The sequence below is a fragment of the Methanobrevibacter sp. genome (assembly GCF_017447225.1).
Lineage (GTDB): Archaea > Methanobacteriota > Methanobacteria > Methanobacteriales > Methanobacteriaceae > Methanocatella.
The window spans coordinates 1-57671 of the sequence record NZ_JAFSNZ010000015.1; the positions used below are offsets into that span (position 1 = coordinate 1).

Annotated in this window: 44 protein-coding genes (1 of these 44 running past the window's edge); 32 read left to right on the forward strand and 12 right to left on the reverse strand. The window is 35.5% G+C overall.

Features of this window, described 5'->3' with window-relative positions:
* Positions 1-124: 124 nt before the first annotated feature.
* Positions 125-565 carry a hypothetical protein gene (locus IJQ68_RS01105; protein ID WP_292795842.1) on the reverse strand — a complete coding sequence of 147 codons (441 nt, stop codon included), beginning with the start codon at positions 563-565 and terminating at the stop codon, positions 125-127.
* On the reverse strand, positions 558-1013 hold the full coding sequence (locus tag IJQ68_RS01110) for a DUF3990 domain-containing protein (RefSeq protein ID WP_292795844.1): 456 nt from the start codon (positions 1011-1013) through the stop codon (positions 558-560). Before IJQ68_RS01110 ends, IJQ68_RS01105 begins: the two co-directional genes overlap by 8 nt.
* A gap of 309 nt (positions 1014-1322) precedes the next feature.
* Here IJQ68_RS01110 and IJQ68_RS01115 point away from each other — a divergent pair, with 309 nt between their 5' ends.
* Positions 1323-9674, forward strand: coding sequence for a right-handed parallel beta-helix repeat-containing protein (locus IJQ68_RS01115; protein ID WP_292795847.1), 8352 nt, complete (start codon positions 1323-1325; stop codon positions 9672-9674).
* Between the two features lie 207 nt (positions 9675-9881).
* Here IJQ68_RS01115 and IJQ68_RS01120 read toward each other — a convergent pair whose 3' ends face one another.
* Positions 9882-10079: a hypothetical protein gene (locus IJQ68_RS01120; protein WP_292795849.1), complete on the reverse strand. Its 198-nt coding sequence runs from the start codon at positions 10077-10079 to the stop codon at positions 9882-9884.
* Position 10080: 1 nt separating this feature from the next.
* Positions 10081-10302: a hypothetical protein gene (locus IJQ68_RS01125; RefSeq protein WP_292795851.1), complete on the reverse strand. Its 222-nt coding sequence runs from the start codon at positions 10300-10302 to the stop codon at positions 10081-10083.
* Between the two features lie 347 nt (positions 10303-10649).
* Between IJQ68_RS01125 and IJQ68_RS01130 the strand changes: the two genes are divergently transcribed.
* The 5 genes from IJQ68_RS01130 (at position 10650) to IJQ68_RS01150 (ending at position 13557) form a co-directional block, all read left to right on the forward strand.
* Positions 10650-10847: a hypothetical protein gene (locus IJQ68_RS01130; protein ID WP_058738427.1), complete on the forward strand. Its 198-nt coding sequence runs from the start codon at positions 10650-10652 to the stop codon at positions 10845-10847.
* Positions 10831-11010 (forward strand): hypothetical protein, encoded by a 180-nt coding sequence (locus IJQ68_RS01135; RefSeq protein ID WP_292795854.1) that lies wholly within the window; start codon positions 10831-10833, stop codon positions 11008-11010. Before IJQ68_RS01130 ends, IJQ68_RS01135 begins: the two co-directional genes overlap by 17 nt.
* 3 nt (positions 11011-11013) lie before the next feature.
* Entirely contained in the window at positions 11014-11475 is a 462-nt protein-coding gene (locus IJQ68_RS01140; RefSeq protein ID WP_292795857.1) for a hypothetical protein, read from the forward strand.
* Positions 11476-11661: 186 nt separating this feature from the next.
* A complete protein-coding gene (locus tag IJQ68_RS01145) occupies positions 11662-13113 on the forward strand; it encodes an ATP-binding protein (RefSeq protein ID WP_292795860.1) in 1452 nt (483 codons plus the stop codon).
* A gap of 129 nt (positions 13114-13242) precedes the next feature.
* Complete coding sequence (locus tag IJQ68_RS01150; RefSeq protein WP_292795863.1) at positions 13243-13557, forward strand: nucleotidyltransferase domain-containing protein; 315 nt, start codon at positions 13243-13245, stop codon at positions 13555-13557.
* A 1-nt stretch (position 13558) separates the two neighbouring features.
* Here the strand turns inward: IJQ68_RS01150 and IJQ68_RS01155 are convergent, their stop codons facing one another.
* Entirely contained in the window at positions 13559-14161 is a 603-nt protein-coding gene (locus tag IJQ68_RS01155; RefSeq protein ID WP_292795866.1) for a TetR/AcrR family transcriptional regulator, read from the reverse strand.
* A 21-nt stretch (positions 14162-14182) separates the two neighbouring features.
* Positions 14183-14791, reverse strand: coding sequence for a TetR/AcrR family transcriptional regulator (locus tag IJQ68_RS01160; RefSeq protein WP_292795869.1), 609 nt, complete (start codon positions 14789-14791; stop codon positions 14183-14185).
* A gap of 287 nt (positions 14792-15078) precedes the next feature.
* On the opposite strand from IJQ68_RS01160, the gene budA reads away from it, so the two are divergent.
* Positions 15079-15879: an acetolactate decarboxylase gene (budA, locus tag IJQ68_RS01165; RefSeq protein WP_292795871.1), complete on the forward strand. Its 801-nt coding sequence runs from the start codon at positions 15079-15081 to the stop codon at positions 15877-15879.
* Between the two features lie 483 nt (positions 15880-16362).
* On the opposite strand, the gene dmpI is transcribed toward budA, so the two are convergent.
* Complete coding sequence (gene dmpI / locus IJQ68_RS01170; protein WP_292795874.1) at positions 16363-16548, reverse strand: 4-oxalocrotonate tautomerase DmpI; 186 nt, start codon at positions 16546-16548, stop codon at positions 16363-16365.
* 68 nt (positions 16549-16616) lie between these two features.
* On the opposite strand from dmpI, the gene IJQ68_RS01175 reads away from it, so the two are divergent.
* Positions 16617-17075: a deoxyuridine 5'-triphosphate nucleotidohydrolase gene (locus tag IJQ68_RS01175; RefSeq protein ID WP_292795876.1), complete on the forward strand. Its 459-nt coding sequence runs from the start codon at positions 16617-16619 to the stop codon at positions 17073-17075.
* Positions 17072-18607, forward strand: a complete 1536-nt coding sequence (locus IJQ68_RS01180) for a thiamine pyrophosphate-binding protein (RefSeq protein WP_292795879.1) — start codon at positions 17072-17074, stop codon at positions 18605-18607. Before IJQ68_RS01175 ends, IJQ68_RS01180 begins: the two co-directional genes overlap by 4 nt.
* 8 nt (positions 18608-18615) lie before the next feature.
* On the opposite strand, the gene IJQ68_RS01185 is transcribed toward IJQ68_RS01180, so the two are convergent.
* From IJQ68_RS01185 to IJQ68_RS01195, 3 genes are read right to left on the reverse strand one after another with little or no spacing between them, the layout of a single operon-like run.
* On the reverse strand, positions 18616-18888 hold the full coding sequence (locus tag IJQ68_RS01185; protein ID WP_292795882.1) for a hypothetical protein: 273 nt from the start codon (positions 18886-18888) through the stop codon (positions 18616-18618).
* On the reverse strand, positions 18881-19456 hold the full coding sequence (locus IJQ68_RS01190) for a DUF2953 domain-containing protein (RefSeq protein ID WP_292795885.1): 576 nt from the start codon (positions 19454-19456) through the stop codon (positions 18881-18883). Before IJQ68_RS01190 ends, IJQ68_RS01185 begins: the two co-directional genes overlap by 8 nt.
* Before the next feature lie 12 nt (positions 19457-19468).
* Positions 19469-19891 carry a GerW family sporulation protein gene (locus IJQ68_RS01195; RefSeq protein ID WP_292795887.1) on the reverse strand — a complete coding sequence of 141 codons (423 nt, stop codon included), beginning with the start codon at positions 19889-19891 and terminating at the stop codon, positions 19469-19471.
* 191 nt (positions 19892-20082) lie between these two features.
* Between IJQ68_RS01195 and IJQ68_RS01200 the strand changes: the two genes are divergently transcribed.
* Both IJQ68_RS01200 and IJQ68_RS01205 read left to right on the forward strand, forming a co-directional pair.
* The gene (locus IJQ68_RS01200; protein WP_292795890.1) at positions 20083-20409 is read left to right on the forward strand and encodes a hypothetical protein; all 327 of its coding nucleotides are present in this window, start codon (positions 20083-20085) and stop codon (positions 20407-20409) included.
* Positions 20402-20842: a HEPN domain-containing protein gene (locus tag IJQ68_RS01205; protein WP_292795892.1), complete on the forward strand. Its 441-nt coding sequence runs from the start codon at positions 20402-20404 to the stop codon at positions 20840-20842. Before IJQ68_RS01200 ends, IJQ68_RS01205 begins: the two co-directional genes overlap by 8 nt.
* A 48-nt stretch (positions 20843-20890) precedes the next feature.
* Here IJQ68_RS01205 and IJQ68_RS01210 read toward each other — a convergent pair whose 3' ends face one another.
* Entirely contained in the window at positions 20891-22033 is a 1143-nt protein-coding gene (locus IJQ68_RS01210) for an alanine--glyoxylate aminotransferase family protein (RefSeq protein ID WP_292795894.1), read from the reverse strand.
* A gap of 165 nt (positions 22034-22198) precedes the next feature.
* Between IJQ68_RS01210 and IJQ68_RS01215 the strand changes: the two genes are divergently transcribed.
* From IJQ68_RS01215 to IJQ68_RS01230, 4 genes are read left to right on the forward strand one after another with little or no spacing between them, the layout of a single operon-like run.
* Positions 22199-22867, forward strand: coding sequence for a YitT family protein (locus IJQ68_RS01215; RefSeq protein WP_292795897.1), 669 nt, complete (start codon positions 22199-22201; stop codon positions 22865-22867).
* Between the two features lie 32 nt (positions 22868-22899).
* Complete coding sequence (locus IJQ68_RS01220; protein WP_292795900.1) at positions 22900-23547, forward strand: YitT family protein; 648 nt, start codon at positions 22900-22902, stop codon at positions 23545-23547.
* A gap of 9 nt (positions 23548-23556) precedes the next feature.
* On the forward strand, positions 23557-24276 hold the full coding sequence (locus tag IJQ68_RS01225; protein ID WP_292795903.1) for a 6-hydroxymethylpterin diphosphokinase MptE-like protein: 720 nt from the start codon (positions 23557-23559) through the stop codon (positions 24274-24276).
* A gap of 32 nt (positions 24277-24308) precedes the next feature.
* A complete protein-coding gene (locus IJQ68_RS01230) occupies positions 24309-25418 on the forward strand; it encodes an ORC1-type DNA replication protein (protein ID WP_292795906.1) in 1110 nt (369 codons plus the stop codon).
* Between the two features lie 120 nt (positions 25419-25538).
* On the opposite strand, the gene IJQ68_RS01235 is transcribed toward IJQ68_RS01230, so the two are convergent.
* On the reverse strand, positions 25539-25718 hold the full coding sequence (locus tag IJQ68_RS01235) for a hypothetical protein (protein ID WP_292795909.1): 180 nt from the start codon (positions 25716-25718) through the stop codon (positions 25539-25541).
* 92 nt (positions 25719-25810) lie between these two features.
* Here IJQ68_RS01235 and IJQ68_RS01240 point away from each other — a divergent pair, with 92 nt between their 5' ends.
* From IJQ68_RS01240 to IJQ68_RS01320, 17 genes are all read left to right on the forward strand, one after another.
* Complete coding sequence (locus tag IJQ68_RS01240; protein WP_292795912.1) at positions 25811-26224, forward strand: archease; 414 nt, start codon at positions 25811-25813, stop codon at positions 26222-26224.
* A 32-nt stretch (positions 26225-26256) separates the two neighbouring features.
* Positions 26257-26577, forward strand: coding sequence for a hypothetical protein (locus IJQ68_RS01245; RefSeq protein WP_292795915.1), 321 nt, complete (start codon positions 26257-26259; stop codon positions 26575-26577).
* A 5-nt stretch (positions 26578-26582) separates the two neighbouring features.
* Positions 26583-27011: a cyclophilin-like fold protein gene (locus IJQ68_RS01250; protein WP_292795917.1), complete on the forward strand. Its 429-nt coding sequence runs from the start codon at positions 26583-26585 to the stop codon at positions 27009-27011.
* 172 nt (positions 27012-27183) lie between these two features.
* Complete coding sequence (locus IJQ68_RS01255) at positions 27184-27378, forward strand: hypothetical protein (protein WP_292795919.1); 195 nt, start codon at positions 27184-27186, stop codon at positions 27376-27378.
* 259 nt (positions 27379-27637) lie between these two features.
* Positions 27638-28033, forward strand: coding sequence for a hypothetical protein (locus tag IJQ68_RS01260; RefSeq protein WP_292795921.1), 396 nt, complete (start codon positions 27638-27640; stop codon positions 28031-28033).
* 71 nt (positions 28034-28104) lie between these two features.
* Complete coding sequence (locus IJQ68_RS01265) at positions 28105-28227, forward strand: hypothetical protein (RefSeq protein WP_292795924.1); 123 nt, start codon at positions 28105-28107, stop codon at positions 28225-28227.
* A gap of 58 nt (positions 28228-28285) precedes the next feature.
* Positions 28286-29734: an RtcB family protein gene (locus IJQ68_RS01270; protein ID WP_292795927.1), complete on the forward strand. Its 1449-nt coding sequence runs from the start codon at positions 28286-28288 to the stop codon at positions 29732-29734.
* 7 nt (positions 29735-29741) lie between these two features.
* The gene (gene mtnP / locus IJQ68_RS01275; RefSeq protein WP_292795930.1) at positions 29742-30497 is read left to right on the forward strand and encodes an S-methyl-5'-thioadenosine phosphorylase; all 756 of its coding nucleotides are present in this window, start codon (positions 29742-29744) and stop codon (positions 30495-30497) included.
* Positions 30498-30509: 12 nt separating this feature from the next.
* Complete coding sequence (locus IJQ68_RS01280; protein ID WP_292795933.1) at positions 30510-31079, forward strand: flavodoxin family protein; 570 nt, start codon at positions 30510-30512, stop codon at positions 31077-31079.
* Position 31080: 1 nt separating this feature from the next.
* Positions 31081-31404, forward strand: a complete 324-nt coding sequence (locus IJQ68_RS01285) for a NifB/NifX family molybdenum-iron cluster-binding protein (protein WP_292795936.1) — start codon at positions 31081-31083, stop codon at positions 31402-31404.
* 305 nt (positions 31405-31709) lie between these two features.
* Entirely contained in the window at positions 31710-32183 is a 474-nt protein-coding gene (locus tag IJQ68_RS01290) for a hypothetical protein (RefSeq protein ID WP_292795940.1), read from the forward strand.
* An 18-nt stretch (positions 32184-32201) separates the two neighbouring features.
* Positions 32202-32402 carry a hypothetical protein gene (locus IJQ68_RS01295; protein ID WP_292795942.1) on the forward strand — a complete coding sequence of 67 codons (201 nt, stop codon included), beginning with the start codon at positions 32202-32204 and terminating at the stop codon, positions 32400-32402.
* Between the two features lies 1 nt (position 32403).
* Positions 32404-32808 (forward strand): thioredoxin fold domain-containing protein, encoded by a 405-nt coding sequence (locus IJQ68_RS01300; RefSeq protein ID WP_292795944.1) that lies wholly within the window; start codon positions 32404-32406, stop codon positions 32806-32808.
* Positions 32809-33399 carry a cytochrome c biogenesis CcdA family protein gene (locus tag IJQ68_RS01305; protein WP_292795946.1) on the forward strand — a complete coding sequence of 197 codons (591 nt, stop codon included), beginning with the start codon at positions 32809-32811 and terminating at the stop codon, positions 33397-33399.
* Between the two features lie 287 nt (positions 33400-33686).
* The gene (locus tag IJQ68_RS01310; RefSeq protein WP_292795948.1) at positions 33687-34268 is read left to right on the forward strand and encodes a 30S ribosomal protein S3ae; all 582 of its coding nucleotides are present in this window, start codon (positions 33687-33689) and stop codon (positions 34266-34268) included.
* A 487-nt stretch (positions 34269-34755) separates the two neighbouring features.
* Positions 34756-55716 (forward strand): Ig-like domain repeat protein, encoded by a 20961-nt coding sequence (locus IJQ68_RS01315; RefSeq protein WP_292795951.1) that lies wholly within the window; start codon positions 34756-34758, stop codon positions 55714-55716.
* Positions 55717-55976: 260 nt separating this feature from the next.
* A protein-coding gene (locus IJQ68_RS01320) for an Ig-like domain repeat protein (protein WP_292795954.1) crosses the window boundary here: on the forward strand, positions 55977-57671 show its beginning. The gene runs 14628 nt beyond the window's last position; 1695 of the gene's 16323 nt are visible here — the first part of the coding sequence; its start codon is at positions 55977-55979; its stop codon lies beyond the right edge, outside the window.

Consider the following 57671-nt stretch of genomic DNA (forward strand, 5'->3'; position numbering starts at 1 on the left):
AAAAAATATTTTTTCACTGAACCCATAAGTCAATGGGAGATAGCTTGGTAAATCTTAATACACAGGTATTAACTGCCCAAGAATAATTTTACAAAAATGGTACAAATATTAAGTAAAAGACTAATCATGAAATTATAATCTCTCCTGCTTTATAACATTCTGCCAGGTATTGCCTTGATTGATAATATAAATCGGAGTTAAAGTTAAGTATTTTTTCAGCCAACCATGAGGAATATACTTCTCTTATTCCTTCAAAAACATCTTTTTCATCATAATTATCTTCAATAAGTCTTTCAAATACTTCTCCAATTTCCCAATAATCAGGGATGTTGTATTTGCATTTTGAAATATTGTCGAATTCACCAGTTGGAATGCTATTGCGAGTTATAAAATCATCAGCTACTTTTTCAATTGGTTCACAATGAAACACATCTTCATAGTTATAAATTCTTTCTAAATCGTCACCTAAATATTTTATAACATCTTTCCTGTTATTTTTTGTTTGTCTTGAGATGAACTCGATTAGGCTGCAGGTATAAAATAAGGAATTGTTATTTTTATCCATAAACTTTCCTCGCTTCTTTGAATTTTATGGTTTCAAGTGCTTTTTTGGTGTTAAAAGAAATTTGATGAGTCGGATATCTGAATTTAGCCAATGTCCAAAATGCCTCTCGGCTAATTTTTCCATCCTGAAATTCTTGAATGTAATTGTAGATTGTATCGTCTGCCATTGGGCCTTCAACAATATCCCAATCATGAGGAGTTCCACTTCTACATGCGATTATGAAATCCAACCATTCTTCAGTCATTTTTTCAAATTTTAGAATTTTCAGTGAGTCGTTCGGAACATATTCGAATACATTGACAATGCCATCACCAAATCTTGTTGCCCAACGGATTGCTTGATCTTCCATAACAGTACAGTAAAATCCGAAATAAAAATCTTTATTGAATTTTTCTATTCTGATTTCAGGGGTTTCAACGATTACTGTGCTTCCATGATAAATTTCCATGAGTTTCAATCCCCATTATAATTTATTTTCAATAAAGATATCTGTTTTTATTACTTAATAACTTTTTAGATATTAAATTTCATTTATTATAGTTCAAATTCATTTCCACAGTCACTTCGATAGGTTTATAAATATCAGGTTTTTGATCTATTTTCACAGTCAAATCGATAGGTATATAAATATCAGTTTATAGACCCATAAACAACAGATAAACATTTTAAACAGACAAACAACATTTAATATTGTTCGTTTTAATTAAAACATTATTTTTAAAAAATATTTATCTCAAAAAAACTGGGAGCGCTACCAATGAAGTACAGAAAAAGCATAATCGTAATAATGCTTGCTATTTTTATTTTTTCAATTGCAGCCGTAAGTGCAAGTGATGTGAATGATACAGCAATAGCAAGTGAAGATACAGGACAGATGGAATTGTCTGCTAGTGACGAAATAACTGATACATTAAATGTAAACATTAATGAAGAAAAATTAACATTTGGAAATATATGGTATGTTAATTCAAGTGCAATAAATGGTGAGGGGACATTAGACAATCCCTTCAATAATTTAATGGATACAATAAGTGCAAGTAGCGACAACGACATCATCAGGATTGCATCCGGAACATATGCTGGTGAAAGCAATACCAACCTAATCATTGACAAGAATTTGACCTTTGAAAGATATGGTGATGGTGAGGTGATTTTTAATGGAAGTGGCACTACAATTTGGGAAATTCAATCTAAAAGCATAAACATAACCGGACTTACATTTCAAAACGGACATGGTGGAAATGGAGGTGCACTTCTCTTCAAGTCAGAACTTATCAATTCCAACATAAATGCTAACTTCAATAATAACTATGCAAGTTTCGGTGGGGCAATCTACTTTGCAGGGTCCCTGACAAATGTAAACATAACAGGAAATTTCACAAAAAACACTGCCAATGGTCACAGCTATGATATGGATGGTGGAGGAGCAATATGCTTTTTCAAAGAACTGAATCATGTAAACATAATAGGGAACTTCACAGACAATATAGCCCAAGACAATGCTGGAGCAAACTCCTTCAAATCTAAAATTACTAATGTGAACATTTTCGGAAACTATAATAATAACACTGCAACTGGCCAGAACGGAGGGGCAAACTGGTTTAGTGCACTTGAAAACGTGACTATAACTGGTAATTTCACCAACAATAAGGCATTAGGCAGTGGAGGAGCAAACTTCTTTTATGAACTACTGGAAAATGTGAACATAATCGGAAATTACATAAACAACACCGCAAGTGCTTCTAATGGAGGAGCTAACCGATTTAACGGAGAACTAAGAAATGTTGCAATAATTGGTGATTACTCATACAATAAGGCGAAATATGGAGGAGCAAACTACTTTGATGGTAGGTTAAATAATGTTAACATAACTGGAAACTACTGCCACAATGAAGCTGGTGTAGAAGGTGGAGCGAACCGTTTAGGATACTCAGTCCTAGTGAATATAATTGGAAATTACACCAACAATACCGCAAAAGGTACAGGATTATGGAGCGGCGGCGGAGCAATCTATGTCCAGAATACTCCAGCTGAACTTAACATTGAGGCAAACTTCTACAACAACACTGCAGTAAGTCAGGGTGCGGCAATTTGCTTCTATGATTCCATGAGCAATGTGGATGTGACTGGAAATTTAATAAACAACAATGGAAAATCAGTGATTTATTGTTATGGTACTTCAAACAGTATCATACATGACTCAATTTTTATAAACAATTCTAAAATAAACGTTGACGGATCAGGCACTATTAAAATCGTTGACACATGGTTTGGAAACAATGCTACAAACTATAATATTCCTCCTTCTGAACAAAAGATTGACTTTGAAAACTGGCTGTTCTTAAATGCAACAGTTGATTCAAATATTGATGACGATTCAAAAATAAGCAATATAACCTTCAAATTATCTTCTTATAATGCCTCTGGTGTATCAGACTACGACAATAATCTATTAAACCTTATCAATCTGACAATCACTGCAACCAATGGTAATATTGCAGGCACTGCGAGATTAGGTGAATCAGTTCAATTCACACCAACCAGTGGTGGAACCGCTACTGTGACTGCAACTGTGGAAAATGCTCGCCAAACAGTTGAAATCCCAGTAAAAGGAGACTTTGATTTATTACAGGATTTAGTGAATAATGAATCTTTGTCTGTCATCAATCTGGAACGCAACTACACCTACAATCAATTCGACACAATAACTGATGGTGTAGTGATAAATAGAGCTATAACAATCAACGGTAACGGTTATACTATCGATGCTAATGGAAAATCCCGTATTTTCAAAGTTACTGGTAATGATGTGGCTTTAGAAAACATCACTTTTGTAAATGGTAACACTACAAGTAGTGGTGGTGCGGTTTACTTTAGTCAATCTGGTAGGATTATAAATTGTAATTTTACTGACAACACTGCAACTGGAGATGGTGGTGCAGTTTACTTCTCTAATACTGGGACTGTGTCAAATTGTAATTTTACTAACAACACTGCAACAATATCTGGTGGTGCAGTTTTCTTCTTGAATACTGGTAATGTGACAAATTGTAATTTTATTAATAACACTGCTAATCAATCTGGTGGAGCAGTATATGTTGACGGGGCTTACAGTGATTCTAAAATCAACTCAACATTCATCAATAACCAAGCATATAATGGTGGAGCAATATACTTCAAAGGCGGAATCAACAATGTCTCAATCGGCGGTGTTTATAAAGACAATGTTGCTTTAAGAGGCGGTGGTGCAATATTTGTCCGTGGAAACTCCATGAACAATAACTTCACCGCTGAATTCACCGGCAACGAGGCAAGAGCCGCCAGTGGAGGAGCAATATTCATTTACAATCAAGCTGACAACAACAGGTTTGAAGGCATTTACAGGGACAATTGGGCACTGTATGGTGGAGGAATCTTTTTCTACAACAAGGCAAACAATAACGTATTCAACACTGAATTCATAAACAACACTGCAAAATCCTGTGGTGGTGCAATGTTTTTCCACAACACTACCGATGGGAATAACTTCACAGGAGATTTCACAAACAACCGTGCATTGGGTCAAGTCGATTCAGAAAACGGAAACGGTGGAGCAATAACCTTCAAGGACACATCATCCAACAGCTTATTCAACAGTGACTTTATAAACAACAATGCAAGCCTGAACGGTGGAGGCGTAAACTACCGCCACACTCCATACAACATCACATTCAACAGCAATTTCATAAACAACACTTCCCCTAGAGGTGGAGGAGTGAATTTCTTTGAAACATTCGAGAATGTCGTATTCAATGGAGAGTTCATCGGCAACTCAGCAGATAATGGTGGTGCAATCGCTACTGTAGGTGGAATCATCATGGATGTTTCATTCAAGGACAATCATGCTGAAGATGAGGGTGGAGCAGTTTATTTCAAAGGATCCGCTGTGGTTGAGAATTGTAATTTCACTAACAACACTGCAGACTATGGTGGTGCGGTTTACATTTTTGGCACTGGTGAAGTGAGGGATTGTGTTTTTATTAATAACACTGGTTTTGTATTTGCTGGCGCTTTAATGATGATTTACGGTACTGTGAGTGATTCCAGTTTCACCGGCAACACTGCACACATTGGTGGAGCTGTCAGAATCAATGGTGAAGCTACTGTGACAAGGTGTAATTTCACTGACAACACTGCAACATTGGAAGGTGGTGCGGTCTACTTAGGCTCCCCAGGTAATGTGGCATTCACCAATTTCATCGGCAACAAAGCAACCGGCGACGGTGTTGGGGGCGGAGCAGTCCTCTTATATGGGGGAGGCAATGTATCATATTCCAATTTCACCAATAACCATGTATCCACTGATGGTGGAGCGGTTCACTTCTATGATAACGGTACTCTAAGCTATTGTAACTTCTATGATAATGAGGCTGGAGTTACTGGTGGTGCGGTTTACTTCTATAATAATGGTACAGTTTCAAACTCTAATTTCATAGGCAATGAAGCGAATGGTGAGAAAAGTTCTGGTGGAGCAATTTGCTTTGATGAGGCAGGAAATGTTATAAATTCTATTTTCACAGCCAACAAGGCTACTAGAACTGGGGGTGCAATATATGTTGGTGAAAAATCAACCAATAACAATTTCTCAGCCCAATTCTATAATAATCATGCAGGACAAAGCGGTGGAGCAATATTCTTCCGCAACTCAGTCGAAAACAATACTTTCGATGGCATTTTCAAGGACAACACTGCGAGCTACGGCGCAGGAATCTTTTTCTACAATAAGGCAAACGGCAATAAGATTGAAGGCGACTTCATAAACAACACTGCCAAATCATGCGGCGGTGCAATGTTTTTCTACAATACAACCGATAAGAACAACTTCTCAGGCAGTTTCATCAACAACAGCGCTTTAGGTCAACTTGATCCGACAGTTGGAAACGGTGGGGCAATAACATTCAAGAACGTTTCCACCAACTGTGTATTCACCTGTGACTTTATAAACAACACTGCCTCCCTTAACGGTGGTGCTGTAAACTACCGTGAAAATCCGTCAAACATCACATTCAACAGCAATTTCATAAACAACACTTCCCCTAGAGGTGGAGGAGTCAATTTCTTTGGAAACTTTGAAAATGTAATATTCAATGGTGAATTTATTGGAAACTCAGCAAAATTTGGTGGTGCAATCGCCACAATCAATGGAATCATTAAGGGCGTTTCATTCAGGGACAATCATGCTGAAATGGGCGGGGCAATTTTCTTCGCCGAGTCCTGTGAAATCCGGGATTGTAATTTCACAGCCAACACTGCAGATTATGGTGGTGCAATTTACTTGGATATTGAATTTATCAATATAATGAACTGTAATTTCATTAACAACACTGCTTCTGCTTCTGGTGCGGCTGTCAATATTGAGACCGGTAATTTGACCGATTGTAATTTCATTAACAACACTGCTTCTGCTTCTGGTGGTGCTGTCGTAATGACTTCAGGTAATGTGACAAATTGTAATTTCACCGGTAACACTGCATCTAAGTTGGGTGGTGCTGTCGTAATGGATTCAGGTAATGTGGCAAATTGTAATTTTACTAATAACAAAGCAACCGGCTCTAATAGTTGTGGTGGTGCAATTTTCTTTGCAAGTACTGGTAATGTAACAAATTGTAATTTTGTTGATAATAAAGCAACTTCTTATGATGGTGGTGCTATTTACTTCAGTAGTTCTGGTACTGTTGAAAATTGTAATTTTACTAACAACACCGCAACCAATGGTGATGGTGGTGCTATCTGGATGTATTCTGGTAGTGTTGAAAATTGTAATTTTACTAATAACTCTGCTTCTGAGGATGGTGGTGCAATTTACTTTGAGAATTCAGGTAATGTGACAAATTGTAATTTTACTAATAACTCCGTATCCGATTGGGGTGGTGCAATTTACATGTATTCAGGTAATGTTGAAAATTGTAATTTTACTAATAACTCTGCTCGTTATGGTGGTGCTATCAGATTCAGTTCCACTGGTAATGTAACAAATTGTAATTTTACTGCCAACACTGTAACCTATTATGGTGGTGCAGTTTACTTCTGGGGTGAGGGTAGTGTGGCAAATTGTAATTTCACTGGCAATAATGCGACTACTGGTTCTGCAATTTACTTCTACTCAGATTGGGCTACTAAAACTGTTTCCGATTCTACTTTCTTAAACAATAGAGCAAATGCTGAAGCTTTAGATGTAGTTAAAAATGATAATAATATTACAATTACATTCACAGGCAGGAATAACCTTTTAAATGCAATTTATTCTAAATATGATGCGGAAGTTACTTTTACCAATGTGACCTATTGGGGAGCAAAGGGAATTACAACAGTCAGTGCTACATTGTCCGGATCCAATAAGGCAGCCGGTCAAAACATCACTGTCGGGGTAGTTGTTAATAACGAGCTTGTTTTAAGCGATGTTATGGTCACAAATGAGAGCGGTATGATTGTTTTGGATATAAGTGCTGGTGAAAACTATTACATCAGCCTTCGCCATGACACAGATTCATATTATACCGAAGCTGAAAAAACAATCTCAAACAACACTAAATTCAATGTGAATATCACATCCCAGACAACCCATAACAAGACTGTAAATATCACTGCAAAGTCCAATATTTTCAGTGAGGTTATGGACGGTAAATTACTATTTATAGTCCCAAACAGTGATCCGATTACTGCAACTTATGCTGGTAACGGAACATGGTGGATTGTATATACTTTTGATGATTATGCTGTTTATAAGGTCAATGCAACCTTTGAGGGATTGGATAATGTAACAGTCAATAATGGAACTATAACAATCAATAAAGCTGACTCTACATTAACTGTTGGAGATGTTGAATTCGATTACAATAGCTCCGGTTCTACAACTATTTCATTTACTGGTGCTAGTGGAGTTAATGCCAATGTTATCGGTCAGCCTAATGCTAATGTTAATGTAGCTGGAAATACGATTACAGTTTCAGGATTAAACGCAGGAACATATACTTTAAGTGTTACTACAATAGCTGATGCCGACCACAATAACGTGACTAAAACAAGTACAATAACCGTCAATAAAATTAATTCCACATTAACTGTTGGTGACATCACATTTGATTATAATAGTACTGGTTCTACAACTGTTTCATTTACTGGTGCTAGTGGAGTTAATGCCAGTGTTATCGGCCAGCCTAATGCTAATGTGGCTGTATCTGGAAATACCATTACGGTTTCAGGTCTAAACGCAGGAACATATACTTTAAGTGTTACTACAATAGCTGATTCTAATCACAATAACGTGACTAAAACAAGTACAATAACCGTCAATAAGATAAATTCCACATTAACTGTTGGTGACATCACATTTGATTATAATAGTGCTGGTTCTGGTTCATTATCCTATGATGGCGCTACAGGAGTTAACGCAACTGTTGTTGGTCAGCCTGATGCTGTTGTTAATGTTAAAGATGATGCAATCACTGTATCCAATTTAAATGCAGGTAATTATACTTTGACTGTTACTACAATAGCTGATATTAATCATAATAACGTGACAAAAACTGCAAAGATCACTGTTAACAAAGTTGATTCAACATTAACTGTTGGTGATATCGTATTTGATTATAACAGTTCAGGCTCAACTACAATTTCATTTGAAGGTGCTACTGGAGTTAATGCCAGTGTTGTCGGCCAGCCTGATGCTGTTGTTGATGTTAATAATGACTCAATTACAGTATCTGCTTTGAATGCGGGCAATTACACTTTATGTGTCACTACAATTGTCGATGCTAATCATAATAATGTGACTAAAACGGCTAAAGTCACTGTCAATAAGGCAACATCCGCAATCAATATCTCTTTGGACTCAGTTTATAAGGTTGGACAAAGTATTGAAATAATGTTAATTCCGGTTAACTCCACAGGAAACGTATATCTAAGCATTAATGGTGTAAATTACACTGTTAATGACAATAAGGTGGCCATTCCTGATGGTCTTGCCAACGGCACATATGATGTTGTTGCAAAATTGGATGGTGACGCAAATTATCTTGAATCAGAAAACACGGCAACATTTGAAGTTGAAAATGATATTGAAGTAATTGTTTCTGATCTTGTCAAATACTATTCCAATCCGGAAAGGCTTATCGTCAATGTTACCAAAAACGGTGAAGCGGTTTTAAATGCAAGTGTTATGATTACAATCAACGGTGTTACTTATAATAAAACGACCGATGACGATGGTATCGCATCCCTTGCCATTAATTTATATGGAGGAAATTACTCAGCAGATGTGGAAGTTCCGGATTATGGAATTTCAAAGACAGTTGACGTTATAGTAAAATCCAATATATATGCGGAAGATGTTGTTAAGGTATTCAGAAACGGCACTCAATATAATGCATTATTCCTTGACGGAAACGGCAACAACCTATCAAACACTAATGTTAGCTTTAACATTAATGGTATAATCTATAACCGCACTACCAATGCGTCCGGCTGGGCAACGCTTAACATAAACCTTGGAAAAGGATCATATATTGTAACGGCAACCAACCCTATTACAGGATATATGAAATCAAACAACATCACGGTCATCTCCAAGCTCCAAACAAGCGATCTGACTAAATACTTCAGAAACGATACTCAGTTTGTCGTTCGGGCAGTTGCAGATGACGGAAGCTATGCCGGTGCAGGCGAAACAGTCACATTCAACATCAACGGAGTGTTCTACAACAGAACAACCAATGAAACAGGACATGCCAAATTAAACATTAACTTAAGACCTGGAGATTACATAATAACAAGTTATTATGATGGATGCTCTGAAGGAAATACTATTCATGTATTGCCGACGCTGACCGGAAATGATTTGAACATGACCTATGGCGACAAGTCCCAGTTCACCGTAAATCTTCTGGACGGCCAGGGAAATCCGTACGCAAACCAGAATATTACATTCAACATCAACGGAGTTTTCTACAACAGAACAACTGACGTGAATGGTGATGCGAAACTCAACATTAACCTGCAGGCAGGAGAGTATATAATCACTTCCAGCTATGGTGATGCCGTAATTTCAAATAAAATTACCATAACTTCATAATGGGGATTTAATCTCCATTTTTATTCTTTTTTTATCAATGTTAATTGTTATTTTCTGGTTAATATTATCTGTTGGGTTTTTGAATCTGATTTTGTTTTTAAATAGTTTTATCAGAAAATTTCATTTACTATTCGGTTATTTTGGAAAAAAACTATTGGTATATTTTTGAACAATCTTCAATACGTCCAATATAAATGCAATTGTTGTCTACTCTAAAACAGATCCTATAATTTCCTTTTCTCGCTCTTTTGTATTTTGGATTTTTTTTACTTTTTTATAATTGCTGTCTTCAGGATTGTTTAATATTTCTTCTAATTTTTCACGAATCAATTTGTAAGCTATTGGATTTTTCTTTTTATAGTATTTCAATTGTTTTAAAGCAGAACGTTTAAATTCAAGTTCCATATTAATCATCTATGTATGCATCAAGTTCATCTAATGAAGAAAAGTGAACTCCTTCACCATTTGCAAATTCTTTATCTGCTTCAATTAAGTCTTTGATTCCTTGATATTCTTCATACTCATCTAATAATTTAGAGATAATATCATTGAAAGAATCATTTTTATATCCAATGTCTGCTAATCTTTCATGATTAATTAAACTGACTCTTATAGCTTTTGTTTCCATTATATCACCTAATAACATATGTGTAATTTTAAGTATATGGTTTACAATGTATACTTAGTATACATAATCAACAATATTGATTTAAAATCATCTATTTTTTGAATATGTTAAGTTTATAAATATTAGTTTTTAATCTATTTTCAAAATAAATCGGTAGGTTTATAAATATCAGTTTATTATCCTATGCTGTAATCATAAATATGATTAGTTTTTCAGTCAAACTCGATATATTTATTAAATCAGTTTAAGTGGCATCTGTGTTTTTTCATCTAGTCGCAGTTTGAAAATATTTATCATTAATGAATTCGATATTTTATATTATAAATTAGTAATAAGGAGGATTTGTTTTGGTTGAAGAAAATGAATTGGATTCTACATATGGAATTTCTGATGAAGAACTTACCGAAAGATTTAAAGCATCTATTAAGATTGATCAAGATATATGTAAGATTAAAGGACTTCCTATTGCTGGTTATGATGATGAGAATAAACGTGCTTATTTAGAGTATCCTGATGGAAGGAGAGTTTATGTCTCAGAAAAATAGGCTTCCTGAAGTTATGGTTTTCGCAGGGCCCAATGGCAGTGGTAAAACCACAATAACACGTATGGCAAAAACTGCCGGTGTTTATATCAATGCGGACGATATTAGAAAATCAAGTTTATGCAGTGATTTGGAAGCTGCACAAAAAGCTGAAGAACTTAGATAATCAATGCTTGAAAAATGTGAAGATTTCACATTTGAAACAGTGCTTTCTACAGATAGAAATCTGAAGTTACTTAAAAAAGCTAAAGAAAAAGGATATTTTCTAAGATGCATTTATGTCCTCACAGATGATTATGAAATAAATATCGCACGAGTAAGAATGAGACAATCCATGGGGGGTCATGGAGTTCCTGAAGATAAGATTAAATCAAGATATGAAAAGGCTCTTAATTTAATTCCAGAATTGATAGAAATTTGTGATATTGTCCATATTTATGACAATACTGTCTCTCCATTTAGAATATTTAAGAAAAGAAAAGATGTGTATTATCACTGGGAAAATAACTATTGGAATTATTCAGATATTGAAAAGCTTACTGGAATAAGTAAATATGAAGTGGTAAGTCTCTATTTTTATACAATTTTTTTTAATTATACCATAGGAAATATATCGGATGATATTCATTAAATCGATAGTTATATAAATATCAGTTTATAGGCTAATTTTCTACCACTATAATGTTTAACTTGTAAATTGGTTTTATGGTTTTCATATTAACCATGAATCAGTCTAATAAAATATTTTGTTAAGTATTTATATATGTATTAACAAATATTTTATTAACTAATATATTCTGAAAGGAGTTATTTGATTATGGATGACAAAACACAATTAATTCTTAATTTCCTAAATGAAAATATTTCTAATATGCCTCATGTCTTAAAGGATAAGTTAATTAACAATGATAGGAAATTAAACTGTAGATTCGAATTTGATGAAATCAGGAAAAGCATTGATGATTTTATTGATGGAGATGAGTTAAATAGATTTATTGTGCTGCCGGGAATTAGGGGTGTTGGAAAGACAACCCTTCTTTACCAGACATATCACTATCTGTTAAACGAAAAACACATATTGCCAGAACAGATAATTTACTTGTCATGTGATGACTTAAACAATCTTGTTGACTGCAATATAAGGGAAATCGTTGACATCTATCTAAACAATCAATTCAATACCAACTTAAGATTATTGGATAGAGAAATTTTCTTTTTAATATATGAATCACAATACGATAAAAACTGGGCAATGTCAGGTAAAATCATATATGACAGATCAGAAAAAATCTTCATGGTATTCACAGGTTCATCAGCACTGAATCTAGAATACAATGCAGATGCAGCAAGAAGAATGTTTAAAAGAGTCATAACTCCCCTAAATTATAACGAACATGTGAAATTAAAATATAACTATTCCAATATCAATCTTGGAAATTCATTGGTTGACCTGATTTTAAACGGCAATAGTGAAGAAGCCATAAAATATGAAAACGAAGTCAATAGGAATTTAATCAATAATATTGAATATAGGTCTAATGATTGGGATGAATATTTAAGATATGGAGGATTTCCAATACTTGCACGTAAAATCGATTTCAGGAAACTCACAGCTAATATTGTGGATATGGTTGAAAAAGTTGTAAATACCGACATGATTGCCATTAAAAACTTCACTTTTGAAAACCAGACAAATTCAAACAGGATACTGAGATATCTGGCACTGCAAAATGCGGGAGACCTCTCACAAAACAATTTAGCAAAATATCTCAAAACTTCCCAGGCCAATGTAAAAAACATTTTAGACATACTGGAAAAAACACATCTGATATTTTCCATTGAAGCTTATGGAACATCATCCAAACGCACTAAAAAAACAAAAAAATATTACTTTGCAACCAGCAGTATTAGAAATGCATTATCCATAAAATCCGGAAACACAATTAAAGACATAAAGCAATATGAAGGAATACTTTTAGAAAATTTAGTAGCATCAATATTATTCAATCTCACACAACGGGGGAATAATTATTTCACATTGTATTATGATGCCAACAAAAAGAAGAATGTTGATTTTATATTGCAGCAGGACTTTAAAAATCCTGTGCCTATTGAAGTAGGTCGTGGCAAAAAGGATAAAAACCAAATTACTCATGCAATCAATAATTATGGCGCAGATTATGGAATTATTATCTCAAATACCACCAATAATATTGAAAAACATGACAATATCATATATATTCCTCCAAAGACATTTTCATTTTTATAGTAAAATCGGTAGATATATAAATTATCAGTTTAAGTGTGCATCCGTGTTTTTTCATCTAGTCGCAGTTTGAAAATATTTATTGATGAAGTGTATATTTGTTATTATCTCATATAATCGTTGGTGATTGTAATGCATAATGGAATTAAGATTGCTTATGAATTTGCTAATGCTATTGGATCTGAAGATATCATACGCATAATATTATTTGGTTCTGTTGCTCGTCATGATGATAGCGAAGAATCTGATATAGATATTTTAATTGTCGCTTCATCAAGAGAAAAGATTAATGATATTGTTGAGGATGAAGTTTTCAATATTAATGCTAAATTTCTTGAAGTTGTTTCAGCTCATATTATGGCTGAAGAATTTTATAATCGCACTAAATATTATTCTTTTTTAACAAGTGTCCATGAAGAAGGTGTTTTACTTGTCGAAGGTTACTGATTTATTGGTATTCGATGGCCTGCCAGGTCATTTCAAAGTTTTTCTCAAAAATGCGGTCAGTATCATCATTTGCGTAAATTAACCATAAACCTTGAACTCCCATATACAGGTTATGCAATAATTCCACTATGTTTTCAGTTGAGAAGTCACCTCTGATTTCATTTTGCCTTTTACCGGCTTCAACAAGATCGGTTAAAAATATTCTAATGTCATTTCCGGTTTGTGAAATTATCTCGTTAACCTCTTCATGAGCATATCCTGTTGCGGTTAAAAGAAGTATTACGTCCCCATAATTGATTTTTTCATCGATGCTTTCAATTTTCACACCTTTTATGTATTGATGTAAAATATAAAGCAAGGTATCATGGATTTTAGTCTTTGATGAACCCTCAAGGATGATTTTATCAAAATCGATTTTAATGTAATCCACCATATACTTTTTAAGAATCGCTTCAAATATATCTTTTTTATCTGAAAAATGATAATATATGCCGCCGGTTGCAAGTCCTGTAGCATTTCTAATTTCACTGATTGAAATATCAATTGTACCTTTCTCCAATATTAATTTCAGCGTTTTTTCAACAATCATGTCTTTAGTGTTCATTTAACCACGTCATGTTTTTAATTATTCTTTGAATCTTATCTTTTCCCATTCCAATTCGAAACTGTCTTCAAAGGCGGAAATCATATCGTCAATTAAATATACGTCCCATCTGTACTGAATTCCTGTGTATATGAGAATTAATGACTCCGCAATGTCTTCGGCTGGGAGATCTTGCCGGATTTGTCTGTTTTTCTGACCTTCCTCAATAATTTCTGTGAAAAATTCCTTTAATTCATTCAGGGCAATATGTAAAGACTTAAGGTAATTTCCATAAGCAAAACCTTTTGCAGTCAAAATCAGTAATATGTATCTGTACTCTATTTCCTCATCAATTGATTCGATTTCGATTCCGGTTTCTTTCTGCTTGAAAATTTCGGCCATAACATCATGGATTTTCTCTTTTTCATTTCCATTTATCTGGCGGAGTTTGTCAATATCGAATTTGAAATAATCAATTAAATATCTTTCAATAATCTCATCATATATCTCTTCTTTAGTTGAAAAATAGTAATATATTCCGCCGATAGCAATTCCTGATGTGGCACTGATTTCTCTAATGGAAATTAGAGAGTTTTCCTTTTTAATCATTAATTTTAAAGTTTCTTCTAAAATTAATTTTTTAGTATCCATACACTTAAATTTTATGTTTCATGGTTATTAAATGATGTAGAGAACGAACGTTCTGTTAGTTGAAAATTGATAGGGGGAACGAACGTTCTGTTATATGCGTTATATATAATTTTATTCACAGTTTTAGTTTTTTAAGCAACGGAAACTTTATTAAACAACAAAAATGAAAATATATAGTAAGAAAAATATTGACTTACATGATAATATTGTTCTTGAAATTTCAATAGTTATATGATAATAATGAAATCTAAAAAGATTTGATTATAAAAAAGGAGGAAAATTTTTTTATGAATAAAAAGATAGTATTTGCATTAATTATAGTGGGATTACTTGCTATTTCAGCAGTCAGTGCTCAAAACTCATTATTTTTAAGCAATAATGATGATTCAATGTATCAGGTCTCATTAATGCAGGCTTTCATGCATGGAGAATATGATGGAGTAATCACAGTAGGTGATTTCAAATCACATGGGGACATAGGTCTCGGAACATTTGAAGGAGTAAATGGTGAGATGATAGTCTTGGACGGTGTTGTTTATCAGGCCGCATCTGACGGAAGCATCAATGTCATGTCAGATGATGAAAAAATACCATTCGGTACAATTACCAACTTTGATGAAGACGCAAAAATAGACAACATCACTGCAAAGGACTTTGACGATTTAACCAGTCAATTGGACAATGAAATCACCAAATATGGTACAAACAATATGTACGTAGTTAAAATCAAAGGTGATTTTTCAAATATCACTGTCAGAAGTGTCGAAAAGCAGGAAAAACCATACCAAGAATTCACTGATGTGGCTGCAGTGGACCAAAGGGTATTCAACCACACGGAACAGACCGGAACAATTGTGGCAGTGTATTTCCCGGATTACATGAATGAATTGAACATGCACGGCTGGCATCTTCACTTCCTGTCTGATGACAAGACAAAAGGAGGGCATGTCCTAAATTTAACTGGTTTCAAGGGATCCGGTCAAATTGATGAAATTCATGAGTTCAATATGATACTTCCAACCGACGATTTATTTGCAAAAATGAATTTCACCGAAGACATGACCAGTAAAATCAGCAGTGTGGAATAATTCTTTTGAGTTATTCCTTTTTTATATAAGAGGGTAAGTTTGTTGTAAATTATTGAAATGTCCATTTTTTTAGATAATTTTTTCTTATGTATATTATATTGAATGCTCTTTTATATGCTATTATTCAATATATTGAATAGTATTCATATTTGTTCAATATGATTATTATGTAGAATATGTTCGATTTCATGGAACATGTCCAATTGAATGGAATTATTATATTTGTTCTATGGAATGATGTTTGTTCGATTTCATGGAACATGTCCAATTGAATGGAATTATTATATTTGTTCTATGGAATGATGTTTGTTCGATTTCATGGAACATGTCCAATAAGAAAAAACATTATGTGATTATATGGATAATCCCCTTTGTTCAATTTCATTGACTTATAATGTAATGGAAATTCCATTATAATGCGAAAAACACACATCGCATTATATGGTAAAGTATGGTGATTGTTAATTAATGGTAGTTAATTGATTATTTATCACTTAACAGTTCTCCAGCCACTCCAATGCTTTCTTTTGGATAGGCTTGCACCAAAACGGTTATGGCATCTATTGGCAGGTCATATGCTTCAGCAACTGTTTCAGATACCTTTTTAACCATTTCTCTTTTTTTCTCAACACTAATTCCATCGTTTCCGGCAATTGTAATTACAGGCATTTTTTCAATCCTCCAATTAATTATTTAACATATCTGATATAAAAATTAACTTAATAGGAGATGTTCTCATGCTTGGTGAAAATGAACTTGTTAAGGTTTTTCCGGATTTTGCTGATTTGGTGCAGCCTTCCGGAATCGATTTGGAATTGGATAAGATTTACAGACAGACATCTGCAGGGTCACTGATTGACAATGAAAAAAACCTGCCTGAATTGGAAGAGCTTGAAGGTCCTATTTATACCTTAAAGCCACATACAGCATATCTGGCAAGCATCAAAAGGAAAGTTAAAATCCCTAAAGGATACACTATGCTTTACCTTCCAAGATCAACCCTGTTAAGGTCATTCATATCAGTCCAGACTGCTGTGGGAGATCCGGGATTTTACGGAACGCTGATGTTTATGATTTACAATCACGGAGACTTTGAATACAAAATCAAGTCAGGCGACAGGATTGCCCAGGCTGTAGTATTTGATGTTGAAGGCTCAGGCGAGTACGACGGCTCATATCAGGAGGAAGAGAAATGAACGTTGCCGAAAGACTTGTTGAAATCCTTGAAGAAAACGGGATAACACATATTTTCGGAATTCCCGGCGAGCAGATAATGCCCATGTATAAGGCACTGGCAGATTCTGACATAACTCACGTACTTACAAGGCACGAACAGGCCGCAGCCCATGCGGCAGATGCATTTACAAGAACATCCGATACAATTGGGGTGTGTATGGCAACTGCAGCGCCCGGAGCATTGAATCTGGTCATGGCAACTGCAGCGGCATATAAGGACAACATCCCGATGCTTATCCTGACAGGCGACAATGATTTGGACAAAAGGGATAAGAACATGTTCCAGTCCCTGCCTTTAAGGGAAGTTTTCGCCAATGTCACATATGAAAATTACTCTCCTCTCAACGGTACTGAAGCAATATATGCCTTAAAGGCAGCATTATATGGCCTTAAGAACAATCCTAAAGGACCGATTCACATCAACCTCTCAAGGGACGTGCTTTTAAGCGAGGATTTCCAGGACTTTGATTTGTGCTATCTGTGTGAAAGCGACATGTCCTCACTTGAATCAGCACAGGAATTAATCATGAAAGCTGAAAAGCCATTATTTGTTTTAGGTGCAGGTGCCATCCCACAGGCCGAAAACATCAAGATGCTGGCTGAAATGTATCAGATTCCCGTAACGACCACTTACAATGCAAGGGGAATAATTGCGGAAGACGAACCGATTAATTTGGGGCTGGTCGGAATAAGAGGCACTCCAAGAGCCAGAAAAGCTATTGAAGAGTCTGACTGTATCATCGTACTGGGCTCAATTGCAAGCGAAAGAACATTTACCGAAATCGATGAGGACAGATTTATTCACGTAAACATAAACAAAGACGTCCTTAAGGGCAAATACCAGATTCAGGGTGATGTTGAAGAGGTCATAATGACATTGGAGTTCAAAAAGGTTGACTGGATTGATGAACTCCTGGCAATTGACAATGAAATAACTGTCGAAGGCGTTGACGATGAGATGAAACCTCAGGCAGCCATAAAAAGGATTCTTGAATGCTTCGATGACAATATAATCGTTGCAGATGCGGGATCACACACCACATGGACAACACTCTTCTATGATGCCAAAAAGCCAAATCATTTCCTGTTCCCGGCAGCAACAGCACCCATGGGATATAGTCTTCCCGCAGGAATCGGAGCATCAATTGCAACAGGCGAAAAAATCATTGTAATCAACGGCGACGGAGATTTCCAGATGAACCTCCAGGAGCTTGCAACGCTTAGGCAAAATAATCTTGACGTGATAGTCTTTATCCTCAACAATTCTGAATACGGAATCATCAGGCAATGGCAGGAGGATTTCTATGATATGGAGGCCTATCAGACTGACTTGGCAAATCCTGACTTTTTAAAACTCGCATCATCATACGGAATCGATGCGGTCAGGATAACGACACTCTTTGATTTGGAATACTTCCTTGAAAAGGATTTGAAAGGTCCTCTGGTCGTTGAAATCAAAGTAGATAAGGAAAATATTCCTCTTCCTGAGTGAATATTTTTCTATTTCATTATTTTTAAAACAAATTCTTCAACTGCTTTTTCGTTTATTTCCTCATCATTCAATGGACAGTAATGGTATTCGCCACCCATTTTTAAAATAAAGCAGATTGGCTTTAAATCAACGGATGTTAACCTGTCAAACATTATTTTCTGGCTTTCGCAAAATGCAAAGTAAACTGTTTTGTCGGGACTTATTTCAACCGGCTTGAGGAGTATTTCATCAATTTCTTCTATTTCAAATATGTCATTTATCGCTTGTTTGAAGTTATCCATCCAAAACACCTCTGATTAATGCTCTGATGTGTCTTTTTGAGAGAAGTTTCGCTGTCGGCATTACAAGTTTCAAAATGCTGATGTCAATGTTTAAATGTCCCTTGAGGTTTAAAACTTCTCCTTTAAATGAAGGTTCGGCGCTCAAACGGGTATTCGGCAAAATTCCCATGACTATTGAAAATATGGCCCAGATGTAGCCGATATACTCTCCGGTTTTGGCGAAATTTGAAAAGCCGATAACAAGATGATTTTCCAGTATGTTGACGCTTACAGCATCCAGAACCTCATGCAGGTACTTTTTCAAATCACCAAGACATGGTCTGGCCAGTTCACGAAGTTTTTTGAAGTCCCATTCTTCGTCTTCTTCTTCATCAGAATCGTCATCATCATCGTCTGATTTCAAATCATAGGTATAGATGGTTAATCTTTTAAAAATAAGTATCTTTACACATCCGTCGTATTCATTATCTATCTTAAGCCATTTAACCTGCAGTCTAATGCCAAAAAGTAGAATAATAAAAATAAGTATGATGATTAATAGGATAATCATCAATAGGATGTTTAACATAAAATATAAGTCCTATTCTTCTGTTTCTTCATCGTATGTTGTAAATTCAGGTTCAATAAATTCCTCTTCATTCACGTATTCGTCACTGTTCATTGAATCCATGTAGCCTTTAACCAGGTCTGTAATTATCAGTCCTAAGTCGGATAAGGCTTTGTTGGTTTCTGTTCCTTTACTTAGGTCAAGTACGCGAACACCTTCAGCGTCATTTCCTTTTTTAGGAATCATTACCATTGAAATAGGTTCCACACCTGCTGCTGCACCTGCAACATCATTTCCTTCATTTCCTAAAAGGCTTTCTCCGGCACCAAAGCCCACTCCCATTCTCATGACGGGAATGAGGATTTTATCTTCGGTTTCAATTGGTGAACCGATTACATTATCAACATTGATAAGTCTGCGTAATTCTTCAACAGTTGTTTTTATATTTTCAGCCATTATATTCACATCCTACAAATTAATATTAAGTTTGGATGTTGTGTTTTAAATATTTTGTTAAAAAATGAATTCATATATAAAGGGTTAATATTTTCACACAGTCGCACTTCAAATACATTAAAATATTTCATGAAACAAACTATGATGTAGGTAATATAGCTATATTTAACCAATTTTGAGAAGGTGATAAAATGTATGAAGTAGCTAGTCTTGAAGAGATTATTGCTTGTCATGGTTTTGATCCTTATGTAGCTATTGAAAAGCATATCAATGAGGATATTATTCCAAAATTTGATTGTTTGGTTAGCTGTCACCGATCAAATCATGATGAGGAAGGAAACCCTGCAATAGAATTTTATGTCAGATATAATCGTAAATTGGATTTGGAAACAGAAGATAAACTTTTCTATAAGATAACGGACGATTTATATGATTTTTGTGAAAAATCTAATTTCTCAGATGATGTCATGGCTTCCCTAGATTTGTTTGTAAATATTAGTGGTGAGTACTATGTTTGATTCTTTTGAGGAGTTTCATCCATTGGATTTTCTACATTTGGCAGAAGAATTGTCTTCAATGGAAAACAAATTCAACTCATCAGAATCTGCTGTAAAAAGGAATATCTATGGTCGAATATATTATGCAGTATTCCTTTGTGTTAGAGAATTCTTAATAAATAATACCAATTATGTTTCATGGAAGCATGGTGAGCATTCACGAATGCCCCGATATATTAAAAATAATGGTCCATTTACAATTTCATTAAACCGTAAGATATCCAGAGATTTGAAAGCATTGAAAAAATTAAGGCATCAATCAGATTATTATCTCAAAAAACCTAATAAATATTCGAAAGAGTATCAAAATTGGGTTTTCGAGGATATTGAATATGCTTTTTCCATTGCCAACAATATTATTAAAGCTTTCAATAATCTTGGAAAAGTAAGTTAAGGGGAATTAATAATTCCTCTTATAAATAAAAAAAAGAAAGGGTTAGAATCATAAGTATGATTCTGTAATTGATGCAACACCTGCACCAGCGTCTTCAATTGCACCTAAACCTTTTAAGGTCATTCCAATAGCTGCAAAGGTTTGTACTAATTCTTTGTAGGAAATGCATCCCATGTGGCCTATTCTGAAGACATTTCCTTTTAAATGGTCCTGTCCTCCAGCTAATTCTACACCATATTTGTCACGGGTGGTTCCTCTGAATTCAGCATCGGTAACGCCTTCAGGCATTTTGACTGCAGTTACGGTTGCAGATGATACTGCTTCGTCTGCGAATAATTCTAAGCCTAATGCTTTTACAGCTGCGACACTTGCTTTTGCTGCTTTGTGGTGACGTGCAACCCTGTTTTCCAGTCCTTCTTCCATAACTATTTTTAAAGCTTCGTTCATTGCATAGGTTAATGAAACTGATGGAGTGTAAGGAGTTTCAGGTGGGGTTTTGTCTCCGCTTTTTCTTGCAGCTTTCAAGTCTAAGTAGAAAGTGTTGGTTTCAACATTGTCAACTGCTTTCCATGCGTCGTCGCTTAATGTGATTGCTGCCATTCCAGGAGGTGCAGCTAAACATTTTTGTGATCCGGTTACACAAACGTCGATTCCGAATTTTTCAACGTCAACGTAGTCTCCACCAAGGGAGGATACGGTATCTACAATGTATAATGCATCGTAGTTTTTCATGACTTTACCGATTTCTTCGATAGGGGCTGCCACACCGGTGGAAGTCTCATTGTGTACAACGGTAATTGCTTTGATGTCTTCGTTTTCATCAAGAGCTTCTGCAATTTGTTTTGGTGTTACTGCGGTTCCCCATTCGACAGCAAGTTCCTGGGTTTCGATTCCATGGGTATTTGCTATTTTCATGAAACGTTCACCGAATTTTCCACCAACAACATTCAACATTTTTTCACCAGGTGCTACGGTATTTGCAACAGCGGTTTCCATTGCGGCAGTACCTGATCCTGTTAATAAATAAGATTTATTTGGGGTTTGGAAAACTTTACTCATTAATTCTGTAGTTTCAGTCAAGATTTCTCCATATTTTGCTCCTCTGTGATTTACAACAGCTTTTGACATAGCAGCTAAAACTCTAGGGTCTACTGTTGTCGGACCTGGAAGCATTAATAAAATATCATCCATTGATTTTCCTCCATTAAATAAAAAAGATTTAGCATTTCTAAACCTAATTAAATGTTTGATTTTTATACTTTTTAAATATTATAGTCGGCAATTTTGCTTCCGTTTTTAATGTACATTTTTGTGCTAATATCTCTTTATATAGTTGAAAAATTCAAATAAATAAGTATGGAGTTCAGCGGTGAGGAATTAACATTAAAACGCATTTTTAACTACGTTTTTGGTTTATTTTTAATCACTTTAGGTGTTGCATTTTCCATAAAGTCCGATTTGGGTTCAGCTCCTGTAAGCTCAATACCCTATGCGATGAGCCTTATCTGGGCAATAGAAATCGGTGTTGCAACATTCATATTTCATGCCTTCCTGGTTTTAATAGAACTGATACTTTTAAGAAGGGACTTCAAGCCAAAGCACTTCCTTCAGGTTTTTGTTGGGGTTTTATTTGGGGCATTTACAAGCTTTTCCGTTTCTCTGATGAATTTCATACCTCCCGCAGGCAATTTCCTGATTGCGCTAGCAATGTCAGTATTGTCAATATTTTTCATAGCGTTAGGATTATTTTTCTATGTTCCGACAAATATCATTCCATTGTCTGTTGAGGGAGTCACTCAGGCAATAGCTATCGTTTCCAAAAGGCCGTTTTCAAGAATAAAGGTTTATCTTGACATCACTATTGTAAGCTCCGCATTAATTTTGAGCTATGTGTTTTTGGGAAACCTGGGAAGCGTGGGCATAGGAACCGTTTTGGGAGCATTATTCGTGGGAACGACAGTCAAGTATATTCATAAAATCAACGAAAGAATTACCGGAAATAATGTCGACATGAAAAAAATGTAGATTTAAATATATTAATCTATATAAAATTATTGATGATTAAAAGAATTTGCCTTTTTGTTTTCGGACTGTTCATAATGTCTCTGGGGGTTGCCTTTTCCATTAAGTCAACTTTCGGAACGACTCCAATAAGCTCAATTTCATATTCCCTTGCTTTATGCGCAGGCATTGACATAGGAATTGCAACAGTAATATTCAATGCGGCTCTGGTATTCATTCAGATGATTGTTCTAAGGTCCAGTTTCAGGCCTAAAAGGCTTTTACAGTTCATTAACTGCTTTCTCTTTGGATATTTTACGGACGTTGCACTCTTTATTGTCTATTCATTGAACATTCCGGATAATCTGATTGTTAATGTTGTCCTGATATTTGTCAGCATATTTCTGATAGCTCTGGGCATCTTCATATACATGCCGGCCGATATTGCGCCGTTGCCTGGAGAGGGATGTGTTGAATCAGTGGCTTTGGTTACCGATTGGAGGTTTTCATCAATCAAGATTGCATTTGACACCACAATGGTCGCCATAGCTTTGCTGATGTGTGTTTTCTTCTATACTAATCCATTTGCAAGCGTAAATATAGGAACGGTCATTTCTGCATTCCTTGTGGGTTTCACATTAAGGCAAATTGCAAAATTATATAATTATATAACTGGCAAAGATATTAATATCGTAAATAACTGAGGTAAGAACATGGAATTTGGTGAGTGGAGTATATATTATAAGGAAATTCTTGATGACTTTGGATTTTCCCGTGAAGATGATGAAAAATGTGCCCAAGTATTTGATGAGATTTTATCACAGGAGGGCTGTTTAACACTCGAAGATTTAAGTAAAATTGTAGGTTTTTCAGACAAGTTCATTCTTTTCGGTGCAGGCCCATCACTTAAACAGCACATCCAGCAGCTGAAGGAAAGCCATGACCTTAAAGAGTACGTTCTGGTGGCTGCTGACGGTGCTACAACCGCATTAATCGAAGAAAGAATCGCTCCGGACATTGTCGTAACTGATCTCGACGGAAACCTTGACGATATCCTCATTGCAGATTTGAGGGGAGCAAACATAGTCGTTCATGCCCACGGGGACAATATGGACAAAATCGTTAAGATACCTTCATTTTTCACAAATGTTCTTGGAACAACCCAGGCACAGCCGGTAGGCAACCTCTATAATTTCGGAGGTTTTACCGACGGCGACAGGGCGCTGTTTTTAACAGTGGCTTTGGGAGCATCTGAAGTCACCCTTGCCGGAATGGATTTCGGAGATATCGTAACCAAATATTCAAGGCCGAACATGCCGGATATTGTCGGACCTGCAGATGAAATCAAGCGCAAAAAATTGCAGTACGCCGAAAAGCTTACAAACTGGGTAATTGAAAACGAGAATGTCAGAATAATCAACCTGAAAGAATAGTTTTTTTAATAGTTAAATACAAATTAGATACTATGGGAATTGAAGATATTTTAATGCATGATGAAAGTCTTTTTCAAAACATAAATGCTTTTGATCCTGATTACCTGCCTCCTAACTATAACTACAGGGACAGGCAGATGGAAGCTATGGCAATGGCAATAAGGCCTGCAATGCGTGGAGGCCAGCCTTCAAATGCAGTGGTGCTAGGTTCACCTGCAACAGGTAAAACTACTGCCATAAAAAAGGTATATGAGCTTGTTGAAAAGAATACTGAAAAGGTAGTCTGCGTTTATGTCAACTGCCAGCTGCACACCACACGTTTCGGAATAATATCCCAGGTGCACAAAAAGATTTTCGGATTCCTGCCTCCTGAAACGGGTGTTCCATTTGCAAGAATATATGAAAAGATTATGCTGGAACTTCAAAGAAATGGCCAGTCATTAATCATAGCATTTGACGATGTCAATTACCTGTTCCAGAGCAACAATGCCAATAAATTATTCTATGATATATTAAGGGCATATGAGGAATATCCTGGAGTAAAAACAGCTATTTTTGCAATATTGTCTGATCTGGAATTCAAATATGCTTTCGACAAGAACGTAAATACTGTCTTCATCCCACAGGAAATAACATTTCCACCTTATTCTTACTCAGAAATCGAAGATATCTTAAGAGACAGGGTCAATGCAGGATTCTATCCTAACGTACTTGGTGATGACGTTTTGGAAGAGGTTGCATCATACACCTATGAAAACGGTGATTTGAGAACCGGAATCAACCTTTTGAGAACATGTGGAAACATCGCAGAAGCCGATGCATCCCGTGAAATAACAGTGGAACATTTCAACAAGGCAACTGACTCCATGGTTTCAGTAAACACCGCACAGATAATAGATTCACTCACTGATATTGAAAGAAGCCTGATTCAGCTGATTATTGACAGCGAAGAAAATATTCTTGCAGGCACGTTGGGTGAAGCATTCCGTGAAAAAGAAAAAGTAAGTTATTCCTCATTCAAAAGGACTTTAGACAAATTGGAATTCATGAGGTTAATTGATACAAGATATACAGGATCAGGTTCACGAGGAAACTCACGTGAAGTTGTCCTTCGCTTTAACCCTGATGATTTTGACATCTGAACCTGCATATCTTTGACGGAAGTTAGTTTTGTATTCAAAATTAGATTAATTGCAATGATAACGCCTTTTGCATTGATAGCTTTAAGGGTTTGGTATTAATCTAATTATACTTATGTCCCATTAAATCATATATGGGTTTTGTGCTGTCGCAACGGAGAGCACAGATAAAAGTAACACTAAAAATACAGCGAGCGTTACCATGCAAACTTGAATATCAATATTAGAATATGCAATTTCGTCTATAATTGAAGTTTTTTTTCTTAAATCTGCTCTTTTTGTAGTATTTGCATTTTTAAACATAATATCACATCACTATATTTAAGTTGTTTGGTATCCATATATAAGCAAAGAGCTAGAGAGCATTTGAACAGTATTATTTTGAAGGTAAAATCATGAAAAAATTTGAATATTTTGACGTTACAGCAGACATAGGCTTTTATGCATACGGCAATACATTAAATGAGGCCTTTGAAAATGCAGGTCTTGCAATATTTAACATAATATCAAATACAGATAATATTGAACCATCCAAATCAATAACTTTTGAAATAAAATCAGAAGACCACGTCGCTCTTTTATACGACTATCTGGAGGAATTATTGTTCTACCACGAGATTGAATTCATGTTATTCAGCGAATTTGAAGTTCAAATCACGGAGGATTATTCTTTAAAGGCAGTTATCAAAGGTGAAGAGATTGACTGGGACAAACATGAGCGAAACTGTGAAATCAAGGCAATCACGTTCCATCAGATGGAAGTCAACGTCACAGACACTGTTCAGCTAAAGGCCATAGTCGACTTATAATTATAAATAAAATATGAATCAAACAATATATTATGAAAAGAATTAGAACAACATCCAGAAGATTTGAACAGATATTAGGCATTTTCGGTTCATTTTTAAGCATTATTTCTGGATCATTCATACTCTTCATTGAAAGTGGAGGACTTCAGGGAAACTCATTCATCGCACTGATATCAATAGCAGGTGCGCTTTTGGGATTTCTGGCTTCTTTTTATATCAATAAGGATGCTGAAGCTGCAGGTGTCGGATTTATCATAGCGGCCATATTGGTATTGATTGGAACTCCGCACTTGGGAATCTTCGGATCCATACTGATTTTGATTGCTGGAATGTCCGCATTATTTAGAAAGTGATTTTCATGATTAACAGGAAAATATTATTCATATTTTCAATGATTTTTCTGATGGCTGTTTCAAGTGTATATGCAGAGGATGATAACGTTAAGATTACAGTTAATAACCGTACTTTTGACGTTGAATTGGAGAATAACTCTGCCACAGCAGAATTGGTTAAGAAATTAAGTGAAAGCAATATCACAATTGACGCCAAAGACTATGGCAATTTTGAAAAGGTCGGTGATTTGGGTTTCTCACTTCCGACAAGTGATGAAAGCATCGAAACTTCTCCTGGAGACATTGTATTGTATCAGTCCAATCAGATTTCACTTTTCTATGAGTCCCATTCATGGGACTATACAAAAATAGGAAAAATCAAAAATGCAACCGCAGAAGAGCTTGCAGAAGTTCTGGGCTCAGGAGATGTGGAAATCGTTTTAAGCCTAAAATAATTTTACACTTGAAGCAATTCTTTTAACACTTTATTTTATCAAAATCTCATTTTAAATTTGAATTTTCAATAAATGCTTATTTTTAATTTTATTTTATTTTTACAATAAATTAAAAAACTTTATATGTCATTAAAACAAAGTATTATTTAATTAATTTTTTGAGGTTATGACCATGATTTCAAATGAAAAGCAAACCGTCACGCAGCTAACACAATATATTGCTTCATTATTTAAGGAAAACGACATCACTGTTCAAAAAATTATATACCAAATTAAAATGGATTTGGGCACCAATCATCCGTTATATGATAAACTGCCTTACTACTGGTATTACTGCGGTCCCTACTGTGAATTAATTACAGAATAATTCAATGAGTTTGCTCCATCTTCCAAAGATTTATTTTCACTTTACAATGTCAAATTGGCCACTGAATATGAAATTATTGATGAATTTCCAGAATTGATTGATTTGGGCGGAAATTTGTTGGATAAATGAAATTACATTTACGAGGACTTAACCGAAGACATCTATAAGAATTATGCCCCTCTTGATGTTATATATCCTTTCAAGTATGGCATTTTCAATCAAACTGAAAACGATAATCTGATGATTTCTGGTGATGATTATGAAGCTATTCAGGCAATGCCAACTCAAATTAATTAATTTATATGAAATTAGGGAATTTACAACAAGATCTATAGGATTGACTATAGAAATTGATCTTATAAATGATAGTGATAATATTGATGAATGTTGGCCTTTGTTAAAATCTCCAATTCGCAATTCATGGTTCACATTTGCTAAAGGATTACGTTTATATGCTCATGATTCTTATTATGATGATTGTTTTGAAAAATGGGATTTAACTTTCAAATATTCTTTAGAAAAACTAGAAAAAGAGATTATTGATTTGATGGATAATACTTTTGATTATATTAATCATCATGATGATTACGAATATACAGATTCTCAAAGAAGAATACTCGACAGTACTGTTGGAGCATACTTGAAGGGGAAATAATATGGATGATTTGAAATTTCATTGGAAGATAATGTGAAATTCTTCTAGACAGTTTCAAATGCGCCAAATCCTTGAAGGAGATTGTTTCATTCATTACAATGGACGATGACATTTTGGATTGCCGCAAAAGCATATCTGAACTTTTCAATTACAAGGTATATGTTTCTAATCCTAAAGATTATCTGAACAATTAAGGTAAATTATTTAATCAATTAGCCTAATATATTAAAACATACTAAACTCGTGATTTTTATGACTATCAAAGATGAAATTAAAAAAGTTAGGGATAATGTTTATGAAGTTCCTGGAAGCTACAACAAGAAAATGAGGGCTTCCGGAAGATTATATATTGCTGATGAAAGCTTTGAAGCACTTGAAGAAGGTGCAATACAGCAGATAGTTAATGTCGCATGCCTGCCTGGGGTACACAAGTACTCAATTGCAATGCCTGATGTCCATTTCGGATACGGCTTTCCAATAGGTGGTGTTGCAGCATTCCGCTTAAGAAACGGTATTGTATCTCCTGGTGGTGTAGGTTTTGACATTAACTGTGGTGTAAGGCTAATCAAATCCAATCTGACTTTAGAGGACATTGAAGACCACATGGACGAACTTGTGGAAGCATTGTTCAAAAACATTCCGTCAGGTGTGGGATCTAAAGGAAAAGTCAGACTCAGCGAAGATGAAATCAACGACGTACTGGATTACGGTGCAGAATGGGCTGTTGAAAACGGCTACGGATGGAAAGAGGATTTGGAAGTTCTTGAGGAGAACGGAAGAATGACTGATGCAGATTCATCTGAAGTAAGTGACAAGGCCAAAAAAAGAGGAATTCCACAATTGGGTTCTTTAGGTTCAGGTAACCATTTCCTTGAAATTCAGGTCGTCGATGAAATCTACAACGAGAAAGTTGCTGAAGTCTACGGATTGAAAAAAGGAATGATTGTTGTCATGGTTCATACAGGTTCCCGTGGATGCGGACACCAGGTATGTTCCGATTACTTAAGAATAATGGATAAGGCTTACCAGAATTATAAGATTGATATTGCAGACAGACAGCTTGCATGTGCTCCGCTAAATTCCAAAGAAGCATTAAGCTACCTGAAAGCAATGTATGCTGCAGCTAATTATGCATGGGCAAACAGACAGATGATTACCCACTGGATTCGTGAATCATTTGAGGAAGTACTTGGAAAAACCGCCCGTGACATGGATATGCAGATTGTTTATGATGTTGCCCACAACATTGCAAAAATGGAAACCCATAACTTCAAGGGAAACGATGTCGAACTGCTTGTTCACAGAAAAGGAGCAACCCGTGCATTCGGTCCCGGCCGTGAGGAAGTTCCTGAAAAGTATCGTGAAGTCGGCCAGCCTGTACTTATTCCGGGAACCATGGGAACAGCTTCATACGTATTGCACGGAACCGATGTTGCAATGGAAGAGACCTTCGGTTCAACAGCGCATGGTGCCGGAAGGATTCTTTCACGTTCACAGGCTAAAAAGGACTACAATCCTGATGATATTGTAAATAATATGGAAAGCAACGGAATTAAAATCAAGGCAACATCCAAGCATGTAATTGCAGAAGAGGCACCTGGAGCATACAAGGATGTTGACAGCGTAGTTCGCGTATCCGACTCAACAGGAATCGCTAAACTTGTTGCAAAAGTAAAACCGTTAGCAGTTACTAAAGGATAGTTATAAGATGATTGGAATTATTGGTGGAAGTGGAGTTTATGAAATAACCTCCAAAGCAGATAATGTGGAAAAAAAGATAGTCAGCACAGATTACGGTGATGTTGAAGTATCCATTCTGGATATTTTCGAAAAAAAAGTTGCATTCATCCCAAGGCACGCTTCAGGACACAGTATTCCTCCACACAAAATCAATTTCAGAGCCAATATAGATGCACTTAAAAAGGTTGGCGTAACCCAAATCATAGCAACAAACTCCGTAGGGTCAATGAATCTGGAAATGCCTCCCGGGTCATTTGTAATTCCGGATGACTTTTTGGATTTTTCTGAAAATAGGGATAAAACTTTCTATGAAAATAAGGTAGTGCATATAGATGTAACAGAGCCATATTGCCCAACTTTGAAAGAAATTTTAAACGAATCCGGTGAAGTCATACTTGGAGGAACCTATGTCTGCACACAGGGGCCAAGGTTTGAAACCCCTGCTGAAATCAAAATGTTTAAGATGCTTGGAGGGGATTTGGTCGGAATGACAGGTCTGCCTGAAGTAACGCTGGCAAGAGAACGTGAAATGTGTTATAATTCAATCTGTATAGTTTCAAATTATGCATCAGGAATATCAGAAAGCGAACTGACCATAGATGAAGTGTTTGAAATGGTTGAAGCTCGCCAAAACGATTTACTGGAACTTATTTATAATTTCATTAAAAATGCGCAGGACAGTGACTGCGGATGCCATCATGCATTGGATGGTGCTGAAGTTTAAGGAGGCTTTATTATGGCTAAGGTAATATTGTTATGTGGATCTCCAAGAAAGGACAGCAATACGCTTGACGTTTTGGAAGTCTGTGCCAAAGAAATCGAAAAAAACGGTGTTGAAACAGAAATCATTTCCCTAAGGGGAAAGAAAATCCAGTCATGCGTAGCATGTCTTACATGCAGCGAAACAGGAAACTGCGCACTGAATGATGGCTTGGATGAAATAATCGATAAGATTCGTGATGCTGACGGATTTATTCCTGCAGCGCCGGTTTATTTTGGAACCGCACGTGGGGATATCATGTCTGCCCTTCAAAGGATTGGTAAAGTATCAAGATCATATGATAAATTCCTTACCTGGAAAGTCGGTGGTCCTATTGCTGTTGGAAGACGTGGAGGTATGACATTAACATTGCAGGAAATGACAATGTTTTTCCCAATCAATAACATGATTATTGCAGGAAGCACATACTGGAATATGGTTATTGCAGGAGAGGAAGGCACAGCATTTGAGGACACGGAAGGAATCGAAACAATAAAACTTTTCGGTGAAAATGTAGCAAAAATAATAAAGAAATTAGGTGATTAAAATGAAAATAGCTGTTGTATCATCAAATGGTGTTGATGTTGATTTGCATCTTGGAAAAGGTTATTCATTATATGTCTATGAATACGAAGACGATGATTTGACTTTTGTCGAACACAGGGAAGTGGACATTGACCTTGAAAGTCAGCATCAGGGAAGTAAAGTTATCAAAGCCTGCGAAGACTGTGATGTCATTATCGCAGCCCAGTTCGGATTCAAATCCAAAGTCACTGCAGACAAGTTAAACATCAAGCTTGTCAGTGATGAAGGATCTGTTGATGAAGTTTTAAAATCATACATTGACCATTATAACTTCATGAAAAACTAATGCTTGTCTTATGACAAGTACGCCCCATTACCATGTCAGTTGGAGATTATTTACTGAAATTTGAATTCAATTATTAATTTTTTCATGTCTTAATTGATTAATAGAAGTTCTAATTATTGCTTAAAAATATAAAATAATAATTATATGGTTTTTTAAACTGTTTAAATGTTAAATATGGCTAATTTATTGAATAAATCATTATTCCTTTTGTTCAAATATTTGAACAAGTTTTTATATATGGTTGTTCATTCATTTGAATATGGTGCCTATAGGTTTATTTATTTAAATCATTCAAATATTATAACATGTCTGAAATAAGTTGGTTTGCTTTTGAAAATAAGGATTTGGATTTTCCGATTTATAAGAAAAACCCTCATGTTCCCAAATGGGGATGGATTGTTTTATTCATTGCTCTGTTTGTAGGATTCCTATTCCAGATGGGATCTTCAATTTTCTCAGCAATATTGGCCTGTCTAATTCCGCTGATTCCACTTCTCTACTTTTTGAAATGGGATTATAAAGCAATATTTCAAAAGCCTAAGCTCAGCGAAGTAGGCCTTGCGGTAGCACTTTTCGTAGGATATATTGTCTATGCGCTTGTTATAGGCACTCTTTTGGAGGGTGTCGGCATAACTGGTGGGGATTTGGTGGATTCAGCCACATTAACTGTAATGTCTCTTCCTCCTTTAATATTCTCGCTGATGGGTGAGGAACTGATTAAGTTCATCCCATTCGTGTTCTTCTTAAGGTTATCCTTTAAATATTCAAACAAACGCTGATTCTCAGTTATATTGTCCATGCTTATTGTAATGGCATTTTTCGCTTCACTGCATTCATTTGACCTTAACACATTCATGTTTGCTTTGGTCGTACAGGGTTTAGGTTCAATATTTGAGTTTATAGGTTATATAAAAACCAAAAACATATTGATTTCATATATTACTCATCTGTGCACGGATGTGTTCATTTTTTCACTTGCAATAATGGGGGTTGCTTAAGATGAAAAGAATAATGTTAATATTGATGATTTTAGCTATTTTATCAATTGGAATATCAGCAGGTTTCGCCAAAGATACTTTAAACAGCACTGATGATTTTACAGAAGCGATTAATCAGGCACAGTCAGAAAACAAAAATATTGTTTTAATATTTGACCAGGACAGCTGCGTCTACTGCGATATCCTAAAGGAAAACACATTGGCGGATGAAAAAGTCATTGATGAGCTTAATACTAATTACATCCTGGTGATTGTGAATGTCAACGAAGAGCCTGAGCTTGCTGCCAAGTATAATGTTTACGGAACACCTCTTACTGTGATTTTGGATTCCAATCAGAACCAGATTGGCAGAATTGAAGGCTATGTTGATGCGGATGAATTTCTGGAAATGCTTCAGGGGGTTTAGATGGAAGTATTTCCTCTGATTTCTTTTTTAACGGGAGTTATTTCAATATTGTCTCCCTGCATTCTTCCGATTTTGCCTATATTTATCGGATTCAATCTGAAATCCAGACCAAAGATGGAAATTGTTTCATTTACTTTAGGGCTTTTTTCAATATTTACACTAATCATATTTCTTACGGCATTTTTCACAGCATTTGTATATAAATATATTATATATGTAAGATTGGCCTCAGCAATTATACTTCTATTTATTGGTATTTCAATGCTTTTGGACTTTTCATTTGATTTCATTAAAATATCTCCTAGAAATGATTACGGATCATTTGCTTTAGGTGTTTTGACCTCTGTTGCATGGGTTCCCTGCTACAGTGCCTATCTGATTTCGCTGATTTCACTTCTACTTACAACAGCCGATCCGATTTTCATTTCTTTTAATATAATATTATACTGTCTGGGTTTTGGGCTGACAATTCTCGTCTTAAGTTTCGCATTGTCAAAAATCAACATCGAATCATTAATCAGCAGGACAAATTTCATTCCAAAGATTTTTGCCATATTAATAATTATAAGTGCACTCTATCTGATGTTATAATTTTCAACAATATTTATATACCATGAATAAAATAAGTAATAGTAACCTTTATGGGCGGGTTTTAATTAAATAAAACTTAATTACAAATTATTCTTTAAATAACGTGAGAAGAACTCACAATAGTCGAATAAGAGATTATAGAGTTATAATCTGTTATAATTTCATTTTATAGATTATTTTATGTAAGATTACTGAAATACTCTATTTGAGGACTATTTTTCAAAATTAAATGGCGATTCGCTAAATATAATTATAAATATTTTAAAATAAAAAAAACGGTTGATATAATGGCAAAAGCAAAATCAAGACGTAGAGTACGTGACACTTGGAAAGAAAAATCATGGTATACTATTAAAACACCATTAATGTTTGAAGAAAAAGAAATTGGGGAAACCCCAGCTAAAGACGCAGATCTCTTAATCGGAAGAGGAGTAGAAGTCACAATGAGAGAATTAACCGGTGACTTTTCAAAACAATACATCAAACTCAGATTTGAAATTGATAATGTAGCTGGAGATGTTGCAACCACCAAATTTACCGGTCACAAAACCACTACTGATTACGTAAGAAGTATGATTAGAAGAGGAACATCCAGAATCGATGCTTCCACTATTGTAAAAACTAAAGATGATCGCAGAATTAAACTTCATGTATTAGCAGTAACTATCAGAAGAGCTAAATCTTCCCAACAAAAATACATGAGACAAGTAATCGAAGAGTTACTTAAAGAAACTGCTGCTGAAAGGACTTATGAGGAATTAGTCAAATCATCTGTAAACGGTAAATTAGCTTCTGAAATTTACCACACTGCTAAAAAAATCTACCCACTTAAAAGAGTGGAAATTATCAAAAGTAAAGTAATCAAATAGATTACTTTTTTTACTTCTTTTTTTATTTTCAACGGAAATTAGTTTAATTTTCATTTTGTTAGTATTTTGTTTGTAATTTTTACATATTTTTATCCTTTATCCAAACATGTTCGTATGCTTTCGAATGATGTGGTAAAATATGGATATAAATGTTTATCAAATCTTGTTATTCTTTAAAAGAATTAATAATATTTTAATTTTAAAATAACTTATTTTTCAATGCTTTTTCATTTTTGTGTATTTTTTTTTCAAAAATAATCTTTATTTTTTTATTATTTTTTCATGGATTTTTTGATTGAAAAATATTCATTTTATTTAAATATAATTTATATTATATTTATTTATTTTAACATAATTTTAAATATTTTTTAGAATATTTTATATTTTTATTATTTTTTTCATAATTTTAAAAAAATAAAGTTTATATATATGTTTTGTCAAAAATAAATATCATTATACTATAAAAAAAATGATTGAGGTAGATTTTGTGAAAAAGATATGGATAATCATTTTAGTATGCTTATTCGCATTATTGACGCTTTCAGCGGTTTCAGCAAGTGGTGAAGCTGAAAATCAGAATCTTACTGCAAGTGCTGATGATATAAGCATATTGGAAATTAATTCAAATGATATAATTTTGACTTCAATGGATGAAGTTGATAATGAAAGTGATGTGTTAGGTGATTCACTTTCAGATAATGATGATATATTAAGTGATGGGAATGGAGGTACATTCACGGATCTTAATAATATAATAAACGGAGATACTACTAAAACATCAATTACCCTTAAGGGAGACTATGTTTTTGATAGTGAAAAGGATGGTGCGGACTTTAATGCAGGTATTACAATCAGCAGGTCATTGACTATAACTGCTGATGGTGATGTAAGCATTGACGGTAACAATCTGGTCAGAGCATTGCGCATTACTCCTGGAAATACTGTAACAATAACGGGAATTACATTTAAAAACTGTTACTCTCAAGCTGTAGGTCAAATCCCTGGTATGGGTGGTGCTATTTTCGGCCAAGGTGTTGTTCATATTGATAATTGTAGATTCATTGACAACACTGCTAATTATGCCAATGGTGGTGCAGTATGTTTAGCAGGTTATGCAAGCACAATCAACAATTCATACTTTGAAGGCAACAAAGCTATAAAAAATCCGTCCAACTTGCAGAGTGGTGGTGCAGGTGCTGTATTTATAAATGCTAATAATACGACTATCAGTCATTCTACTTTTATTAAGAATGTGGCTGGGTTGAACGGTGGTGCTATTGGTAGTAGTGGTAATCATCTTGAAAATGTAACTATTACTAATTGTACTATAAGCAACAACACTGCTGACGGTTCCGCTGGTGGTGTGGGTATGCAAAGTAAAAACTTCGTTATATCCAATTCTACTTTCAAATATAATGAAGCTAAAGGTTTATATGAAGCTTATCCAGGTAATGGTGGTGGATTAGTAATGAGAGGTTGGGATAGTTATGCATATAACTGTACATTTATAGGAAACATTGCTAAACAGCATGGTGGTGCAGCATTTTCAACCAACACTTCATATGACCAATTAAATAATAATACTGGTTTTGAACTTTGTACATTCACTGATAATACTGCAGGTTTTAATGGTGGTGCAGTTGATTGGGCTAGTGGTGCTACATACGGTTATATTAGAAATAGTATTTTCACTGATAATACTGCAAATGGTAAAGGTGGTGCAGTACACTGGAGTGGTACTAATGGTATTATTGCTAATTCTAAGTTCATAAACAATAAAGCTACCGGTGCTAATAATGGTAATGAAGGTGATGGTGGTGCAGTTATATGGACTGGTTCAAATGGTATTGCTAGAAACTGTACCTTTATCAATAACAATGCATCAAGACGTGGTGGAGCTGTTTATCTACAAGAAAGTGCAACAACAGGTAATTGTACAAATACCACTTTTGATAACTGTACATTTGATGCTAACTTTGCAGGTACTAATGGTGGTGCTATTGATTGGCACGAAGGAGCTCATGATGGTAATCTATTAAACTGTATATTTGAAAACAATATTGCTAAAGCAAATGGTGGTGCAGTATACTGGAGAGGACATGGTGGAGAAATCATAAATTCAAACTTCACCAACAATACTGCTAAAGGTTTAGTTACTGGAGCTTATGGTAATACTGGTGATGGTGGTGCAATATTCTGGGCAGGATTAGATGGCGTTGTAGATAATTGTAGATTTGTAGATAATCAAGCTATAAAAAATGTTAATAGTGATACCAGCGGTCGTGGTGGAGCAGTATATATCGGATCATGTAATCATGGAAACAGAAACATTACTATTAAAAATTCATTCTTCAGTGAAAATAATGCAGGTACCAATGGTGGAGCTATCGACTGGTTCTCAGGCGCACATGATGGTATTGTACAGAACGTAACTTTTGAAAGCAATATTGCTAACAGATCAGGTGGAGCTATCTTCTGGAATGGACACAACGGTACCATCAAGGATGCGAATTTCACCAACAACAGGGCTTTAGGTATTACCAATGCAACAAGTGTTTTAGGTACTGTTACCTATGGTGGTGACGGTGGTGCTGTAATGTGGTCCGGTGCTTTAGGTACTGTTGAAAACGCAAGGTTCATCAATAACACTGCAGCTAAACGTGGTGGGGCTGTATTTTTACAATCTGCCGAATCTGAACCATGTGAAAACACAACATTCAAGGATTCCTACTTTGAAAATAACCTCGCAGGTACAAATGGTGGTGCTATTGATTGGAATGATGGTGCTAAAAATGGTTTGGTTCAAAATGTAACATTTGTAAATAACACTGCAAAACGTAGTGGGGGCGCTATATTCTGGCATGGTCAAAACGGTACAATCAAACATTCAAAATTTGACAACAATAGGGCAACTGGTGAATATTGGGAATATTCCTATGATTTAAACATGTCTGAAGGAGATGTTATTCTTTGTACGGCTTTACCTGAATTAAGTGAAGCTCAAATCGGTAAATTATATGCATTGAATCAAAGTATTTCTAATACTATAGCTCACTTTGAATCTTGGGTTGTTGAGGTAAATTCAACAGGAAGTAAAAATTGGAAGAAATTAGATGAAACCAATGTTCAAGTTTCTGAATCTATCATTTCTCCTGTAGATTGGGCAATAGACCAATACTATGGTGGAGATGGGGGTACTATCCTTTGGAGTGGTGATATAGGTTTGGTTGAAAACTGTACTTTCATAGACTCCAATTCCGCACGTCGTGGTGGTGGAGCATACATGACAGGTAGTGACTATGTAACATATAAGGATTGTTACTTTGAAAACTGTACTTCTGGTACCAACGGTGGAGGAGTAGACTGGCTGGCAGGTGCAAACTACGGAAAAATCTACAACTGTATATTTAACAATACTAGAGCTGCCCGTTCAGCAGGTGCAATTTACTACGACGGCTGGTATGGTGAAATGGAAAATATTACAGTTATAGGCACCAAATCATGGGGCGGATCTTTATCTAACAGCTCTGATGGAAAAGTAAAATATGCAGGATGGGATTCTTCACACTGGGATACAAACACTACTGGTGGTGACGCCGGTGCTATCATGTATACAGGTTCATATATTACAGTTAAAAATGCCACTTTCATCAACTGTACTTCAGTCGGTCGTGGAGGTGCAGTCTTTTTACAGGATAACCATAATGTGACATTTGAATTATGTGTCTTTGAAAACAACTATGCAATGGGTGTTGCAAATAACACCTGGGAAAACTACACTCAGGAAAGAAATGAATCCAACGATGATACATCAGTTGATTATAAACTAACCGGTCACGGTGGTGCTGTAGCATTCGACGTAAACGCTAAAAACTGTAAAATCATTGATTCCAATTTCACAGCCAACCTTGCCCGCCGTAATGGTGGTGCTGTCAACTTTGATGAAGGATCTACAAACAACACTATCATAAACTGTAGCTTTGATAACAACACCGTATATGATGACGGTGGCGCAATTAACTTTGACCACGGTTCTGATTTCTGTTCAGTATACAATTCCACATTCTATAACAACACTGGTTTAGGTAGATTCGGTTCCACCACTAAAGGTGGTACAATCTGTCTTACAGGTTCAAACATTACTATTTCAGGATCTGAATTCATTTTAGGTGCAGCATATGCAAATGTGAGTGAAGGAGCAAAAATCTATCAGACTGATGGTGGAGCATTATTCATTACAGGTAACTATGTAAATATCACTGATTCTTCATTTGACTCATGTTTCACTCCTAATTTCGCTGGAGCAATTAAAATTATCGGTAACTTCACTTTACTTGACAACTGTACTTTCATAAACTGTACAGCTCCTAAATATGCCGGAGCGGTTTATGTGGAAGGTAATTCAGTTTTAATTAACAATTCCAATTTCTCTGCCTGTACTTCAGAGATTGCAGGTGCAATCTATATTGCAGGAAATCATTCCAATTTAATCAATTCATATGTCACTAACTGTTCCAGTTCAGTTTCCGCAGGTGGTGTGCAAATTTCAGGTAACAATGCGGACATTAACGGAACTAAATTTGTAAACTGTAATACTACAGGAACACATGGTGGAGCAATATGTATATCTGGAGATAATGTTACAGTAATAGATTCCAGTTTTGTAAATTCCAGTGCGCTTTACTGGAATAATGCTGCGGATGAAGGCGCTGAAGCCGGTGCTATGCATATATCCGGTGATTATGCAAGAGTCATTAACTCAACTTTCACCAACAGCTATGCTACTGACGATGGTGGTGCACTATCCATTGAAGGTCATGACTGTAAATTATACAATTCCACTTTCACTTCAAGCATTGCAGGTGACGATGGTGGAGCAATCAACTGGCAAGGTAACAACGGTTACATTTATAATATAACATGTATTAATAACAGAGGTATAAGTTCCACAGGTTCATCCAACGGTGGAACAATCATGATTACAGGTAATAATGTTACATTAACCGATTCCTCATTTGGCATGTCCTCCGCTAAAATTTCCGGAGGTACAATCTTTGCTACAGGAAATAATGTGACTATCGCAAATTCATCATTTGAAAAAACTAACGTCTGGCATAATATCTCATCCACAGGCAAAACTTATGCTAACGGTGGTGGAGCAATATACGTATTGGGTAACTACTCATCCATTGAATACTGTAATTTCACAATGTCCAACGGTCGTGAAGGTGGTGTCATTTATATCCAGGGACATGATGTGACCATTGACCACATTTCAACTGATAAAACGTACGCTCTTAACGGTGGAGCTATTTATGTTCAAGGTGCCAACGCAACAATTTCAAATTCAAATATTACAAGAGGTAACTCTTCCTTAGCTCATGGTGGTGCAATATTAGTCAACGGGTCAAATACAAACATCAGCGCCTGTAACATTACAATGTGTTTCGCAATAAGACATGGTGGTGCAATATTTGTAGATGGTATTAATGCCACAATTGAAAAGTCATTCTTCGCTAAAAACAATGCATCTGAGTGCGGAGGTACAATTTATATTCAAGGTAACAATGCAGATATCCTAACTTCCACTTTCATGCAATCTCATGCAGAAAATGATGGTGGAATTATTTATGTTACCGGTGACGATGCACTGATTAATGCATCCTCATTAATGATGAGTTCAGCCAGTAAGAATGGTGGAGCTATTTATATCGGTGGTGAAAACACTGTCATTGAAAACTCCAAATTTGATAAAAACAATGCTACCATATCCGGTGGTGCTATTTACATTACCGGTGACTTTACAAACATTACAAATTCAAATTTCACAATTGACATTGCATTAACAGGTAACGGTGGAGCTATTTATGTCGGTGGTGATAACACTACCATTTCAGGTGCACGCTCAGACATCACTCAATCTGTAGCCGGTCAGGGTGGAGCTATTTACATCAGTGGTGAAAACACAACAGTTAAAGATGCAAATATGATGCATTCCCTTTCAGCAAAAGAGGGGGGAGCCATATATATTTACGGATTATATGCAAAAATCATTGATTCCAACATATCCATGACGACATCACGCCTTGATGCTGGTGCGGTATATATCGAAAAGAACAATGCTACCATTTCCGGTTCACATTTCAGTATGACTAATGCAACCAAAAATGGTGGGGCAATTTACATTAAAGGTGATAATGCTAAAATTACCAATTCCTCTTTCAACTTAGGAAACTCACTCAATACTGGTACTAAACCTGCTGGTGGTGGAGCTATTTTCGCTACAGGTTCATATTCAACAGTATCCTATTGTAACTTTACAAATAACCATGTTATTGCAGATGGTGGAGCTATATTCTGGTATGGTGGTTCTGCTACCAAATATAATTCAGTTATCGGATGTATATTTACAAACAATAGTGCTGATGCGCTTTCCCAGGAATCTACTCGTGGTGGAGGTGCTATATACTGGTCTGAAGGTGGATCCAATGGTGTAGTGAGAGATAGTGAGTTTTATAATAATTCAGTTCATTCCATTGCTAAAGCAGACGGAGGAGCTGTTTTATGGGATTTAAGTTACAACGGATTAATTGATAACTGTATCTTTGATGGAAATTATATAACTTCAACTTTTACAGGTTCCGGTGATAAGTGGGTTCAAGGCGGTTCTCTGTTTTTAAGAGCCAAATCCAGTTATAACATTACCAATTGTATATTTGCCAACTCTTCATCTTCCAGTGAAGCGGGAGCAGTATATCTGTCTGTAAGGGATTTCGTCAAAGGTTCCAAAATTTATGTAAACAATACTACATTCATAAATAACAAAGTTTTAGCTCAAGGACCTAATATAAATGGTGGAGGAGCTATTCAGGTTAAAGAATCAAGTGCTGTTTATTTCTCCAACGCTAAATTCATAAACAACACTGCAAACCAGGGTGGAGCTATATCTTATTTAAATGCCAGATCAGCTGACAATTACTTCTATAACTGTACTTTCATAGGAAATACTGCTACCAACATTGGTGGTGGAATGTGGGCTACTTCATCTACCAATTATATCTATAACATGACATTCATCAACAACACTGCTGGAGAGTATGGTGGTGGATTGTATACTAACATCATTGCAGATTACAGTAACTTAACATTCATAAACAACCATGCTAACAGATCAGGTGCACTATATCTGACGACAGCTACTTTAATTAATGATATGAACTTTATCAACAACACTGCAATAGAAGGAGGTGCACTTTATCTTATAAGAAATGGTGTAACTGTTTCAGATAATAATTTCACAGGAAATGGTGCGTTATTCGGTGGAGCTATTTATACTGCTAATGGAAACATATATATTAGAAATAACAACTTCACAAACAACACTGCTCAAGACGGTGGTGCTATATACGAGCCGATAACCAATAATGGTGTGGCAATATCCGATTCTGCATTTGATGGAAATACTGCCAATAACGGTGGTGCGATCTATTTAGGATCCAAAGGATATGATAACAGGTATGTTACTAACTGTAACTTTACAAACAACACTGCTTCAATATATGGTGGTGCTATCTATGTTGCCAATCGGGATCAAAAAATTATCTCCTGTTATTTCGATGGAAACAATGCATCTGAAGGTGGTGCTATCTATGTTGTGGAAGATATAGTAAATATTGAGATTAAAGATTCAACATTCATGCGCTCCCATGCAGATAACGGTGGTGCAGTATACAATGCAGGTTCATCCGGATATAACCTTAAAATCACTAACGACACGTTCATTAAAAACACTGCTGTTTATAACGGTGGTGCGGTTTTATATTATGCACAAAATAATGTTGGCATTTACAGGGATTACAATAAATTTGACACGAGAGGAGTAATAACTGACGGAAGAACTGATGTTACCGGTGATGACAGATCAAAAACTCTTTTCATTGAAACTTCATTATTCGAAGACAATGAAGATTACATCTTACATATTAAGGCAGTTTCTGATTGGCTTTCTCCATTAATCACAATTACTTTGGAAAATCCACAAGATGTTTCCAGAAGGTCACTTAAGTTTGTGGTTAACTTGACTAATGCAACATCAGGTGAACTCATCGAACAAGTTGTTGTGGATTATGAAAATTTCCTTGACCATTATAACTCTGAGTTACATGTACTGTATGTAACATTCCCTAATCTAATGATTGATGAATATTATAATATAACTGTAGGATATGTGGATGAAAATTACATGTATAAGGAAAACCACACTCAAGAGCAAGCACATGGTAGTGAAATAGGACAGTTCCAACTTCTTCAGAAATTAATTGAAGAGGCTATTAGAAATGATGAATATGAACTTAGTTTAAACAGGTCTTTCATTTTCACTCCGTATTCTATTTATACTCCGGGTAAAATATTGGATAATCAATCCATTAATCTTACAAATATAGATAGGCCATTCAAGATTATAGGTAATGGTTGGACAATTAATGCATTAGGATACTGTAGAATATTCAATATCACGGCCAGCAACATTACACTTCAGAATTTAGAGTTGTCTGGTGGTAATGCCGGCGGCATATATAATGATAGTGTGAATATGGGTGGAGCAATATTCTGGTCAGGAGTCAACGGAACCTTAAATAGGGTAACTGTTTATAACAACACTGCTACTGTCGGTGGAGGAATATATTATAACTCATCAGCTTTAGACTGTAAAATCATAAATTCAACATTCGTAAATAACACTGCTGAAACTTATGGTGGTGCTATTGACTGTAACGCTTCCAGAATGGAACTTACGAATACTACTTTCGAATACAACCATGCAAACATTGGTGCGGCATTATGTAGGGAAGTTAATGCTACAAACGGTAGTGGTTACAATAACACATTCAGAGGCAATCATGCCGATTATGGCGGAGCGGCTCTTGCATGGATTAATGCATCAAGCATCCATATCGATACATATTACTTCTATGAAAACTATGCTGGTTATAGTGGTGGAGCAATATATGTCGGTGAAGGCAGTGGAAACTGTGAAATCGTCAACTGTGTATTCGATGACAATTACGTGGATAACGTAACTGGAGGTCATGGTGGAGCTATCGAATGGTATGCTGAAAAAGGTTCAGTAACAAATTCAAGCTTCTCCAGAAACTACGCTTATGATGGTGGTGCAATTTATGTGGGAAGTGATTCCGGTAAAATCAACATAACTAATTCAACATTCTCTGAAAACCATGCATTAAGCACTGGTGGTGCAGTAAGCTTAGAAGCATCTTCAGTCACTGTCAACGGATCCAATTTCTATGACAATTATGCTATTAACGGTGGAGCATTGCATGTTGGTGCTGAAGGTATCACAAACTATGTATATAATTCAATATTCGAGAGAAACAAAGCTAATGGTGGTATTGGTGGTGCTATTAATTGGATTGCATCATCAGGAACTATTGTAAACTCTGAATTGACCAGCAACTGCGCAGATTATGGTGGTGGACTATACTTCGGTAACAAATCATCTGAAAGTGTAATTTCAAACTGTGTATTCACAGACAACCATGCTAAATACACTGGTGGTGCTATTGACTGTAACGCATCTAAAATGGTTTTAACAAATACTGTATTCGATGCAAACTATGCGCAATATGGTGCTGCTTTATGTAGGGACGTTAACGCTAAAAACGGTTCCGGTTATAACAATACATTCAAGAACAATCATGCTTACGTTTCAGGTGCAGCTTTAGGATGGATGGGATCAATCGGAATCACTATTGTAAACTACACATTCATCAATAACTCTGCTGACGTTAGCGGTGGAGCAATTTATGTAAGTCCGGACAGTCACAACTGTTCAATTGAGAATTCCATATTTGAAAATAACTATGTAACCAATAAAACAGCTACTGGAGATAGTGAATTTGATTGGTTTGCATGGGATGGAACTCATATGTATTATTATACTGCATTTGAATTCGACAATCCTGAATTGTTAAATAAAACAGATATGTATGAAGACCACACAGTATTCTATCATAATAACCCATCTGTTTTAGATGAATTCTTAGGTAATGGTGGTGCAATTAATGTCCTTGCAGCAAATGCATCAATTAAAAACTCCAACTTTACAGGAAACTTTGCCAGATTAGGTGGAGGAATCTATGTAGGTGCTGATTCAGGTAATACCCACATTACTAATGGAGTATTTAGAGAAAACGAAGCTTACTTGCGTGGTGGAGCAGTTAACTTACACGCTTCAGCGGTAAATGTAAATCAATCCAAATTCTATAATAATCTAGCTGTAAATGGTAGTGCATTGTATGTCGGTGGTATGGGAACCAACAATACAATATATTCATCAGTATTTGATGGAAACAATGCAACAAGCTATGGTGGTGCTATATATTGGATTGCATTTGCAGGAATAATTGATGATTCAAAATTCACAAGAAACTCCGCTCTATATGGTGGAGGTATCTACTTCAATGGAAGGTCAGGTAATACCAATATTACCAATTCATCATTCAGTTTGAACAATGCTACCAAAAACGGTGGAGCTATCGACTGTAATGCGTCAAACATCGGAATCTACAACCTTACATTCACTTCAAACTATGCTGGTGAGTATGGAGCTGCTTTATGCAGGGAAGTCGGTTCAACTGACGGTCACGGTAAAAACAATACATTCACTTCAAACCATGCCGGAATATCCGGTGCGGGTCTTGCATGGTTAGGAGTTAAAAATATTAACATCGATTATTACACCTTCATTGACAATACTGCTGATTATAGTGGTGCGGCAATCTATATTGGTGATGATAGTGATAACTGTATCATTAATAACTCCAATTTCAAAGGAAACAACATAACTAACTCCACTGGAGGTCACGGTGGTGCTATTGATATTATAGGTAATGATGCAACTCTCATAAATTCCAATTTCACAAATAACCATGCGTTCTATGGTGGTGCAATATTTGCAAGTGAAACTTCAGGTAACACCAATATTTCAAATGTAATATTCACAAGTAATGGCGCTACATTAGATGGTGGTGCTGTACAGATTAGAGGATATGGAGTTTCTTTAAATGATACTAAATTCTACAGCAACACTGCAGTAAGATCAGGTGGTGCTATTTATGTGGGAGGAACAGGTACTACTAACACTATTTATTATTCAGTATTTGAAGATAACCAAGCAGGGGATCATGGTGGAGCTATTGACTGGTTAGCTTCTGCGGGAGTATTTAAATATTCCAATTTCACAAGAAACTCTGCTGTATATGGTGGTGCTATTTACCTAAATGGTGTTTCAAGTAATAGTAACATATCCAATATAATATTTGAAGGTAATAGGGCTACTAAAAACGGTGGTGCTATTGACTGTAATGCCAGTATGATGGGTCTTTCAAACACTCAGTTCATATCCAATTACGCTGGTGAGTATGGTGCTGCTTTATGTAGGGAAGCCAATGCAACAGGAGGATATGGCGGAAACAACACATTCAATACAAACCATGCGGATATTGCCGGTGCGGCTCTTGCATGGTTGGGTGTTGATGGAATAAGAATTAACAATTACACATTCTATAACAACACTGCCAAATATAGTGGTGGAGCAATATATGTAAGCGAAGACAGTGTAAACTGTATGGTGTCAAATTCCTCATTCACTTTAAATTATGTAATTGATGTCCTATCTGGTAAGGGAGGAATTATTAACTGGCTTGGAGACAATGGTACTATTTACAATTCCACATTCAGCCTTTCCTATGCAATAGAAGGTGGTGGATTGTACATCACTTCTGACAATATGAACATTACGAAATCCAACTTCTCATATCCGATTTCATTACTGCGTGGTGGATCAATTGTTGCTGACAATGCAAACAATGCTTCAATTACAGAGTGTATCTTTGATAACAGTGCGGCAATAGGTTATATCACTCCTGAAGATAAGGACTTTGGTCAAGGTGGATCAATATACTGGATTAATTCCGATAATCTTACAATATCCAACTCACAATTCAATAATACGGAATCCCATGCTGAAGGTGCAATATATCTATTGAACTGTAATAATTCCAGAATATCTAATGTATTATTCAACAATTCACTTTCAATCAAAAACGGTGGTTCAATTTCATGGGTCAATTCCACCAACGCAACTGTTGATAACTGTACATTTATCAAATCTGAAGCGTTATACAATGGTGGAGCAATTTATCTGGTTGGTATGAACGATACAATCATCAAAAATTCAACCTTTAACGCAACCATTGTTTCTAAAGCTAATGGTGGTGCAATTTATGTTGAAGGAAATGCCACTATTGCTAACAGCTCATTTGTAGATTATAGTGCCTACTTGGATTATGGTGGTGCAATTTATGTTCACAATGGAAATTCCACTATTGCTAACAGCACATTTTATGGTGAAGATGCAATATGGGTTTACAGAAACGCTACTGTAAATATAACCAGAAACAATATGACTGGATTGTATCCAAATGAGGATATTCATTACATGGAAAGGGAATATGACAACAAATATAATCCTGTTGACTATTCATTATGGAATGACGGTACAGTATATCTTGAAGACAATAACTTCGATTATGTGATATTCAACAATGGAACTATCACTTCTCAAACATACACTTATATTCTTGATAATAAAACTATCAATGCAACATGGGCTCAAAATTTCACATTCTGGGCAACTATTAAGGACGATACTGATAACAATACAATCATTTCAGTTCGTTCATTGAATACGACAAATGATGTATATCCTTATCCACAAACTCCGTACTATGATTTACCGTATAACGCAAAAAGTCTCAACGTATCCTTCCAGGGAATTTTCCACATCACTGGATTTGATACGGGATTAAAGAAAAATACTGTATATGATGGTACACTGTATGTTTTAGCACCTACAGACATTAAAATAAATGTGACACAATATAACCAAGGCGAAAAGGTTGTAATTCAGGGAATCATTACAAAGAATAATGTTCCTTTCACAGGAAATGTGACATTCAAAGTTGGAGACGATACCTTTTCAAGAAAAGTTATTGACGGTATTGCAACTTTAGAGTTGTATAATCTTTCAGCAAATACATACAGTGTCACAGCATTATATCCTGGAGATACCAATCATTTCTCCTGTGAAAATTCAACATTTTTCATTGTTGGTTTACGTGACACATGGATTAAAATTGCAATAGATAATGTTCTTTATGGACAATTGCCTGTTGCGAACATTACAACCAATGGAAATGGTACAATTATTGTTTCATTAAACGGTAGGTCTGAGAGATATAATGTAGTAAATGGTACGTATAAATTAAAATTCGACACTATATATGATCCTGGTATTTATTACATGTCAGTCATATACATAGAAGATGATTATTATGCATTCGAAACAAATCAAACGAGTTTCAATATATATAAACTGAATACGACGATTAATGTGAATACAACGAATATCACGTTTGGAGAAAATGAAATAATTAATGTGACTGTAAATGAAAATGCGTCAGGTTTCATTTCATTACGTATTGGAACTCAAATTTACACTACGTATTTAAATAATGGATCCGCACAGTTCAATATAAGTGGACTGGCTACTGGAACATACACTGCCAATGTAACCTATTATCCTAGTGATAATCACTTTAACAGAAATGTAACTACGGTCACGTTTAAAGTTAGTCCGACTAGCGATTATACATTGGACGTAAAAGTGGATGCCATTGAATTCGGACAGAATGCTACTGTCAGGGTACTTGTCCCTACAGACGCTAAAGGAAACGTAACGATTTATGTCGATGGAATCAATAAAGGAACTGTAAATGTCACCAACAGTACTGCTACATTAGTGGTTCCTGGTTTAGCCGGTGGTCAGCATGTTGTAAATGTAACTTATAACGGTGACTCCACATATGATGCTAAAGATAAAAATAATACTGTATTCATGGTCAATCCTACTAATAAATGGGATATGACTATTGATGCTGTTTACATGCCATACGGTGAATATTCAACTATCTATGTGAGAACCTCTCCGTATAATCTGACTCGTGATAATGTGACAATCACTATCGACGGCATTGATTATGTTGTTCCTATTGATGTTAACGGTAACGCTACTTTAAGATTGAATAACCTTTCAGGAGGTTCACATTCCGGATTTGTCAAATATCTCGGTGATGCAAACTATTCAGATTTAACCAAAAGGTTTGTTCCTTCAATTCCTAAGGCTACTCCTACTGTTACTTTAACAAGGGTTGGAAACAATATTATTGCTACTGTCAGCGGCAATGCAACAGGTACCGTAACATTCAATGTGAATAATGTAAAACATACAGTAGATCTTGATGGAAGAAATGCAACTTTAGTCAATAAATTGAATATCGGAACCAATTATGTCACTGCCACATATGATGGTGATGAAAATTATACGATTGCAGAAAACATAGGCACATATGAAGTTGACAAATTCAATATCACTGTTGAATTAGCAGATGTTTCAGATATTAAAGTAGACAGTCCTGTTACTTTCACTGCTACTTTGAATGACACTGTTACCGGTGATGTAATCTTCAATATCAATGGCGTTAACTACACTGCTCATGTTTCTGATGCTGATGTAGCCACTTACACTTACACTCCGGTAAATAACGCTACTTTAACTGTTGTTGCTACTTTTGCTGGCAATGATAAGTTCCACAGCAATTCCTCTGCTTCAAAACAATACACTGTTGCTAGAGTATCATCCACTGTTGGTTTAAGTGACGTTACTATTGAGGTTGGTGAAACCGCTGTAATTGAAATTAGTGTTACTGACGGTGCTACCGGCAGTGTTAATGTAACAGTTAATGGTGAAACTCAAACTGTTGGCTTGGTTGATTCTAAAGCTACTGTTTATGTATTTGATTTAGTCAATGATACTTATCCTATTGTTGTCAAATATCTTGGTGATGACAAGTATGATGTTAGCGAAAATACTGATTATAATGTATATGTAAATAAAGTTGAGGACTTTGATTTCACTGTTATTGTTTCTGACGCTAAAGTTGGAGAAAATACTACTGTAACTGTTATTGTTCCTGGTGATGCTGACGGTACTGTTACTATTAACGGTAAATCCGAAGTGGTTCATGACGGTAAAGCAGTCATTGTTTTAGATAAAGAGGTTTCTGCTGGAGATAAATCAATTACTGTTACTTTATCTGGTGATTCCAAATATAATGACACCAGTAAAGGTTATACTTATACTGTTGATAAGGCTAATTCCAATGTTTCAATTGGTGTGGAAAGCATTTACACTATCGGGGATGATGTGGTCATTATTTTAACTCCTGTTAACGGTACTGCTACTGTTACTATTAATGACAAATCTTACACTGTATCTGATAATAAAGTAACATTTAAGGCTAATGTGACTGGCAATTACAAAGTTGTTGCTACTGTTGCTGAGTCTGATAATTATTATGGATCTGGTGCTACTGCGGTCTTTGATATTGTTAAAGCTTCATCCGGATTAGAAATTGAGGTTAATGATGTTTATAAAGTTGGTGAAAAGATTGTTATTACTTTAAAACCTACCAATTCTACTGGTGAGGTCACTGTTACTATTAATGGTAAAGCTTACACTGTATCTGATAATAAGGTTACTATTGAAAATGGTTTAGCTAACGGTACTTATACTATTGTTGCTAATTTGGCTGCAGATAGCAATTACGAAGCTGCTTATAACTCTACAACATTTAAAGTCATTAAAAATGATATTACAATCAGTGTCGACGATATTTCTGAAACAATTTATGTTGATGGTCCTGTTACTATCACAGTTACTTTAAATGAGACTGTAACTGGTGATGTACTCTTCAATATTAATGGTGCTAATTACATTGTAAGTGTTTCAAATGCTAATAAAGCAACTTACACATACACTCCAGTAAACAATGCTACTTTAACTGTTGTTGCAACATTCACTGGCAATGATAAGTATAACCGCAATAGTTCTGCTCAAAAACAATTTGATGTCAATAGAATCTCTACCGATATTAATGTGACTGTTAAAACTCCTGTAACTTATGGTGATGACGCTGTTATCACAATTGAGTTAAATGTCACAATCAATACTACAGTCAAATTAAGAATTGACGGAAATGAGCATGACGTTGCATTAGTTAACGGTAAAGGAGGATATAACGCTTCAGGATTATCTAGCGGATCTCATGAAATTGCTGCAGTATTTGCTGGTGACGATAAGTATGTCGGTAGCAGTGAGTTAAAAACATTCGATATTGCTAATGCTACTTTAGTAGCTGATGTAAATGCATTGAATGTAACTGTTGAGGAAAATACTTCATTTGTCATTAGTGTTCCTGATGACTTTAAAGGAAATGTTTCAATTAAAGTTGGAGATAAAGTACTGTACAACGGAACTGTCAAATCACTGATTAATGCTGATAAATTATTATCTGGCAGTAAAACAGCTACAGCTGTATTCTATGGCGATAGCAATTATGACGAATTAACTTTAGACAATGTAGACTTCACTGTTTCAAGAGTCATTCCTGATATTACAGTAACTGTTGATGATGTAACTTATCCAAACAAAACAATTGCTGTCATTACTGTTGGAAATAAGGCTAATGGTACTGTAAATATTACAATTGGCACTCTTGTCTTTGAAGGAACTGTTACAAATGGTGCAGGTAGTGTTGATTTAACTGGCTTGTCTGCAGGTAGCAAAGTTGCAAATGTTGAATTCTTCACTGATGATGATTACAATGATAATGCAACTGCTGGTGCTAAATTCACTGTAAACAAAGCAAATTCAACCATAGTTATTGATGTCGAGAAAGTCTATCTCTACAATGATACTATCATAATCAATTTAACCGCTACCGGTTCTGACGGTGCTGTTAATGTAACTATCAACGGTAAAGTTTATCCTGTAAATGCTGATAAACAAATTGTAATTGAAGATATTGCTGCTGGTGAATACACAATTATTGCTAATTTGGCCGCTAATGAAAATTACGCTGCAGCTGTCAATTCAACAACATTTAAAGTTAAACCGGCTGAAACTAGCATTACTATTGACGTTGATTCAGTTTACAAAGTCGGTGATGACATTGTAGTTACTTTAAACCCAGTCAATTCAACTGATTTGACTGTTACAATCAACGGCAAAGAATATGATGTCGTTAACAATAAAGTGACTATTACTGGTGGTCTTGAAGCTGGTGATTACATTGTTAATGCTGTTTTAGCAGGAAATGAAAACTACACAGGATTCAATGCATTCGCTTCATTTAAGGTTGTTAAACTAAATTCAACTCTTGAATTGGAAGTGGATAACATTAATGTCGGTGATTCTGAAATCATAAACATTACTTTAGGCGACATTACGGCAGTGGTATTGGTTGATGTGAATAACAAAGGATATTATGTAAACATTACCAATGGACAAGGTCAATTGGTTCTTGATGATTTAGAAGCCGGAGAATATAAAGTTACTGTCAAATTCTCAGGTGATGAGACATATAATGCAAATGCTACTGACGGTTCATTCGTAGTATCAAAAGTTAAAGATTACGACTTTGACGTGGATATTGCTTACGGAGATAACGGTACTGTAATTCTTGATGTTACACTTCCTGATGATGCAACTGGTGAATTAAATATTACTGTTGATGGAAAATCAATGATTGTGCCTGTCACAAACGGAACAGTCAGTATTCCTGGTCTAGAACCTGGCAAACATGAAATTAATGTCACTTATCTTGGTGATAACAAGTATGACAAGAAATCTGATGCCGATACAGCAGATGTTCCAAAATGGGATAACTATTCATTACCTCTCATAACCGAGGACATTACCTATGGTGATGATGAAACAATCACTGTCATTGTTCCGGACGATGCAACAGGCAAAGTAAACATAACTGTTGACGGAAAACTAAACGAAGTTGAAATCAAAGATGGAAAAGCAGTCTTAACATTAGATAAACTTTCTGCTGGTGAACATGTAGTCGATATTGCATATGAAAGTGCAAAATATGGATTGAAAACAAATGGCACAAAATTCAATGTGGACAAATCATCAGAATTTGAAATGGACGTTGAAGTTGATGATAATAATATCGTTGTTACACTTCCTGATGATGCAACCGGAAATCTGACTATTATGATTGATGGAGAAAAATACACTGTAGTTGACGTGACTGGTGCTTCTACAAGCGCAGCACTTCCTAAATTAGATCCTGGAAATCACACTATTGAAGTAATCTACTCTGGTGATGATAATTACACTCAAGCATCTAATTACACAGTTGTAGAAACTCCAAGAATTGATGATTATTCAATGAATTTAACTTCTGAAGATATAATTGAAGGTCAAACTGAAGAAATTACTATAGAATTGCCGGCTGATATTAATGGCATTGTTGCTGTTGACGTTGGTGGCATAGGATACTATGTAAACATTACAAACGGTCATGGCAAACTGCATGTTGCAGGCCTAAGTGCCGGAAATTACATAGCTACTGTCAAATATCTTGGTGATAATAAATATGCAGATTTAACGAATTCAACTAAATTCACAGTTAAAGCTAAACAAAACCCGGACATTGATGTTGATATTAAAGATGGTTCTATTGAAATTACTCTTCCTGAAAATGCTACCGGTGAGGTAACTGTTGTTATTGACGGTGAAAATTACACCTTCTATAACATTACAGAAGACTCCAACAGAACTATTGTAGTCAATACAACTGGAATGCTTCCGGGCAACCACACTGTAGATGTAATTTACTCTGGTGATGACAACTACAGCAACAAAACCGTTTCAACTTCATTTGAAGTTCCTAAAGTTGATAATTATGACATAAATGTTTCCGCTGCTGTGGATGGCCGTGACGTAACTATTACTGTTGAGTTACCTGAAAACGCAACGGGTCTTGTACTGATTGATATTAATGGTGCAGGATATTATGCTAACGTTACTGATGGCAAAGCAACCTTAACAATAAAAGACATGGCTAATGGTGATTATGAAGCTGTTGTTACCTATTTGGGTGATGATTATTATGCTTCCAAATCCAATTCAACTGAATTCACTGTGGAAGCTAAAGTAACTCCGGTAATGAATGTTGATGTTGATGTTTTAGAAAATTCAACTGATGCGATTGTTAATGTTGAGCTACCTGAGGATGCCACGGGTAATGTGACTGTTGTAGTTGACGGTAAAGTCTACAATGTCACTGATGTGGCCGGTGGATTGACAACCATTGAATTGAATGATTTAACTCCGGGCAATCATACTATTGAGGTAATCTATTCTGGTGATGAGGAATACACTCAAGCATCCAATTACACTGTTGCAGAAATTCCAAAAATCACGGATTATGAATTCGACTTGTCTGCATTCGACATCAAATATGGAGACAATACAAACATTACAGTCAGATTGCCTGATGATGTAAACGGAGTTGTCTTAATTGATCTGGATGGAATCGGATATTATATCAACATTACAAACGGTATCGGATCATTAGAATTGCCAATTGATTTGGCTCCGGGTGAATATGATGTCACCGCAACATATAAAGGAAATGATAAATACGATTCCAAAGTTGTCACGGATTCATTTAAAGTAGTTAACAGTCAAACAAACATGACTGTTGAAGTTAAAGATGGCAAAGTCATTGTTGAATTACCTGAAGATGCAACAGGAAATGTAACAATTACTATTGATGGTAAAGATTACACTGCTCCTGTGGAAAACGGTAAAGCTGTATTGGATCTTCCTGAATTGGAACCTGGTGATTATGAAGTTGTCGCAAAATATCCTGGAGACGACAAATATGCTCCAGCTACAAATTCAACTTCATTCAATGTTCCTAAGATTTCAGATTATCCAATAGAAATCGCTAAAGACGATGATGAATTAGTGGTCACTCTTCCTGAGGATGCAACCGGTAATGTTACAGTCACCGTTGGCGGTAAGGATTACACTGTTCCTATTAAGGATGGCAAAGCCATAGTGGATATTTCTGATTTGGAACCTGGTGATTATGATGCTGTTGTAAATTATGCTGGTGATGATAAGTATAATCCTTCATCAAATTCAACTTCATTCAATGTTCCTAAGATTTCAGATTATCCTATTGATGTTGTTCAGGACGGCGATGAATTAGTTATCACAGTTCTTGAGGATGCAACAGGTAATGTTACAGTCAATATTGGTGGTAAGGATTACACTGTTCCTATTGAAAATGGTGTTGCCAAATTGGACATTTCTGACTTGCCTGCAGGTGATTATAATGCTAAAGTCACATATCCTGGAAATGACAAATATGCATCAAAAACAGTGAATGCAAATGTTTCTGTTACCCGCAGTCTTGTAATCACTGCTCCGGATGTCATAAAGTATTACTCAGGTCCAGAAAGGTTTGTCATCTACACCAAGGACAATAATGGTAATAATGTGGATAATATCACTCTAACTATTACTATTAACGGCGTTCCTTACACCAGAGTAAGCAGCAACGGCCAAGCATCACTTGCATTAAACCTCGGTTGTGGAAACTACACTGTCACTGTTGACTTTGCAGGTAATGAAGAATTCAAAGCTCAAACTGTTGAATCTCATGTTGAAGTTTTACACACAATCTATGCAAATGACGTATTGAAAGTTTATAGAAACGACACCCAATACTGGGCTTTATTCCTAGACAGCCAAGGCAATCCTTTAGCTGATACTGAAGTGTCTTTCAACATCAATGGTGTCATCTATTATCGTATAACAAACGGAACCGGTTGGGCTAGATTGAATATTAATCTTCAAGAAGGTAAATACATTTTAACTGCAACCAATCCTGTTACTGGTGAAATGAGATCAAATAATGTCACTGTATTTAATTTATTCGAATCCAGTGATTTGGTCAAACATGATAGAAACGATTCTCAATTTGTCATCCGATTACGTGCGTCTGATGGAAATTGGGCTGGAGCTGGCGAAGAGGTGACTTTCAATATTAATGGTGTATTCTACACAAGATACAGTAACGAAACAGGACATGTGAAATTAAATATTAATCTCGCTCCTGGTGAGTATATTATCACTACATACTATAAAGATGCAAGTAAAGGAAATCAGGTCACTGTACTTCCTAGATTAATCACTTCTGATTTGGTAATGACTTATGGTGACGATTCAGTTTTCGTTGCTAAGACTTTAGATGAAAAAGGAGATATTGCTCCTCATCAGGAAGTCACACTTAACATCTACGGAATTATCTATAATCTCACTACAGACAACAATGGTGAGGCCAAAATACACATTAACTTGCAAGCAGGCCAATATCTAATCACTTCCCAGTATCTGTTTGAAGTGCAGTCAAATACTGTAACAATTAGGGAATGATTATTTCCCTTAATTTTTATTTTTTTTCAAATTCTAATTCTTGTAATTTTATTTTTACTTTTTGATTTTAGACTAAGTTCATTAAATTATTTTTATTCTAGCTATTGTTTATATTTTATTAAAATTATTATTAATTTGTTCATTATTTTTTATTTTTTCTATAAGTTCTTCTTTTATTTTTAAAAATAAAATTTATATAATGGTTTTGTCAAAAATATATCTCACTATTTAAATTGAAAAAATGATTGAGGTAGATTTGTTTGAAAAAGACATGTATGTTGGTTTTTACATGTTTATTAATCATCATTTCACTTTCAGCAGTTTCTGCTAGTGACACTATTGATAATCAGACATTAACGTCTGGCATTGATGGAATAAGCATGTTAGAAATTAATTCAAATGAAGTAATATTGACTTCAATGGATGAAGTTGATAATGAAAGTGATGTGTTAGGGGAATCACTTTCAAATGATAATGTATTAAGTGATGGGGATGGTGGTTCATTCAAGGATCTTAATGACTTAATAAACGGAGATGCTACTAAAACATCAATTACTCTTCAGGGGGATTATGTTTTTGATAGTTCAAAGGATGCTGATTATGTTAATGGTATTGTAATTGACAGACAATTGACAATTATTGGTAACGGATTCACTATTGACGCTTCAAATCAGGCGAGGATATTCCAAGTTTCATCTTCAGTGCAGTTATCTAATATCACATTCAAAAATGCTAATGCATTAACTGGCAGTGGTGGTGCTATCTATATGGATGGAGCTTCAGACTGTATTGTAAAAAATTGTACTTTCATAAATAACACAGCAGCTGCTGATGGTGGTGCAGTATTCATGCAGAATTCCAATGGTGACTTTAAAAACATAACATTCACTTACTGTCACTTTGAAGGAAACAATGCGTCCGGTGATGGTGCTGCTGTCAAATTCCTTAAGGATGCATACAATTGTACAATCGAATACTCCAATTTCATAAACAACTATGCATTTGGAGATGGTGGTGCGGTATTCTTTAATGGTACTAACGGCACTATAAAATCAGTATACTTTAAGGACAACACTGCTGGAGACGACGGTGGTGCTATATTCTGGCAAGGAACCTACGGTTCCATAGACACTGTAAAATTCATTAATAATAATGGTATAAGTCTTTTATATGGTAAACAGTCAAGTTCCAGAGGAGGAACAATCTGTCTTACAGGAGATAAAATTCTTCTTACTAATTCAAGTTTTAAAACAAGCTCTGTAACTACTGATGTGACTGATGTTTCCAAATTAAACGGTGGAGCAGTATTCGTTACAGGTAATGATGTAAATATTACTAAAACATCATTCGATGACTGTTATTCAATAAATACAGGTGGTGCTATCCATATCATAGGTAACAATACTCTTATTTCCGGATGTAACTTCACAAATTGTGTCGCTGATGCGAATGGTGGTGTCATTTATGTAACCGGAAACAATGCAAATATCACACGTTCCAATTTCAGTAAAAGCCATGCTGCATTAGGTGGTGCAATTTATGTGAATGGTGAATCTGCTGATATAGGATACTGTAATTTTGATGAAAATTATGCAAATGGTGGAGGAGCTTTATTCTGGGCTGGACAAAGTTCCGGAGACGTCATACAATTTTCCAACTTCACCAAAAACAGAGCTATCTCCGGTGATGGTGGTGCAATATACTGGAGTAGTAACGGTAATTTGGGTTTGATTTTAAATTCCACATTTAAGGAAAATTATGCTTATGAAAGCGGTGGTGGAATTTACTGGACCAAAAGTTCTAACGGCACAGTCGAATACTCCACATTTATAGCTAATAGGGCAGAAGGTAATGGTGGAGCATTATTCTGGAATGGTGTGAACGGTACTGTTGAAAAATCCTTATTTGAAAATAATTATGCTGCAGGTTTACGTTCTCACCAAAATTACGCTGGT

Bases quoted from the DNA above. Each gene is read 5' to 3' on its own strand.
- IJQ68_RS01105 (WP_292795842.1), bottom strand. From the start codon at position 565: ATGGATAAAAATAACAATTCCTTATTTTATACCTGCAGCCTAATCGAG.
- IJQ68_RS01110 (WP_292795844.1), bottom strand. From the start codon at position 1,013: ATGGAAATTTATCATGGAAGCACAGTAATCGTTGAAACCCCTGAAATC.
- IJQ68_RS01115 (WP_292795847.1), top strand. From the start codon at position 1,323: ATGAAGTACAGAAAAAGCATAATCGTAATAATGCTTGCTATTTTTATT.
- IJQ68_RS01120 (WP_292795849.1), bottom strand. From the start codon at position 10,079: ATGGAACTTGAATTTAAACGTTCTGCTTTAAAACAATTGAAATACTAT.
- IJQ68_RS01125 (WP_292795851.1), bottom strand. From the start codon at position 10,302: ATGGAAACAAAAGCTATAAGAGTCAGTTTAATTAATCATGAAAGATTA.
- IJQ68_RS01135 (WP_292795854.1), top strand. From the start codon at position 10,831: ATGTCTCAGAAAAATAGGCTTCCTGAAGTTATGGTTTTCGCAGGGCCC.
- IJQ68_RS01140 (WP_292795857.1), top strand. From the start codon at position 11,014: ATGCTTGAAAAATGTGAAGATTTCACATTTGAAACAGTGCTTTCTACA.
- IJQ68_RS01145 (WP_292795860.1), top strand. From the start codon at position 11,662: ATGGATGACAAAACACAATTAATTCTTAATTTCCTAAATGAAAATATT.
- IJQ68_RS01150 (WP_292795863.1), top strand. From the start codon at position 13,243: ATGCATAATGGAATTAAGATTGCTTATGAATTTGCTAATGCTATTGGA.
- IJQ68_RS01155 (WP_292795866.1), bottom strand. From the start codon at position 14,161: ATGAACACTAAAGACATGATTGTTGAAAAAACGCTGAAATTAATATTG.
- IJQ68_RS01160 (WP_292795869.1), bottom strand. From the start codon at position 14,791: ATGGATACTAAAAAATTAATTTTAGAAGAAACTTTAAAATTAATGATT.
- budA (WP_292795871.1), top strand. From the start codon at position 15,079: ATGAATAAAAAGATAGTATTTGCATTAATTATAGTGGGATTACTTGCT.
- dmpI (WP_292795874.1), bottom strand. From the start codon at position 16,548: ATGCCTGTAATTACAATTGCCGGAAACGATGGAATTAGTGTTGAGAAA.
- IJQ68_RS01175 (WP_292795876.1), top strand. From the start codon at position 16,617: ATGCTTGGTGAAAATGAACTTGTTAAGGTTTTTCCGGATTTTGCTGAT.
- IJQ68_RS01180 (WP_292795879.1), top strand. From the start codon at position 17,072: ATGAACGTTGCCGAAAGACTTGTTGAAATCCTTGAAGAAAACGGGATA.
- IJQ68_RS01185 (WP_292795882.1), bottom strand. From the start codon at position 18,888: ATGGATAACTTCAAACAAGCGATAAATGACATATTTGAAATAGAAGAA.
- IJQ68_RS01190 (WP_292795885.1), bottom strand. From the start codon at position 19,456: ATGTTAAACATCCTATTGATGATTATCCTATTAATCATCATACTTATT.
- IJQ68_RS01195 (WP_292795887.1), bottom strand. From the start codon at position 19,891: ATGGCTGAAAATATAAAAACAACTGTTGAAGAATTACGCAGACTTATC.
- IJQ68_RS01200 (WP_292795890.1), top strand. From the start codon at position 20,083: ATGTATGAAGTAGCTAGTCTTGAAGAGATTATTGCTTGTCATGGTTTT.
- IJQ68_RS01205 (WP_292795892.1), top strand. From the start codon at position 20,402: ATGTTTGATTCTTTTGAGGAGTTTCATCCATTGGATTTTCTACATTTG.
- IJQ68_RS01210 (WP_292795894.1), bottom strand. From the start codon at position 22,033: ATGGATGATATTTTATTAATGCTTCCAGGTCCGACAACAGTAGACCCT.
- IJQ68_RS01215 (WP_292795897.1), top strand. From the start codon at position 22,199: ATGGAGTTCAGCGGTGAGGAATTAACATTAAAACGCATTTTTAACTAC.
- IJQ68_RS01220 (WP_292795900.1), top strand. From the start codon at position 22,900: ATGATTAAAAGAATTTGCCTTTTTGTTTTCGGACTGTTCATAATGTCT.
- IJQ68_RS01225 (WP_292795903.1), top strand. From the start codon at position 23,557: ATGGAATTTGGTGAGTGGAGTATATATTATAAGGAAATTCTTGATGAC.
- IJQ68_RS01230 (WP_292795906.1), top strand. From the start codon at position 24,309: ATGGGAATTGAAGATATTTTAATGCATGATGAAAGTCTTTTTCAAAAC.
- IJQ68_RS01235 (WP_292795909.1), bottom strand. From the start codon at position 25,718: ATGTTTAAAAATGCAAATACTACAAAAAGAGCAGATTTAAGAAAAAAA.
- IJQ68_RS01240 (WP_292795912.1), top strand. From the start codon at position 25,811: ATGAAAAAATTTGAATATTTTGACGTTACAGCAGACATAGGCTTTTAT.
- IJQ68_RS01245 (WP_292795915.1), top strand. From the start codon at position 26,257: ATGAAAAGAATTAGAACAACATCCAGAAGATTTGAACAGATATTAGGC.
- IJQ68_RS01250 (WP_292795917.1), top strand. From the start codon at position 26,583: ATGATTAACAGGAAAATATTATTCATATTTTCAATGATTTTTCTGATG.
- IJQ68_RS01255 (WP_292795919.1), top strand. From the start codon at position 27,184: ATGATTTCAAATGAAAAGCAAACCGTCACGCAGCTAACACAATATATT.
- IJQ68_RS01260 (WP_292795921.1), top strand. From the start codon at position 27,638: ATGAAGCTATTCAGGCAATGCCAACTCAAATTAATTAATTTATATGAA.
- IJQ68_RS01270 (WP_292795927.1), top strand. From the start codon at position 28,286: ATGACTATCAAAGATGAAATTAAAAAAGTTAGGGATAATGTTTATGAA.
- mtnP (WP_292795930.1), top strand. From the start codon at position 29,742: ATGATTGGAATTATTGGTGGAAGTGGAGTTTATGAAATAACCTCCAAA.
- IJQ68_RS01280 (WP_292795933.1), top strand. From the start codon at position 30,510: ATGGCTAAGGTAATATTGTTATGTGGATCTCCAAGAAAGGACAGCAAT.
- IJQ68_RS01285 (WP_292795936.1), top strand. From the start codon at position 31,081: ATGAAAATAGCTGTTGTATCATCAAATGGTGTTGATGTTGATTTGCAT.
- IJQ68_RS01290 (WP_292795940.1), top strand. From the start codon at position 31,710: ATGTCTGAAATAAGTTGGTTTGCTTTTGAAAATAAGGATTTGGATTTT.
- IJQ68_RS01295 (WP_292795942.1), top strand. From the start codon at position 32,202: ATGCTTATTGTAATGGCATTTTTCGCTTCACTGCATTCATTTGACCTT.
- IJQ68_RS01300 (WP_292795944.1), top strand. From the start codon at position 32,404: ATGAAAAGAATAATGTTAATATTGATGATTTTAGCTATTTTATCAATT.
- IJQ68_RS01305 (WP_292795946.1), top strand. From the start codon at position 32,809: ATGGAAGTATTTCCTCTGATTTCTTTTTTAACGGGAGTTATTTCAATA.
- IJQ68_RS01310 (WP_292795948.1), top strand. From the start codon at position 33,687: ATGGCAAAAGCAAAATCAAGACGTAGAGTACGTGACACTTGGAAAGAA.